We start from the raw sequence: 57002 nt of genomic DNA on the forward strand, positions 1-57002 counted from the left end.
CCGCAGGCGGGCGGCGGGTGGCCCCGAGACGGGCCGGTCGGCGGCGGGGGAGACCGGAACGGCGGACACCGGTCGGTCCCGACCTGGCGCGGCGGGAGTGACGGGTGCCGGTGACACCGGCCGTTCCGGGGAGGCGGGGACGGCGGACACCGGTCGGTCCCCGCCGCGGGTGGCGGGGGAGTCGGGTGCCGGTGACACCGGCCGTTCCGGGGTCGCGGGGGAGACCGGGACGGCCGACAGCGGTCGGTCCCAACCGGGCGAGACGGGGGCCGGCGACACCGGTCGCTCCGGGGAGACCGGTGGCGCCGGCATGCCCCGGCCGGCCGCGGGCGGCGCGGTCGCGGCCGGGCGTACCGACCGATCGTCGTACCGCGCCGGGGTGGCCGGCGGTCGATCGTCGGGCCGGGACGGCGTGGCCGTCGGCCGTTCGGACCGGGCGGCCGGCCTCGACGCGATGCCCGGCTCGGCGCTGCGGTGGGGGTCCGCGCTGCGGTGCGGGTCGGGACTGCGATGCGGGTCGGTGCGGTGCGGGTCTGCGGTGCGGTGCGGATCGGCGGTGCGGGTTGGGTCGGTGCGGTGACCCGGCTCCCGGGCGCGGTCCGGGGTGCGGTCCTGGCGCACCGGACCCGGCGGTGGCCAGGGCAGGCTGCCGTCCGGCCGTTGGCCCGACTGCGGGCGGGGCTCGCGGTGGGCGTCCTCACGAGGTGCGTCCTCGCGGTACCCGTTCTCGCGGTACGCGTCCGGGCGGGCCTGCTCGCGGGGTCGCCGGTCCGGGTACGCCTCGGTGCGGGCCGCCGCCTCACGGGGCTGCCAGTGCGGGTCGGGGTCGGGTCGGCGCCGGTCGTCGTCGAGGCGGGGCTGGTCGGGCAGGTCCGTTTCGGGGCGACGCCGCCGTCCACCGTTGGGTGAGGGCGCTGCGCCGATGCCCTCGTCCGCCCGGTAGCGCGGCTCGGGGCGGCGCAGGTCGTCGGCGGCCCGGTCCGGGTATCCGTCGGCGCGGTATCGCGTGCGGCCGTCCACGGGCGCCCACGGGTCGGCCGCGTCGGCGATCCGGCCGTCGTGGTCGCGGGTGGGTCGGACGGCGTACCCGTCGTCGGGGTGCCGCTCGTAACCGGCGGCCGGTCGCTCCGGTGTGCCGCGCCGACGTGGTGCGTCGTCCGGCTCGGGCACCCAGCCGGGTTCGGGCCGGGGCGCGGGGGAAACCGGCGGCGTGCCCCGGTAACCCCGATCCCGCTCGGTGGGCTCCTGCCGCGGGCGACGGCTGTCGTACCGCTCGGGGTTGGGCTGGTCCCGATGCCAGGCGGCTTCCCGTGCGGGCCCCCGCTCCTCGACGGGGCGGCGGTCGGACCAGGCGGTACGCCGGTCCGACTCGGGGGAGCGGCGTTCGTCGCGGCGGGGTGGCTCGGGCAGCGGACGACGGTACGGCTCGTGGTCGTAGTGGCGGGAGTCGGCGGTGTCGGGCCGGCCGTAGACGGAGGTGTCCGCCGGGCGCTCGTCGCCCCGGAGCCGGCCGTAGGCCGGTGTCTCGCCCGGCTCGTCGTCCACCCAGGACCGGCCCTGGGGTGCCTGTTCCGCCGGTGGTTCGTCGGACCACGACCGGCCGAGGTAGGTGCCGTCCGGGCGGGTGGGCGCGAGCGGTGGCACCTCGGCGCGGCCGGACACCGTCGCCCGGCCACGCGGTGGCGGCTGGTGCGGCATGCCGATGTCGCCGGGGTAGCGCTGGCCGGGGAACTGGGGGTGCCACTCGGTGGTCGGTTCTACCACCCAGGACGGCTCGTTCGGGTCCGGCCACCGGTCGGTGTAGCGGCCGTTCATCCGTGGAGCCCGTCGCCACACCCGGCCGCGGGGCCGATTCTCGCCGGGCGTGAGCTGTCCGCAGCCGTCGCCGGGTGATCGCTGGGCGTCCGGTCGCCGCCTGCCACGCCCCGGTGGCCGGCTCGCGTCCGCTCGCTCACGCGTTGTCACCTCGTTGCAAATTGTCGCGCTGGGGCCGCACATGCCGGTCAGGTCGCCGCTCCGGCAGGCCGTGGCTGCGGATGGAGGGTAACGGCGTGGGCTCGCTCACCGCCACTGTGGTGCCGCCCACCGGCGCAAACGTTATCCCATTGGTTTCGGACATTTGGTCCTATAACCGAATCTGGACTCCGACCCTACCGCACTCGGAGACCATCCGGCTCCGGCGGGATCGCCGCGCTCGTTCAGGGATGCTCCATGATGAGGACGGCGAACGTACCGGGAGCGAGCGCCTCGTAACGGTGCGGGGCGTCCCCGGGGAACGTGGCGTAGTCGCCGGGGTCGAGTTCCACAGGCGTCGCCTCGGGCCCTACCCGCAGCCGGCCGGCGGCGACCACCACATGCTCGATGCTGCGGGGGGTGTGTCCGTGTCCGGCCCGGACCGAGCCCGGTTCCAGCCTGATCAGGTAGACGTCCCGGCGCAGGTGCGCCGCGCCGGCGCTGAGCAGCGTTCCGCTGAAGTCGGCCTGCTCGGAGCGGACGTGCGGCCCGTCCCCCGCCCGGATGACCCGTACGCCGTCGTCGACGGGCTCCACCAGTCGGCTGAACGGCACGCCGAGGGCGACACCCAACGCCCAGAGCGTCTCCACGCTCGGGTTGCCGGTGCCCGACTCCAGTTGGGAGAGGGTGGACTTGGCCACCCCCGCCCGGCGGGCCAGCTCGGTCAGCGAGATGTTGACCCGTTCCCGCTCCCGGCGCAGGGCGGCGGCGATGGTGGCCAGCGGGGCAGCCGGTTCCGAAGGCATGCCTTCGCTCCATTGGGTCGAACGTTCGGTGTGGCGAACAACGGCAACCCGTTCAGCATGATGAACCCGCGGCACAGTCCGCGCAGATACGGCGAAACTGCTGCCTCTGAGATGTCTGAGGCAGCAGTTTCGCTGATGTCGTGCGGATCCTGCGGGTGTGGGAGCCCGGGGTCAGACCTTGTCGCCGAGATTGACCTGGGGCGCCGGAGCGCGCATCCGCCGGAAGGTGATCGACCGCATGACCGCGTAGAGGTAGAGCGAGCCCATCCGCTGGTCGGTCTTCGGGAAGCGCTCCCGGACCAGCTTGCCGATCTTGCGGCAGATCAGCACCGAGTCGACGACCATGCCCAGAGCCAGCGCGCCCCAGACCACGTTGGAGATCAGCCGGACCAGCGCCGGCATGGCCGCGTTCGACCCGACCAGCGCGATCAGCGCGCCGCCGAAGAACCAGGTGCCGACGGTACGACGGGAGTCGACCACGTTGCGGGCCAGCAGCCGCTCCGGGCCACGGTCGCGGGGGCCGCCCTCGCGGCGGAACTCCGACGCGGCCTCGGCGCGCAGTTGGCGGCGACGCTCCCGCTCCTCCTCCTTGGTGAGGGGGCGGGTGGGGCCGGCCGGGCGACGGCCGACGGTGGGCCGCTTCGGCGTCTCCCGACCCTTGGCCGGGGTGTAACCCCGGGGACGCTCAGCGGTCTCCTCGGGGGTCACCGAGGTGACGGCCTCGTCGACGAGGTCGGTGGACTTGCGGCGAAAGAGCGACGGCACGCGGCAAGGGTAGCCAACGGTCCGCGCCCGGTGCACATCGCGGTACAGCGGCCGACGGCTCCAGGTCGCAGCGCGACCTGGAGCCGTCGTAGCCGAACGATGGGTGACCGAGGTTACGGACGCTCGGCGTGCGCGCCCAGGTCGGCGAGCTTCGCCTCGAAGTCCTCGTAGCCCCGGTTGATCAGGTCCACGCCGTACACCCGGGAGGTGCCCTCGGCGGCGAGCGCCGCGATCAGGTGGCTGAACCCGGCCCGCAGGTCCGGGATGACCAGGTCGGCGGCGTGCAGCTTGCTCGGCCCGGCGATCACCGCGGAGTGCTTGAAGTTGCGCCGGCCGAAGCGGCACGGGGTGCCGCCGAGGCAGTCCCGGTAGACCTGGATGTTGGCGCCCATCGAGTTGAGGGCCTCGGTGTAGCCGAGCCGCTGCTCGTAGACCGTCTCGTGGACGATCGACAGGCCTCGGGCCTGGGTCAGCGCCACGACCAGCGGCTGCTGCCAGTCGGTCATGAAGCCGGGGTGCACGTCGGTCTCCAGCGCCACCGCGTTCAGCTCGCCACCCGGGTGCCAGAAGCGGATGCCGCCCTCCTGGCCCGGGTCGCCCAGCTTCGGCGCGCGGGCGTCGGTGACCTCGTACTCGCCGCCGACCGAGCGGAAGATGTTCAGGAAGGTCATCATGTCGGCCTGCTGCGCGCCCAGCACCTCGACGTGACCACGGGTCGCCAGGGCGGCGGCCGCCCAGCTCGCCGCCTCGATCCGGTCCGGGATCGGCCGGTGGGTGTAGCCGTGCAGCTTGGGCACGCCCTGGATCTCGATCACCCGGTCGGTGTGGACCTTGATGATCGCGCCCATCTTCTGCAGGATGCAGATCAGGTCGATGATCTCCGGCTCCACCGCGGCGTTGCGCAGCTCGGTGACGCCCTCGGCCATCACGGCGGTCAGCAGCACCTGCTCGGTGGCGCCGACGCTCGGGTACGGCAGGGCGAACTTGGTCCCGTGCAGCCCGTTGGGCGCGGACAGGTGCAACCCCTCCGGCCGCTTGTCGACAGTGGCGCCGAACTCGCGCAGTGCCTGGAGGTGGAAGTCGATCGGGCGCGGGCCGATGTGGCAGCCGCCCAGATCCGGGATGAACGCGTGCCCGAGGCGGTGCAGCAGCGGGCCGCAGAACAGGATCGGGATCCGGCTGGAACCGGCGTGCACGTTGATCTGGTCGGTGCTGGCGCTCTCCACGTTCGCCGGGTCGAAGACGAGCTCGCCGTCCTCGGTGCCGTCGGTGACCTTGACGCCGTGCAGGCCGAGCAGACCTCGCACCACCTCGACGTCGCGGATCTTGGGCACGTCGAACAGCCGGCTCGGGCTGTCGCCGAGCAGCGCGGCGACCATCGCCTTCGATACCAGGTTCTTCGCGCCGCGCACGCGGATCCGCCCTTCGAGCGGAGTACCTCCGTGCACAACCAGGACGTCGTCGGTCAACGCAACCTCCAGCGCGTCGGTGCTGCCGTGTTGATGGTGGGGTGCCTGAACCTTGTCGCTACCCCGGATGCGGCCATATCGAAACGGCCCGCGTGTGTCGTCGCTTGGGCAGCATAGCCCTCGGTGACGAAAAAGGACTCGGTCACATCGGCGTGTGTGGCATTAATCGGTGATCCGGCACTTTTGCGTACCAAGAGCGCTACGGATCGTGATCAGGACACCGCCGGCGGTGGAGTGTCCGCGCCAGGCAGCGCGAGCATCTGATCCAGCGCCACCCGGGCGTGGTGCGCGGTGTCGGCGTCCACCGTGATCTGGTTGACCACCCGGCCCGCGACCAGCTCCTCCAGGGCCCACACCAGGTGCGGCAGATCGATCCGGTTCATCGTCGAGCAGTAGCAGACGGCCTTGTCCAGGAACATGATCTGCTTGTCCGGGTGCGCCAGCGCGAGCCGGCGGACCAGGTTCAGCTCGGTGCCGAGCGCCCACGCCGAGCCGGCCGGAGCAGCCTCGATGGTCTTGATGATGTATTCGGTGGACCCGACGTAGTCGGAGGCCGTGACCACCTCGTGCCGGCACTCCGGGTGGACCAGGACGTTGACCCCGGGCACCCGCTCCCGTACGTCGTTGACGCTCTCCAGGGTGAACCGGCCGTGCACCGAGCAGTGCCCCCGCCACAGGATCATCTTCGCGTCGCGCAGCTGCTCCGGGGTGAGCCCGCCACCGGGCTTGTGCGGGTCGTAGAGAACGCAGTCGTCCAGCGACAGGCCCATCTCCAGCACCGCCGTGTTGCGGCCCAGGTGCTGATCCGGCAGGAAGAGCACCTTCGACCCCTGCTCGAAGGCCCAGTCGAGGGCGCGCTTGGCGTTGGACGAGGTGCAGACCACGCCGCCGTTGCGGCCCACGAAGCCCTTGATGTCCGCCGAGGAGTTCATGTACGTCACCGGAACTGTCTCGCCGGCGATGCCCAACTCGGTCAGCGTGTCCCACGCGGCCTCGACCTGGCCCAGCACCGCCATGTCCGCCATCGAGCAACCCGCCGCGAGGTCGGGCAGGATCACCCGCTGGGCGTCGGTGGTGAGGATGTCGGCGCTCTCGGCCATGAAGTGCACGCCGCAGAAGACGATGTACTCCGCGTCCGGGCGGGCCGCGGCCTCCCGGGCCAGCTTGAACGAGTCGCCTGTCACGTCGGCGAACTGGATCACCTCGTCGCGCTGGTAGTGGTGCCCCAGGACGAAGACCTTGCTGCCCAGTTTCGCCTTCGCGGCGGTGGCGCGGGCCACCAGATCCGGATCGCTGGGCGCCGGCAGGTCGCCCGGACACTCGACGCCGCGCTCGGTGTCGGGGTCGCTGCCCCGGCCGAGCAGCAGCAGAGCCGTCGCCGTGTTGGAGGGTTCCACCCAGGTCGAAGTCACGTAGCCAATGGTCCCACAGCGCGAGCGCGACGCAGCTTCGCTCGGTGTGGGCTGCCACACTGCTCGGCATGCGCGTGCTGCTCTGCCCGGACAAGTTCGCCGGCACCCTGTCCGCACCGGAGGTGGCCGCCGCCGTCGCCGCCGGTTGGCGCACCGTCACCGAGGGGGACGATCTGCTGATCCGACCGCTCGCCGACGGCGGGCCGGGCTTCGTGGAGGTGCTCGCCGAAGCCCTCGGTGGCCGGCGGGTGCCGGTGTCGACTGTCGATCCGCTGGGCCGGCCGGCGGCCGGTGAGATCCTGCTCACCGCCGACGGCGCGACCGCCTATCTGGAGAGCGCGCAGGCGTGCGGCCTGCACCTGCTCTCCGGGGCCGAGCGCGACCCGAAGAGCACCACCTCGTACGGGCTGGGTCTGTTGGTGGCCGCCGCTGTGGAGAGCGGTGCCCGCACTGTGGTGATCGGGCTGGGCGGCTCCGGCACCAACGACGCCGGCGCCGGAATGCTCGCCGCGCTGGGCGTGACCCCCCTCGACCAGGGCGGCGCCGCTCTGCCGTACGGCGGGGCGGCACTCGCCGCGGTCGCCGCGCTGGACGGCGCGCCCCGGCTGCGCGGCGTCCGGCTGGTCGCGGCGACCGACGTGGACAACCCCCTGCTCGGCCTGCACGGCGCGAGCAACGTGTTCGGCCCGCAGAAGGGCGCCGACCGGGCTGACGTACTGCTGCTCGACGCGGCCCTGGAGCGTTTCGCGGCGGTGCTGGAACGGGACCTGGCCGGCTGCCCGGCGGGGCTCGGCGCGCTGCCCGGGGGCGGGGCCGCCGGCGGCATCGGTGCCGCGCTCCTCGCCCTTGGCGGCGACTGCGAGTCGGGGATCGGCCTGGTCACCCGGGCCACCCGACTCGACGCCGCGCTGGACACCGCCGACCTGGTGATCACCGGGGAGGGGTCGTTCGACCACCAGTCGCTGCGCGGCAAGGTCGTCGCCGGGGTGGCCGGCGCCGCCCGGGACCGGGGAGTGCCCTGTGTGGTGGTGGCCGGGCAGGTGAGCACCGGCCGGCGGGAGGCCGCCTCGGCGGGGGTGACCGACGCGTACAGCCTGGTGGAGCATTTCGGCGGCGAGGAGGGCGGCGGGCTCGACGCCGCGCTGAGCCGGCCCGCGGAGGGGCTGCGCGAGCTGGGCGCCCGGCTGGCCCGGCAGTGGAGCCGCTGAGCGTCCCGACCGCCCGTGCGCCCGCCCCGACCGGGGCCTACCTGGGGCGGCGGTCACGCCACGCGGGTGCACCCGCCCGAGGCGGCGTACGATCGGCTGAGGACCACAACCGGGAATCACTGGACGGCGTGCGACGTTGGCCAGTGCGTCCGGACCCAAAACCGCGCAGGGAGACTTCCACGTGACCACGCCAGCGCAGACCGAGTCGACCGAGGCCCAGGCCCCTACTTCCGTCGTCCTCACCGACGTCGCGGCGCAGAAGGTCAAGGCCCTGATCGAGCAGGAGGGCCGCGACGACCTGCGGCTCCGCGTCGCCGTGCAGCCGGGCGGCTGCTCCGGCCTGCGGTACCAGCTCTTCTTCGACGAGCGTTCGCTCGACGGTGACGTCGTGACCGACTTCGGTGGTGTCGAGGTCGTCGTCGACCGGATGAGCGCCCCGTACCTTTCCGGCGCGACGATCGACTTCGCCGACCGGATCGACGCCCAGGGCTTCACCATCGACAACCCCAACGCGGGCAACTCCTGCGCCTGCGGTGACTCGTTCAACTGAGTCACACCACACACACCAGCGACGATGGGGCCGTTCTCCGGAACGGCCCCATCGTCGTACCGGTCGGCGGTCGCGCCGGTCTGGGAGCGGTCCCGACGGAGGCCGTGGCGGGCTGGTTGCCGTTGTCCGACCGAGCGGTGACCATCGGGTTGCCGTGCCGGTAGGCTGACCGCGCCCTGCTCCCGACCCCGAGGGTTGACATGAAGATCGCCGTCACCGGCTCGATCGCCACCGATCACCTGATGAGCTTCCCCGGTCGCTTCGCCGACCAGCTCATCGCCGATCAGCTGCACAAGGTGTCCCTCTCCTTCCTTGTCGACGACCTGGTGCTCCGCCGAGGTGGTGTGGCGGCGAACATCTCCTTCGGGATGGGTCAGCTCGGCCTGCGCCCGGTGCTGCTCGGCGCCGTCGGCGCCGACTTCGCCGACTACCGCTCCTGGCTGGAGCGCCACGGCGTGGACTGCGACTCGGTACACATCAGCGAGGTGGCGCACACCGCCCGCTTCGTCTGCACCACCGACACCGACATGTGCCAGATCGCGTCGTTCTACGCCGGTGCGATGAGCGAGGCCCGCAACATCGAGCTGGCCCCGGTCGCCGACCGGCTCGGCGGTCTGGACCTGGTGCTGGTCGGCGCCAACGACCCCGAGGCGATGCTGCGCCACTCGGCCGAGTGCCGCAGCCGCGGGTACGCCTTCGCCGCCGACCCGTCCCAGCAGCTCGCCCGGATGCCCGGCGAGGACGTGGTGGCGCTGATCGAAGGCGCCGAGTACCTGATGACCAACGACTACGAGAAGTCGCTGCTGCAGAGCAAGGCGCAGCTCAGCGACGACCAGTTGCTGGACCTGGTCAAGGTGCGGGTCACCACGCTGGGCAAGCACGGTGTGGAGATCGCCGGGCGCGGCATCGACCCGATCCACGTACCGATCGCGCGGGAGATCCGGGCGGTCGACCCGACCGGCGTCGGCGACGGCTTCCGGGCCGGCTTCTTCACCGCGCTCTCCTGGGGCCTCGGCCTGGAGCGGGCCGCCCAGGTCGGCTCGCTGCTGGCCACGCTGGTCCTGGAGACCGTCGGCACCCAGGAGTACGACGTCCGCCGCGACCTGTTCGTCAAGCGGTTGGCCGAGTCCTACGGCGACGCCGCGGCGGAAGAGGTCCGCCCGCACCTCCTCCCGTAACCCGCTCCTGTCGAGTGGATCATGGAGTTGTGGTGGTCGAATGGCAGCTCTCTGCGGCTTTTGTCCCCCACCACAACTCCATGATCGACGCCTGGTGAGGCGGTGGTGGGGTCAGTGGGTGCGGCGGACGTCGTAGGCGGGGCCGTCCGGGCCGTCGACCGAGCCGAGGAACTCCTGGCCGCGCATCCGGCACCAGGCGGGGATGTCGACCGCCGCCGCCGGGTCGTCGGCCAGCACCCGGACCACAGTGCCGACCGGCACCTCGGGCATCCGTCGCGCCGCCGCGATCACGGGCAGCGGGCAGCGCTGCCCCCGGCAGTCGATCACCTCGTCCGGCATCGTCACAGCCCCACCACTCCGGCCTCGGCACGCAGCCCGGCGACGATCCCCGGCAACTCGGTCAGGAACCGCTCCACATCCGCCTCGGTCGTCTCCCGGTGCAGGCTGACCCGCACATTGCCGTGCGAGAGCACCCCCATGGCCTCCAACACGTGCGACGGGCGCAGCGTGGACGAGGTGCAGGACGAGCCGGACGACACGGCGAAGCCCCGCCGGTCCAGGGCGTGCAGCAGCGCTTCCCCGTCGACGTACAGGCACGAGAAGGTGACCAGGTGGGGGAGCCGGAGCACCGGGTCGCCCACCACCTCCACGTCGGGCACCTCCGCCGCGACCCGCTCCCGGACCCGGTCCACCAGGGCGGCCAGCCGGATCGCCTCGGCCGCCGCGTCGGCCGCCGCCGCCCGCAGGCTCGCCGCCGCCGCCACGACCGCCGGCAGGTTCACCACCCCGGGGGTACGCCCGCTCTCCCGCTCGTCGGCCGGCCAGGGCGACTCCCAGCGGGCGCCCTTGCGGACCGCCAGCACCCCCACCCCGGGTGGCCCGCCCCACTTGTGGGCGCTCGCCGTGAGCACCGACCAACCGGCCGGCAGTGGCACCCGGCCCACCGACTGGGCCGCGTCCACGTACAGCGGCACACCCGCGTCGGCGCACGCGGCCGCCGCCTCGGCGACCGGCTGCACAGTCCCCACCTCGTGACTGGCGGTGATCAAAGCGGCCAGCGCGACCCCCGGGGCCCGAACCGCGCTCGACCACGCGGCCAGGTCCAGCCGGCCCAACCGGTCGACCGGCACCTCGGTGGCGGACCCGCCCGCGCCGACGTGGCGCTCCGCCGCGTGCAGCACCGCCGAGTGCTCGATCGCCGAGTGCACAAGCGTCGACCCGACCCGGCGCCGCCCCGCCAGGCCGCCGAGCACCGCGCCGTGCGCCGCTGTCGTACCGCTGGGGGTGAAGGACACCTCATCGGCGCGGACGCCGAGCGTCAGCGCGGTGGCCTCGCGGGCGGCGTCGAGCAGTTGCCGGGCCCGGCGGGCCTGCGTGTACAGCTTGCCCGGGTCGGCCCAGCCGTCGTCGAGCGCGGCCAACAGCGCCTGCCGCGCGACCGGATGCATCGGCGCGGCGGTCGCCGCGTCCAGGTAGACCGGGGATGCGCTCACGGACCTGCCTTCGTTCGCGGCTGCGGGGCTCGCAACCCCGGCTCACTCCTCGCGCTCACAGGTGGCAACGCTATCGCGGCGGTATGCCTAGGATCCCCCCGATGGGGGTCGGACAGTGACCCCACCACGGCCGAGTCCGTCATGGTCGAGTAATCTGCGACCGTCGGTGACGCCTTTGCCGCCGGTGCTGACGAAGGACGCACCGCGGCGCGCTAGGGAGGCAGGACCAGGTGGTCGCAAGGAGTTCGGAGGTACGGCCGTCGGCCGTACGGCACAGCGCTTCCCCAAGGGTTGGTGGACGCCGGGGGCGTGGTGCTGGTCGCCTGGCCGGGCTCGGTCTCGGTGGCGTGGCGTTGCTGGTTCTGCTCACGGGCTGTGACGTCGGTCAGACGTTCGACGGCTTCGGCTGGCCGCAGGGCGGCATCTCGCCGGAGTCCAAGCGGATGTACGACCTGTGGATCGCCTCCTGCATCGCCGCGCTCGCGGTCGGCGTCTTCGTGTGGGGCCTGATCTTCTGGTGCGTCGTGCGCTACCGCAAGCGTGGCAACGCGCTGCCGGTGCAGACCCGCTACAACATGCCGATGGAGTTCCTCTACACCATCGCGCCGATCCTGATCGTCTCCGTGCTCTTCTACTACACGGCGATCGTGCAGACCGACGTCGACAAGTTGTCGAAGAACCCGGACGTCACGGTCGAGGTCGTCGCGTTCAAGTGGAACTGGCAGTTCAACTACCGCGACGGTCAGGGCACTGAAGCCCGCACCACGGCGTCGACGCTCGGCACCAGTGAGGTCATCCCGGTGCTGGTGCTGCCGACCAACCGGTCCATCCGGTTCGAGGAGACCAGCCGCGACGTCATCCACTCTTTCTGGGTGCCGGAGCTGCTCTTCAAGCGGGACGTCATGCCGGGCAAGATCCGCAACGTGTTCGAGGTCTCCAGCCTGGACGCCGAGGGTGCCTACGTCGGGCGCTGCGCCGAGCTGTGCGGCAGCTACCACGCGTTCATGAACTTCGAGCTGCGGGTGGTCTCGCCGGAGAAGTACGACCAGTTCCTCGCGGCCAAGCAGAGCGGCAAGTCCACCCAGGATGCGCTGTCCGCGATCGGTGAGCAGCCGTACGCGCAGACCACGCAGCCGTTCGACACGCGGCGGACGCAGGACAACTTCAACCCGGACGACGTTCCGGCCCGCACGGGAAGCTGAGGCAGCCGCATGAAGACCGAGTGGCGTATCTTCCTGATCATCGCCGGGTTCCTCTTCGGTGCCACCATCCTCTACGGCGCCTGGACGCACGGGGAGTCGGGCGGCGTCGAGTGGGTCGGCACCGTCGCCCTGCTGCTGTCGTTCCTGCTCTGCTCGATGTGCGGTGGCTTCTTCTGGTTCGTCTCCCGCCGCATCGACCTGCGCCCGGAGGACCGTCCGGACGCCGAGATCGCCGATGGTGCTGGTGAGGTCGGCTTCTTCAGCCCGGGCAGCTACTGGCCGTTCGGTCTGGCGCTGGCCGCCGCGATCGCCGCGCTCGGCATGGTGTTCTGGCAGTACTGGCTGATCGGCGCCGGCCTGCTGGCCGTCGTCTTCTCCGCCTGCGGGCTCCTGTTCGAGTACTACAGCGGCACCCGGCGTACCGCGGAGCACTGACCGACCCGGTCGCCGTCGCGACCGACCCGGCACGACGAAGGCCCGTTCCCCCAGAGGGGAGCGGGCCTTCGGTCATGTCCATCCCGCCTCGGGTGACACGGCGGTCGGGCGGCGCGGGCAGTCTGGGGGCGCAGCGGTCAGGCGGCGCGGGCAGTCTGGCGGTGCAGCGGTTAGGCGGTGCGCCGGTCAGGCGGCGCGGGGGCGGGCGGGCTGGCGTTGGCGGGCGGCCAGCCGGGTGACCGGGAAGGCGAACGTGCCGACCATCACGCCCGCGCCGCAGCCGATGCAGATCAGCTCTGGACAGTCGGTGCCGTGGCCGTCGACGCAGGGCGGCGCCTCGAACAGCGCCACGCCCTCGCAGACGTCGCAGTAGAGCTCGCGATGCGACACGGGCGTCTCCTCTCGGATAACCAGGCGGGCCACCCCCGGATGCGACAACGACGCACCGACGGCAGCAGAGAACTACTCACCTGTAGTTTCCCAGACGGGTCCGACAAATCTCCGCGCGCGGTCGCCCACTGGTCGCTGTCGGCACGTGATCCACTCGACATCATTGACGTCGGGGCATCCGGGCTGCCCGGACACCGCAGATTCACGGAACCCGAGTCGATCACCGGCCGAGTCGCCGCCCGCCGACGGGTCGGGCGGCGCTGGCGGGCCTTGCGGCGCCGGCGGGCCTTGCGGTGGTGAGGTCAGGCGGTGGCGGTCTCGATCCAGCGGTCCAGGGTCGCGGCGGCCGCGCCGGAGTCGATCGACTCGGCCGCGCGGGCCAGGCCGGCGCGGAGCGCCTCGGTCAGGTCGCCGTCCAGTGGGCCCTGGGTGGCCAGCGCCGCCGCCGCGTTGACAAGCACCGCGTCTCGGACCGGGCCCGTCTCGCCGGCCAACAGGCGACGGGCAACCCCCGCGTTGTACGCGGCGTCACCGCCCCGCAGATCCGCCAGGGTGGCCCGGGGTACCCCCAGGTCCGTGGCGTCCAGCACGGCCTCTCGTACGGTGCCGCCCTGGGCCGCCCAGATCCGGGTCGGCGCGGCGGTGGTGAACTCGTCCAGCCCGTCCTCGCCGCGCATCACGATCGCCGAGTCGCCACGGCCCGCGAACACGCTGGCCATCACCGGGGCCATCCGGAGGTCGAAGCAGCCGACCGCGCCCGCCCGGGGGCGGGCCGGGTTGGTCAGCGGGCCGAGGAAGTTGAAGAAGGTGGGTACGCCCACCTCGCGGCGGACCGGGCCGGCGTGCCGCATCCCCGGGTGGAAGCGGGCAGCGAAGCAGAACCCGATGCCGGCCTCCTCGACACAGCGGGCGACGTGCTCCGGGCCGAGATCCAGTGGGATGCCGAGGAATTCCAGCAGGTCGGCGGTGCCGCACAGGGAGGACGCGGCCCGGTTGCCGTGCTTGACGACGCGGACGCCCGCGCCGGCGACCACCAGCGCCGTCATCGTCGAGATGTTGACCGTGTGGGCGAGGTCACCGCCGGTGCCGACCACGTCGAGCGCGGTACGGCGTAGTTCCTCGGGGAGTGCCACCGGGACTGCGCGACCCAGCATCGCCTCCACCAGGCCGGCCAGCTCCGCGGGGGTCTCGCCCTTGGCCCGCAGCGCCACGGCGAAGGCGGCGATCTGCGCCGCGCTCGCCGAGCCGGTCATGATCTCGTCCATCGCCCACGCGGTGTCGGCGGTGGACAGTTCGTCACCGCGCAGCAGCGCGTTGAGCAGGTGCGGCCAGGTCCGATCGCCCATGGCGGGCCTCCCGAGCATGCGAAGTGCGGGTGGGCTGGAACCGGCGCCGAGGAGATCCGGCGCCGTGGGGGTGCCGGACGAGCGTGGGACGTCAGGCGGGTGCGTGAGTCCGCAGCAGCTCGGCCACCGTGCCGCCGGTGGTCACCGGGTCGAGCGGGTGCACCAGCGTCGCGTCGACCTCGGCGTACGCGGCGAGCCATCGGTCGGCGGCGCGGGCGATCACCAGGCAGGTCGGGGGAGCGTCGTCCCGGTCGTCCTTGATCTGCCGGGCGATGCCGATGCCGCCGCCCGGGCTCGCCTCGCCGTCGAGCAGCAGCAGGTCGATCTCGTAGTCGTCGACCAGCCGGATGGTCTCCGCGTAGGTCGACGCCTCGACGAACTCGATCTGCAGACCGGGCGCGGGCCGGGTGCCGACGGCCATCCGCATCCGATCACGGACCTGCGGGTCGTCGCTGTAGAGCAAAACGGTGCAAAGACGATCGCTCATGCCGGCACTCCGCTTCCACCTCGTAGCTGCCCGCAGATCGTACCGGTCGGCGTGACGTAGCCGACATCCCGCCCGGCGTCGCGCGTCGGGGCGTACCGTCCGGGCAGCTCAGGCGGGCGCGGCGTCGGCGGCGCGGTCGCGGGCCTCCTGGCGGTCCAGCTCGCGGTCCACCCGGCGGGCCTCCCGCTCGGACTGCTTGACCCACTGCACCACAAGCACCGCGAGCATCGTCACACTGACGAACTCGCCACCGGCCCAGAGGATGCCGCCGGCGACCACCTGATCCTGCCAGGGGTCGACCCAACCGAGGTTGAGCGACGGGTACCAGTCGCCGCCGAAGAGCGTGCTGCTCTGCATGATGGTGAGGCCGAGCACTGTGTGGAACGGCACGGAGAGCAGCATCAGCAGCGCCCGCGCCGGGTACGGCCAGCGGCCGGGCAGCGGGTCGAGGCCGAGTAGCGGCCAGAAGAACACGCAGCCGGTCATGATGAAGTGCGCGTGCACCAGCTCGTGCGCCCAGGCGTGTTCCAGGGTGTAGCGGTACAGATCGCTGAAGTACAGCACGAACGGGTTGACCACGAAGATGGCGAACGCCACCAGCGGGAAGCTGTAGACCCGGGCGACCCGGCTGTGCACGATCGCGAGCAGGCGCTTGCGTGGCCGGAGAGGCAGGGTCCGCAGGGCCAGGGTCATCGGTGCGCCCAGCGCCAGGAAGATCGGTGCCACCATGGACAGCACCATGTGCTGGATCATGTGCACGGACAGCAGCGCGGTGTCGTACGCGTGCAGCCCGCTGACCGTGACGAGCGCGATGCCGCCCAGCCCGGGGCCGAGGAAGAACACCGTACGGGCGACCGGCCAGCGGTCGCCCCGCAGGCGCAGCCGGTACACCCCGTAGAGGTACAGGCCGGCGGCGAGCACCAGGCCGAGGGCCAGCCAGCTGTCCAGCCGGGTCTCGCTCAGCACCGCGCCGACGGTGAACGGCGGCGGGGCCGAGGTGGCGGCGAAGATCGGATCGACGTGCAGCACGCTTTTCAGGCTAGGCCAGGCGAACCGGACCCTGACGCTCGGGCCACGGAAGGCGCAGGTTTGGCCCCCCGCTGATCGCCGGCCCCGGTCAGGGGCAATAATGACGGCGTGACTGCGGCCCCAGCCATTGACAAGAGCCGGATCCACTCCCTGACCCGACCGAACATGGTCAGCGTCGGGACGATCGTGTGGCTCTCCAGCGAACTCATGTTCTTCGCGGCGCTGTTCGCGATGTACTTCTCCATCCGCGCGGCTGCGCCGGAGCAGTGGGAGAAGCACACCGAGGCGCTGAACATCCCGTACGCGACCACCTTCACGGTGATCCTGGTGCTGTCCTCGGTGACGTGCCAGCTCGGCGTCTTCGCGGCGGAGAAGGGTGACGTGCACGCGCTGCGGCGCTGGTTCACCGTCACCTTCGTGATGGGCCTGATCTTCGTCCTCGGCCAGCTGAACGAGTACCGGCACCTGGTCGCCGACGGCATCAAGATCAACGAAGACGGGTACGGGTCGGTGTTCTACCTGACCACCGGCTTCCACGGCCTGCACGTGACCGGTGGTCTGATCGCCTTCATCATCTTCATGGTCCGTACGACCATGGGCCGGTTCACTCCGGCGCAGGCGACGTCGGCGATCGTCGTGTCGTACTACTGGCACTTCGTCGACGTCGTGTGGATCGGGCTGTACGCCATGATCTACTGGCTCCAGTGATCTTGCGCGTCACATTCCGCGCTGCTGCTCCGTCCCCTGAGACAGGTCCAACCGGTTAAGGACACCGCTCATGACTTCTGACAACGACCGCCGACGCGGTCTGCTCGCGCGGTTGCGTGAGCGGCCCGCCGCGCGCAGCAGGGGCCGCCGCCGGCTGGGCGCCGCGGTCCGGCTGATCGCCGCGCTGATGCTCGCCGGCGGCGCATACACCGTCTTCGCCCCGGGCGCCCAGGCGCAGGACAACCCGCAGCTGACCGGCGCCGCCGCCGAGGGCAAGGCGCTGTTCGACGTGAGCTGCGTGACCTGCCACGGCCGCAACGCCCAGGGTGTCGAGGGCCGCGGGCCGAGCCTGATCGGCGTCGGCGCGGCATCTGTCGAGTTCCAGGTCAGCTCCGGGCGGATGCCGCTGGCCCGCCAGGAGGCCCAGGCGCACCGCAAGCCCCCGGTCTTCACCGACGAGCAGACCCGCCAGCTGGCCCAGTACATCCAGGAACTCGGCGGCGGTCCGGTCGTGCCCGAGGGCGACGACCTCCGCGAGGACGGCAACATCGCGGCCGGCGGTGAGCTGTTCCGGATCAACTGCTCGCAGTGCCACGCCTTCGGTGGCGGCGGCGGTGCGCTCTCCTCGGGCAAGTTCGCCCCGAGCCTGCACCCCGCTACCGACCGCCAGATCTACGCGGCGATGTTGAGCGGCCCGCAGAACATGCCGGTGTTCGGCGACAACCAGCTCCGGCCGGAGCAGAAGGCCGACATCATCGCCTACATCCAGGAGACGCTGAAGCACGACCAGGACCCGGGTGGGTTCAACCTCGGCCGGTACGGCCCGTCCACCGAGGGCCTGGCGATCTTCCTGGTCGGCATCGTGGCGCTCGTCTTCGCTAGCCTGTGGATTGCGGGTAAGTCGTGATCGAGCAGGCCATCCGATTCAGTGCTGTGGTGCCGCTCGGCGCCACCCGTAGCGAGGTGACGGCATGAGCACCCACACCGAGCACCAGGCCCCGCAGGGCCAGGAGCCGCTCGACGTGAACGACCCCAAGCTGACCCGGTTCGACATCGTTCGTGAGGGCGCGCGCCGGGACGACATCGAGATCGTCCACTACGAGCCGCAGGTGCTGCCGGGCACCAAGGCGGAGCGTCGGCTGACCCGGGTGGTCGCCGGCTTCTTCCTGATCACAGGCCTGGCCGCCACCGCGTTCCTGGCCATCTACATCTGGTGGCCGTGGCAGTACGAGGCGGGCCGGGGCGGCGACAAGTTCTACACCCCGCTGCTCGGCTTCACCCTCGGCGTGGCGCTGCTCGCCGTCGGCTTCGGCATCCTGACCTGGGGCAAGAAGTTGCTGCCCAAGGAGGTCTCGATCCAGGACCGGCACGAGGGTCAGGTGGACTCCGAAGGCCGCACGATCACCGGTCAGACCATGCTCTACATGGCTGACGAGCTGGGCGTGAAGCGTCGCCCGCTGCTCGGCATCTCGCTGCTGGCCGGTCTCGCGCCGGTCGCCGCGGTCGCCGCGGCGCCTCTGGTCGGCGGTCTGATCTCGCAGCCGCACAAGAACAACCAGATGTTTACCACCGGGTTCTCCGCGGCCGAGGGTGGCCAGCGGATCCGCCTGGTCCGCGAGGACGGCCGTCCGATCCGCCCGGCGGACATCAGCACCGGTGGGCAGCTGACCGTCTTCCCCGGCATCGACCACGGCGTGAGTAACAGGCACGCCGACTCGCCGACGCTGCTGATCCACCTCCGCGACTCCGACGCGCAGGAGTCGCGCCGGGCCAACGAGCGGGTCGGTCACGGCGACTACATGTGGGGCAACTACGCGGCGTTCTCCAAGATCTGCACGCACGCGGGATGCCCGGCCAGCCTGTACGAGCAGCAGACCAACCGGCTGCTCTGCCCGTGCCACCAGTCCCAGTTCCTGATCACCGACAACGCCCGGCCCATCTTCGGCCCCGCCAGCCGGCGGCTGCCGCAGCTGCCGATCGAGGTGGACTCCGAGGGCTTCTTCGTGGCGAAGTCCGACTACACCGAGACCGTCGGGCCTGATTTCTGGGAGCGGCCATGAAGCGTCGAAAGCTTGACCTTGCGGCGACGCCGGGCAAGGCCGCGGTGGGAGTGGACGACCGCTTCGCGGTGGCCACCCCGCTGCGCAAACTGCTGAACAAGGTCTTCCCGGACCACTGGTCCTTCCTGCTCGGCGAGATCGCGCTGTTCTCGTTCGTCGTGCTGCTGCTGACCGGTGTGTTCCTCACCTTCTTCTTCGAGCCGGCGATGACGGAGGTGGTCTACGACGGCAGCTACGCGCCGTTGCAGGGCACCCCGATGTCCGCCGCGTACGCCTCCAGCCTGGACATCTCGTTCGACGTCCGCGGCGGTCTGGTGATGCGGCAGATGCACCACTGGGCGGCGCTGCTGTTCATGGCCGCGATCGTCGTGCACATGCTGCGGGTCTTCTTCACCGGCGCCTTCCGCAAGCCGCGTGAGACCAACTGGATCATCGGTTCGCTGCTGTTCTGGGTCGGCTTCCTGGCCGGCTTCACCGGCTACTCGCTGCCGGACGACGGCCTCTCCGGCACCGGCCTGCGGATCGCCTCGGCGATCATGCTGTCCATCCCGGTGATCGGCTCCTGGGTCACCTCGTCGGTCTTCGGCGGCGAGTTCCCGGGCACGATCATCATCAGCCGGTTCTTCATCGCCCACGTGCTGCTCATCCCGGGTCTGCTGGTCGCACTGATCAGCGTCCACCTGGGTCTGGTCTTCAAGCAGAAGCACACCCAGTGGCCCGGCCCCGGCCGGACCAACAACAACGTAGTCGGCGAGCGGATGTTCCCCCGGTACGCGTTGAAGCAGGGCGGCTTCTTCATGGTCGTCTTCGGCGTCATCGCGCTGATGGGCGGTCTGTTCCAGATCAACCCGATCTGGCTGTTCGGCCCGTACGAGGCGTGGGTGGTCTCGGCCGCCAGCCAGCCCGACTGGTACGTCATGTTCCTCGACGGGTCGACCCGACTCATGCCGGCCTGGGAGATCCCCATCCCGATCGGCGACGGGTACGTCATCCCGCCGCTGTTCTGGCCGACTGTCGTGCTGCCCGGCATCCTGGTGGGCCTGTCGACGATGTACCCGTTCCTGGAAGCCCGGCACCTCAAGGACCGCAAGAGCCACAACCTGCTCGAGCGGCCCCGGGACGCTCCGGCCCGGACCGCCGTCGGCGCCATGGCCGTCTCGTTCTACATCGTGCTGACGCTCTCCGGCGCCAACGACGTGATCGCGGACAAGTTCCAGATCAGCCTGAACGCGATGACCTGGGCGGGCCGGATCGGCCTGCTGGTGGTCCCGCCGCTGGCGTACTACGTCACCTACCGGCTCTGCCTGGGCCTGCAGCAGCACGACCGGGAGGTGCTCGCCCACGGCGTGGAGACCGGCATCATCCGGCGTATGCCGGACGGTCGGTTCGTCGAGGTGCACCAGCCGCTCAGCGCGTCCAACGGGCACGCGGACGGTCACGGCCAGCTGGACTACGTGGGCTGGGTCGTGCCCAAGAAGATGAACCGGCTGGGGGCCCTCGGCCCGGCCATCCGGGGCTTCTTCTACCCGATCGAGAAGCCGGTCGAGGCGCCGGTCTCGCCGGGGCACCCGCCGGTCGAGGCCCGACCCGAGCGCGAGGAGATCGGCAGCGGCGAGAGCCGCCGCTGACCGCCCAGTCGCACCGTTACGGGGCGCCCGCCGGATTCCGGCGGGCGCCCCGTCGTATCCGCGCCCCCGCCCCATCCGACCCGGAGTCGGACGGCCCTGATCGGAACGGTCGACCCCGCGCGACGGGCGATCGCAGGAATAACCCCGGTGAGCCGGGTATCCGTGCGGTCCAACGTCTCAAGGGGGGGAAGCATGTTGGGTATCAAACGCCTCGGCCTGTTGGCCGCGCTGGTACTGGTCGGTGTGGCGCCGGCTGCGGCCGCGCAGGCCGCGGCACAGCCGTCAACGCAGGACACCCAGTACCTGCAGGCGGTACACCAGGTCAACCTGTTCGAGATCACCGCTGGTGACCTGGCTCAGCAGAAGGGTCAGGACCAGGGGGTCAAGGACCTGGGCGCGATGCTGAAGACCGACCACACCCAGCTGGACCAGACGGTGCAGCAGACCGCGTCACAGCTCGGGGTGGAACTGCCGAACGAGCCGAACGCCGATCAGCAGGCGGTCATCGACAAGCTGAACAACGCCAGCGGTGCGGAGTTCGACCGGCTCTGGGTGACCAGTGAGCTGGCCGGCCACGTCCAGGCCATCCAGGCCACCCAGACGGAGATCTCGCAGGGCTCCGAGCAGTCGGTGGTCCAGTTGGCGCAGACGGCGCTTCCGACGCTGCAGACGCACTACGACGAGTTGGTGGCGCTCGCCAACAAGTTGGGCATCCCGGTTCCGCAGACCAGCGCCAGCGGTACGCCCAGCCCGGGCGGCACCGGCACTGAGTCGCCGGCTCCGGGCGGCACCGGCACCGAGTCGCCGGCTCCTGGCGGCGGTACCGGCACCGAGTCGCCGGCTCCGGGCGGCGGCACCACCGAGGTACCGGCTCCCAGCGAGAGCTGACGTAGCCACAGCAGACGGCCGGTCCACCCCACGGGGGTGGGCCGGCCGCCCTGTGCGCCGTGGGCCGGCACGGGCCCGCGGGTCAGTCGGCGCTGGCCAGGCCGATCGCGAACGCCTCCTCAAGGTCGTGCTGGGAGTACGCCCGGAAGGCGATGTGCGACTCGGTGTTGAGCACGCCCGGGACCTTGGAGATGCTGCCCGCGATGACCTGGGCGATCTGGTCGAACTCGCGGACCCGGACGATGGCGATGAGGTCGACGTGCCCGGCCACCGAGTAGACCTCGCTGACGCCGGGAAGGTTGGCCAGGTTTTCCGCCACCTCGGGGATCGCATCGGTGGCGCAGTCGATCAGCACGATCGCGGTGATCACGGGGCATTTCTCCGTTCGTCGGCGTCGTCGCCCATGCTAGATGTTCCGGCCCGGGACCGGAGGCGGGAGCCGTCGGGGCTCAACCCTGGGCGGTGCAGGGCACTGTCATGTCGTTCCCGGCCCGGATCACGTTCCGCAGCCGCTCGCCGGCGCGTACTGTCGCGCCCGGCCACACCACGGTGCGGAACACGTCGCCGTCCACCCGCGCGCCCGCGCCGACGACCGACTCCACGCAGGGGCCGGTGACCGTCGCCGACTCGTCGACCAGGGTGCCGCCGGCCGCGTGCAGGTTGGCCGCCAGGTAGTCGGCCGGGGTGCCGGTGTCGAAGAAGGTGCCCGGGTAGGGCACCACAGTCAGGGCTCCCGCCGCCTCGGCCGGCCGCCACACGGCGCGGACCAGGTCCGAGAAGACGACAGGCAGGTCCCGGACCAGCCGCCAGGGCAGGAGTGAGAAGCCGGTGAAGCAGTGCCCGGCGAAGGTGCCCGGCGCCGCCGGGTCCGCAGCCGGCTGGCCGAGCAGGCGTACGGTCCGCCCGTCCCAGCCGTCGAGCAGGGCGGCCAGGTCCGGGCCCGGGGGAGCAGCCCTGTCGGCGAGGTACGCGTCGGCGTTGCCGACCAGCACCGGCCGCCCGTCGATCCAGTCCCGCAGGTTGGCCACCCCGCCCGCGGTGCCCAGCGGGTCGCCCGGCTCCACCGACAGGTGTGCGCGGTCGCCGACGTGCGCCACCACCTGGTCGCCGAGGTAGCAGGCGTTCACGGCGACCCGGTCGGGACCGGCCAGGCCCAACCCGGCCAGCCGCGCCAACGCCCGATCCAGCAGGGGGACGTTGCCCGCCGGGCAGAGCGCCTTGGGCACCCGTTCGGTGAGCGGGCGCAGCCGCGTGCCCTCGCCGGCGGCCAGCACCACAGCGCACAACTCCGCCGGCACACCGGCCACGCCGGTCACGGGGTGTCGTCGGGCACCGGTGGCGGGAACTGCCCGGCCAGCGGCCCGATGTCGTAGTAGGCGAGCAGCCGGGCCGTCGGCCAGGTCAGCTTGGGCAGGTCGTCCAGGGGGTGCCAGGCGGCCTCGAAGACCTCCCCGCCGTCGACGACCAGCTCGGTGCTGGACGCCGGCACCTCGGCCTCGAAGACCATGTCCACCCAGCCCTTGGCGTGCACGATCGCGTTCGGCACCGCCGGGCGCAGCCGGGACGGGGCGAGTCGGACGCCGGACTCCTCGAACAGCTCACGGGCCGCGCCCACCACCGGGGCCTCGCCCCGGTTGAGCAGGCCGGCGGGGAGTGACCAACCCTTGCCAGGCGGCTGACGCAGCATGAGCAACCGACCCGCGCCCGTCGCCTCGGTGTCCCGGACCAGTGTCACCGCGCCGACGATGTACTTGGGCACTGCCAACCGGACCAGGCGCCGACGCACCGGCAACGGCAGCCGGTAGAAGGCCTGGTAGAAGAGGGCCCGACCGGTGGCGCGGGAGCGGGGGATCATGACTCCAGGCTAGTGGTCACGAATGTCCTTCGGACGCGCTGGGGCCCGCCGGGTCACTGTCGATGGTCGACCAGGTCGATGAGCTGGCGAACCACGGTGTCCGGTTCGATCACCCGGTCGAAGACCGCGACCAGCAGGGTCTCCAGGTCGGGATAGCCCAACTCCTCCGAGAGGCGCAGCAACGGCAGGTCACTGGCGAGGCCCCGGTTGTGCTGGCGCAGGGCGAGCCCGATGGTGGCCCGGCCGAGGCGCACCTTGTCGCTGATCGTGATGCCCGGCTCGGTGTGCTCGGCGAACCACCTGTTGATCTGCATCTGCGCGTGCGGCGACTTGACGAAGCTCAGCCACTCCCGGCGGGGCCCGCGCGGCGCCACCCCGGCCTCGAAGCCGTTGTCGCCGTCGTTCTCGGTGAAGATCTCCACCACGTCGCCCTCGTCCAGCTCCGAACTGAGCGGGGCGAGCCGACCGTTGATGCGTGCGGCGAGGCAGTGGTCGCCCCGGTCGTTGCCCAGCTCGTACGCGAGGTCGACAGGCGTGGCACCGGCCGGCAGCACGACCTGCCGCCCGTCGGAGAAGACCTGGATCTGCCCCTCGGCGAGGTCGCACCGCAGCGACTCGTAGAACTGTGCCGGGTCGGCGGCGTCCGGCTCCCAGTCGAGCACCCGGCGCAGCCAGTCCAACTGCTCGGCACGGGCTGCGGCGCTGCTGCTGCCGGAGCGGGGGAAACGGAAGTCGGCGGCGATGCCGTACTCGGCCGAGCGGTGCATCTCCTGGGTGCGGATCAGCACCTCCACGGTGCGGTCCTGCGGGCCGCAGACGCTGGTGTGCAGCGAACGGTAGAGGTTGTTCTTCGGCGAGGCGATGAAGTCCTTGAAACGGCCGGCCACCGGTCGCCAGGTGCCATGGATCGCGCCCAGCGCGGCGTAACAGTCGGTGGGCGGGCCGTCGACCACCACCACGATGCGGGGCAGGTCGTACGGGGCGGTGTGGCCGCCGGCGATGGTGTCCTTCCAGATCGAGTAGAGGTGCCGGGGACGGGGGCTCACCTCGGCGTCGACCCGGCTGCGGCGCAGCGCCACCCGGGTCCGGGTGACCACCGAGTCGAGGTACGCGTCCCAGCCCGGCCGGTCGTGCACATGCCGGGCCAGCCGGGCGTGCTCGTCGGGCTCGAGGTGCAGCAGCACCACGTCGTCCAGTTCGCGCTTGAGGGTCTGGATGCCCAGCCGGTCGCAGAGCGGGACCAGCACCTCCTGGGTCTTGCGGGCGATCCGTTCCCGCGACGACGCCGAGCGCACCCCGAGCGTCCGCATGTTGTGCAGCCGGTCGGCCAGCTTGATGATCAGCACCCGGACGTCCTTGGCGGCCGCGACGATCATCTTGCGGATCGTCTCCGCCTCGGCGGCCTTGCCGTAGAACGCCTTGTCGAACTTGGTCACCCCGTCGACCAGGTGGGCCACCTCGCCGCCGAAATCCTCGGAGAGCGCCTGGAGGGTGTAGCGGGTGTCCTCCACGGTGTCGTGCAGCAGCGCCGCGACCAGGGTGGTGGTGTCCATGCCCAGCTCGGCGCAGATCTGCGCCACAGCGAGGGGGTGGGTGATGTACGGCTCCCCGCTCTTGCGGAACTGCCCGCGGTGCATGTTCTCCGCGATGGTGTAGGCACGGCGCAGCACCGCGGGGTCGGTGCCGGCGTGGATGCCCCGGTGGGTGCGGACCAGTTGGGTGACCGGGTCCGAGTCGGTGGTCGGCCAGCTGAGCAACGACCGTAGTCGGCGGGCGAGCGGCAGCTCACCCGGCTGTGTCGGCAGGGCGCCCCCCAGGGCGGCGCCGTGTCCGGCGTCGACGTCCACGAGGGACACCTCCTCACCCCGGCTCCGCGTCGCCGGAACCCGGCGGCGGGAGCAGGCCCACGAATCGGGCAGGACTGCACTTCTCTAACAGCCTAAGCGAGTCGACGTAGTCCGATCGGTCAGTTGGTCATGAGCGTTCGGTCGAGAGTTGGTGGGACGCCCCGCCCTCGGCCTTCGCCAGCAGGTCACGGAACCGGCCCGCGCCACTCGCCGGAGAGGACCAACCGGAGGACATCTCGACGAGTCGGGTCTCCGGTCGCTCCAACCAGGACAGGATCCGCTCGGACTCCTCGGCGGTGGCGGCCGGCACCGGACCGTGCCCGCCCGACACCGTCTCGGCGGTGGCCCGGATCGTGGTCAACGTGGGCCGCGGGTGCACGCCCGGCGGGGACACCCCCGCGCCGGCCAGCCGGCCGTGCCGGACCAGCGCCAACTCCCAGCCGCCCCGGGCGGCCGGCCGGGCGGCGGCCAACTCGACGATCCCGGTCAGCGCGGCCAGCCGCTGCATCCGCACTGTGGCCCGCAGCACGGCGGCCAGCCGGGACCGCACCACTGCGGCCTCCTCGTAGCGCTGGTCGCGGGAGAGCACGTCGATCCGGGCGAGCAGCGCGTCCACCACCGGCTGGGGGTCGCTGGCCGTGGCGGTGCGGAAGGGCGCGGCGGCGGTGTCGTCGTACTCCTCGGGGGTGATCCTGTGTTCGCAGGGTGCCGGGCAGCGACCCAGCTCGGCCAGCGCGCAGGCCGGCGTGACGGTGCGCAGCGAGAGCCGGTGTGTGCACTGGCGCAGCGGCACCGCGTCGTGGAAACCGGCGGCGGCCAGCTCGGCGGCCCGCCGGGAGGTGAACGGCCCGAGGTACGCGGTGTCGGTGGGGGAGAGGTCGCGGACGATCGACAGCCGAGGGTACGGACCGTCGGTCAGCTTGAGCCAGACCATCCGTTCCGGGTATTTCGACCGGCGGTTGTACGGCGGGGCGTGTGCGGCGATCAACCGCAGCTCACGGACCTCGGCCTCCAACGAGTGGGCGCACTCCACCGCCTCGACCCGCTCGGCCGCGCCCAGCATCTCGGAGATCCGGGCGCGCTTCTCACCGGCGGTGAAGTAGCTGCGTACCCGGGTGGCGATGTCGACGGAGGTGCCCACGTAGAGCGGCCGGTCGTCGGCGGCCCGGAAGATGTAGACCCCGGGGACCTTGGGCAACCCCTCGGCCAGGTGCCGCTTGCGGCGCTGGGTCGGGGTGACCGCGCGGGCGAACTCGATGGCGTCGCCGATGGTGTCCACCCGGTGCCCGCCGAGCCGACCGATCAGCCCGTGCAGCACGTCGACGGTGGCCTTCGCGTCGTCCAGCGCGCGGTGGGTGGGCTGGGTGGCGGTGCGGAAGTAGGCGGCCAGGGTGCCGAGCTTGCGGTTGGGCACCTCGTCGCGGGTCAGCACCCGGCGGGCGAGCGCAGCCGTGTCCAGGACGCGGGGGTTGGGCCAGCGGTAGCCGTGCTTGGCGCAGGCGGCCTTGAGGAAGCCCACGTCGTACGGGGCGTTGTGGGCCACCAGCACCGCATCGTCGATGAACTCCAGGAAGCTCGGCAGCACCTGCTCGATCGGTGGCGCAGGGACCAGCATGGCCTGGGTGATGCCGGTCAGCACGGTGATGAAGGGCGGAATCGGCTGGCCCGGGTTGACCAGGGTCGCCAGCACCCCCAACTGCTCGCCACCGCGCACCTTGACCGCGCCGATCTCGGTGATGCCGCCACCGTCCGGCGCGCCGCCGGTGGTCTCCAGGTCGACCACCACGAAGGTCGTCGCGTAGAGGGGCAGCGCCGGGTCCACCCCGCCCACCGCCGGGTCGAGACCGGCCAGTGACTCCTGGACGTACTCCGCCTGTGCCATCGGCGGCACGCTAGCGCCCCGGTCCGACACTCCCGTCGCAGCCGTCCCATCCGTCACCATGGGGCTAGGATGAGAGATCGGCTCACTCACCGGGCGGTGGGCCCGGTTGCGGTGGGAGACTTGCCACATGCCCCTCACCGAGCCGTACGACGACCACCTCCCGCAGGAGGATCCGGTCGCGCTCGACGGTGCTGTGGGCAACCCGGACGACAACGTAGTCACCGACACATCGCGCGCATCGGACCCGACGACGGACGAAGCCCCCAGCGCCGAGCCGGACGATGCCCCCGCCGCCGAGCCCGAGCCCACCCTGCCCGAGCCGGTCCGGCAGCGGATCGTGACGCTGACCGCGGCGGTGCTGCCCACCCTCCCCACCGACGAGGTGCCGGTGCCGTTGCGCCGGGTGGCCAAGTTCGCCCCCAACCGACGCGCCCGGCTCGGCGCGCCGGTCATCGCCGCCCAGCTCACCGCCGACCCGCTGTTCCGGCAGCGGGTCACCGCGCGGGTCCTGGCCGACTCCGGTGACCTCGGCGCGGCAGTGGTCGAGGGCACCGCGCCGGCCGCCGCCGACCCGGTCGAGGTGGCCGCGCTGGCCTACCTGGCCCGACCCCGCGGCTGGCGGGAGCTGATCGACGCCAGCGGCGCGGCGGTACGCGCCGAGGCGGACAGCGCCGTGGTCGCCGAGTTGGTCCGCGAAGCCGAGCAGCGGGCCACCCGGGCCGAGCACGACCGCGCGGTGGCCCGGGTCGAGGCCGAGAAGCTCCGCGACGAGCTGGCCCGCGTCCGCGAGGAGCTGGGTCAGCTCCGCGAGGAGTCCCGGCAGGTGGCCCGCACCCTGCGGGAGACCCAGGCCCGTGAGCGGAAGGCCACCGAGCTGCTGGCCACCGAGCGCGGCCGGGCCGCCCGCGCCAGCGCCGACGTGGACGCCGAACTCCGCCGCGCCCGGGCCCGGCTGGCCGAGGCCGAGGCCGCCGCCGGGGTGGCCCGGGCCAGCGCCAAGGAGGCACGCTCGGTCGACGACGCCCGGCTCTGGCTGCTGCTGGAGACCATCGGCCAGGCCGCCGTCGGGCTGCGCCGCGAGTTGGCCCTCGACCCGGTGGACAAACTCCCCGCCGACTTCGTCGCCGACGCGTTCGCCGAGCAGCCGGGCACCGCCCCGGCCGGCCCCGCCGCCCGCGCCCGCGACACCGACGACCCGGCCCGGCTCGACCAACTGCTCGCCCTGCCCCGGGCGCACCTCGTGGTGGACGGCTACAACGTCACCAAGCGTGGCTTCGGCGAGATGTCCCTGGAGCAGCAGCGCAAACGCCTGATCACCGGGCTGGGCGGGATCGCCGCGCAGACCGGCGACGAGGTCACAGTGGTCTTCGACGGCGCCGAACGGATGCACGGGCTGCCGCCCGCCCCGCGCGGCGTACGGGTGCTCTTCTCCCGCAAGGGCGAGACCGCCGACGAGCTGATCCGGCGGCTGGTCCGCGCCGAGCCGGCCGGCCGGCCAGTGGTAGTGGTCTCGTCGGACCGCGAGGTCGCCGACGGGGTACGCCGGCACGGGGCGTACCCGCTGGGAGCTGACTCGCTGCTGCGGCGGCTCGCCCGCTCCTGACCCCGTCTTGGGTAACCCGGCTGTCGTACCCGAGCGTTAGCGTCGCTGCTGTCGCTGTCGCTGTCGCTGTCGCTGTCGCTGTCGGGAGGGAGTCGCCATGACTCAGGACGACGTCACGGTCTTCGTCGACAAGGACCTGCGGGGTGCCCGGTTCAACAGCTCCACACTGGCCGGTGCGGTGATGCGGGGCGTCGACGTGAACGGCCTGGACATCGACGCGCCGTGGCTGGCCGAAGGCATGCTCGTGGTCAACGGCGTCGATGTCGTGCCGCTGGTCGAGGCCGAGCTCGACCGACGATTTCCCGGGCGCGATCTCCGGCTGGCCAAGGACCCGGACGACCTGCGCCTGGCGTGGACGGCGATCGAAGGAGCCTGGGCGTCCGCGGTCGACCGGGTCCGGTCCATGCCGCAGGGCACGGTCGACGTCTCGATCGATGGTGAGTGGTCGTTCGCGCAGACTTTGCGTCATCTCGTGTTCGCCGCCGACGCGTGGTTGGGCAAGGTGATCCTGCGCCTGCCCCAGCCTTTCCACCCGCTCGGTCAGTCGCACGTCGAGTACGAGACCGACGGCTTCGACATGTCGGTCTTCGCCACCGAGCAGCCGACCTTCGAGGCGGTCCTTCAGGTGCGGGCCGAGCGACAGGCAATGGTGCGCGACTTCCTGGCGACCGTCACGCCGGAGCTGCTCGCCGAGTCCCGGCCGAGCGCCTGGTGGCCGGAGCACGTCGTTTCCGTCCTGCACTGCCTTCACGTGATCCTCGGCGAGGAGTGGCAGCACCTCCGCTTCGCCCTGCGTGACCTCGACGCGCAGGGCTGAGACTTCGCCCGCAGCGGGCGCTCGGCCGCTCCGGCGCTCGGGCCGCCGCCAGTCAGCTAATCGGTAGTCGCCGGGCCAGCTCACGACGCAGTGCGTCTGGGCCCGGCGTCATCCAGGTGAGCCGGACGACCAACTCGTAGGGGCCGCGTCCGGGAGTCGACCACTGCCCGGGTCGCATGGGGGGCCGAGTCTGCTCCGGGTCGAGTGGCCTGACCACCAGCCGCGGATCCAGGCGGCCCCGAACCTGGGCGCTGGCCATGTTGACCCAGTCGATGCTGAGCCCGGTTCCGTTCGGTCCGGTCAGGTGCAGCGTCTCGTCGGTCAGCCGCAGCGGCAGGCGAGGCTGACGGCGCAGTTGCCAGTTGGTGGTCAGCGCGACGACGGCGCCGATCATCCCGAACCGCAGCAGCACCTTCCACCACACCTCGTCGAACACCACCGTGTAGAAGGCGAGGAGCGCCGCGGCGCCCAGCACGACGAGGACCATGGCGAGGCGATGTCGGCGCGGGGAGTACCGGAAGTCCACAACTGACGAAGCATCGAGGTCGGCCACCGTCGCTCAGTGCCCGGGTGGCCGGCCGGCCAAACGATGCCCTCCTTCGCTTGATCGCGAGAGTTCCTTGTTGTCAACACCGTTGCGTTGACGATCGGTTGCTGGGCGCAAGGGCACGGTGAACTCCCGCCACCCAGGTCCGTCACCCCAGAAACGCTCCCGCCCGCGCCGATCTTGCAGATTCTGTTGCCGATACGCACGGAATACCCTCTTATGTCGCGACAGTAAACGCAAGATCGCGGAAGAGGGGTCAGCCCGCACTCGTCGATCATGGAGTTACGGTGCCTGGTTTGGTGCAACGTGGGCACTTTGCCACCCACCACAACTCCATGATCGACGGGACGGCGCGGGGTTGACGAACAGCAACTCCTTCTAACGCAACGGTGTTGGCCTTGAGGTCGAGGGCCCCGGTCGGGTGGGATACCCCGATTTCGCTGATGTGGAGTGGATCTAGCCCTGAAACGGGCGGTCGGACGGGGTTCCTGTCGTACCCGGTGTTTAGTGTCGATGTCACCGACGGTGCTCGGTCGGCGACGAAAGGGCGTCGCCCGGGTGCCGCGAGCCGATCAGGAGGCACGATGCTCATCGACTGCGACGGGTGCGCGAAGCGGGCCGACGGCTGTTCCGGTTGCCCGCTGACCGCCCTGTTCGACGAGACGTCCCCGGCGGCCGGGTTGGTCGCCGCCGAGGTCGAGGCCATCGAGGTGTTCGCCCGGGCCGGCTTCGACGTGGAGGTGCTGGCCGCGCCCGCGCGCCCCGGCGTCGCTCGCCGCCGTCCCACTCGCCGGGTCGCCTGAGCGCGACCCCCGCACTCGGAAGTGCGCTTCTCGCGGGCCATAGGATGAGCGGTCACGGCGGGAGGAGCGCGATGAGCGGGGAACAACGGGCGGTGACGCGGTGACCCCGCGCGGCTGGGCGCTGCTGACCCTGGCCGGGCTGACCGTCGCGTTGGTCGTGCTGGCCGCGCTGCTCATCCCGTGGCACCGCCCGCCGGCACCCCGGGCCGACCAGCTCGCCGCGCTGGGTGACCTGCCGGCCGAGCAGGTGGAAAAGGGCCGGGAGTTCCGGGCCGCGCTGCGCCCCGGCGGCTACGCCGCGCTCGCCGTCGGGCTGCTCATCGCCCTCGCACTCGGGTTGACCCCGCTGGGCAGTCGCCTGGTCGAGCTGGTGGGCCGGCCGTTCGGTGGGCACTGGGCCGCGCAGGCGGTGCTCGGCGGGCTGGCGGTGGTGCTCGTCGCCGACCTGGTGACGCTCCCGTTCGCCGCTTGGCGGCAGAGCGTGCTCACCCGCTACGGCTTGAGCACCAACGGCTGGAGCGGCTGGGCTGTCGACCTGCTCAAGTCGTACGCCGTCAGCGCGGTGATCGGCGCTGTGGCGTTGTTCGGCTTCTACGCGGTCATCCGGCTCGCGCCGCGCTGGTGGTGGGCGTTCGGCGCGGGCGGCGCCGCCGTGCTGGTGGTGCTGCTGTCGTTCGTGCTGCCGGTGCTGGTGGAGCCGGTCTTCAACCGGTTCACCCCGATGGAGCAGGGCCCGTTGCGCACCGAGCTGATGAGCATGGCCGCCCGTGACGGGGTGCCCGTGCGGGACGTGCTGGTCGCCGACGCCTCCCGCCGCACCAGGGCGGTCAACGCGTACGTCTCCGGTCTCGGGCCGACGCGACGGGTGGTCGTCTACGACACGCTGCTGCGCGAGGCGACGCCGGCCGAGGTGACCGCCGTCGTGGCGCACGAGTTGGGTCACGCGAAGGACTCCGACGTGGCGGTCGGCACGCTGACCGGGGCGTTGGGTGCCGCTGCGGCCGTGGTGGCGCTGTACCTGCTCGGCTCGTGGGGGCCACTGCTGCGGTTGGCCGGTGTCGACTCGGTGGCCCAACCGAGCGCGTTTCCGCTGCTGGTCGCCCTGGTCACGGTGGCCGGGCTGGTCGCCGCTCCGGTCCAGGCGCTGATGTCCCGACGGGTCGAGGCGCGGGCAGACGCGCACGCGCTCGCGCTCACCAACGACCCGGAGTCCTTCGAGTCGATGCAGCGCCGGCTCGGCTCGGTCAACCTCGGCGACCCCGACCCGCCCCGCTGGGAATACCTCTACTCGGCCTCGCACCCGTCCACAGTGGAGCGGATGGCCGCCGCCCGCGCGTACGCCCGGGAGGCCGGCCGATGAGCCGTACCCTGCTTGTCACCAACGACTTTCCGCCCCGCCCGGGTGGAATCCAGTCCTTTGTGCACAACCTCGCGGTCCGTCAACCGGCCGGCTCGGTGGTCGTCTACGCGTCGAGCTGGCGCGGGGCCGCGAAGTTCGACGCCGACCAGCCGTTCGAGGTGATCCGGGAGCGCACCAGGGTGCTGTTGCCCACGCCGCTGATCGCCCGCAGGGCGGCCCGATTGGCTCGCGCGTACGACTGCGACACGGTGTGGTTCGGCGCGGCGGCCCCGTTGGGGCTGCTCGCGGCCGGCCTGCGGCGGCGTGCCGGCGTCCGCCGGGTGGTGGCGCAGACCCACGGCCACGAGGTCGGTTGGGCGGCGGTGCCGGCAGCCCGGCCGGCGCTGCGGCGCATCGGTCGGGGGGTGGACGTGACCACCTATCTCGGCGAGTACACCCGTAGCCGGTTGGCTCGGGTGCTGGACGGGGTGACCGAGCTGCGCCGCCTCGCCCCCGGGGTCGACGTGGACACCTACCACCCGACTGTGGACGGCGAACAGGTCCGGGCCCGGCTCGGGTTGACCGACCGGCCTGTGGTGGTCTGCGTGTCCCGGCTGGTGCCGCGCAAGGGTCAGGACACGTTGATCCGGGCCCTACCGGAGATCCGCCGCCGGGTGCCCGACGCGGCGCTGCTGATCGTCGGTGGCGGGCCGTACCGGGCCACCCTGGAGAAGCTGGCCCGCCAGACCGGTGTGGAACGGGACGTGGTGTTCACCGGCACGGTGCCGTCGGTCGAGTTGCCGGCGCACTACGCGGCCGGCGACGTCTACGCGATGCCGTGCCGCACCCGTAACCGCGGCCTGGACGTCGAGGGGCTGGGCATCGTCTACCTGGAGGCGTCGGCGACCGGCCTGCCGGTGGTGGCCGGTGACTCCGGTGGCGCCCCGGACGCGGTCCGGGAGGGGGAGACCGGCTACGTCGTACGCGGCCGGGACGTCGCCCAGCTCGCCGACCGGGTCGCCGGACTGCTCGCCGACCGGGACCTGGCCCGCCAACTGGGCGCGGCCGGGCGGGCGTGGGTGGAACGGGAGTGGCGCTGGGAGGCGCAGGCCGAACGCATGGCGGCGCTGCTCGCCGGCTGATCGCCGCCCGCGTTCAGCTCTCCCGGGCGGGCGCGTAGCGCGGCACGTACTCCTGGCCGGTGAGTTTCTGGATCGCCGCCATCACCTCGTCGGTGACCGTCCGGATGTCGCGTGGCCCGTTGATCCGGTCGGCGACCGGGATCGGCGGGCCGAACCGCAGGGTGATCGGGTGTCGACGGGGAAGCCGCGCGTCGACCGGCAGCACCTCGGCGGTGCCGGTCACGCCGACCGGGATGATCGGCACCTCCGCGTCGCGTGCCAGCCGGGTCATCCCGACCCGGCCCCGGTAGAGCCGCCCGTCGGGGGAGCGGGTGCCCTCCGGGTAGACGGCGACCAGGCCGCCGCCGCGCAGCACCGGTACGGCGGCGTCGAGGGCGCGCAGGGCGGCCCGGCCGTCGGCGCGGTCGACCGGGATGGCACCCATGCCGGCGACGATCCGCCGGTTGAGCCAGCCGCCCGGACCCCGCCCGTTGAAGTACTCGACCTTCGCCCAGAAGGTGACGTGTCGGGGAGTCGCGGTGACGAGGAACAACTCGTCGGCGACGGACAGGTGATTGCCGGCGAGGATCGCGCCACCGTGTCGGGGCAGATGCTCCAGCCCTTCCACGCGGGGCCGCCAGCCAAACCGCAGCGCGGTGCCGACGGTCAGCTTGGTGACGTCGTACAGCAGGGGCACGTGTCCTCCGGGGTCGAGTTTCAGGCGGGCGCCGGGCCGAGGTGGGCCTCCAACGCGGCGCGCAGCAGGGCGTCGTCGTCGGTGGCGCCGGTGGCCAGCGGCAGGCTGCCCCAGGCCCAGAGTTGGGCGATGCCGTGCAGGTTCGCCCAGAGCGCGCCGGCGAGCACCGCCGCGGGCGCGTCGGTGGGCCGGCGCGCCTGCGCCACCAGGTCGGCCAGGACGGCGAACAGCGGCAGGCTCGTCTCACGCAGCCGCAGTCGGCCGCTGTCCAGCAGGTCGTGGCGGAACATCAGCTCGAACATGCCGCGATGGGCCGCCGCGAAGTCCAGGTACGTCCGGGCCAGCGCGGTCAATCGGGTACGCGGGTCCGGGTCGACGTCGCGCATCGTCTCCTCGATGCGGGCGGTGAGGTCGGCGAAGCCCTCCCGCGCGATGGCCGAGAGCAGGTCGACGTGGGTGGGGAAGTAGCGGCGCGGCGCGCCGTGCGAGACCCCGGCACGGCGGGCGATCTCCCGCAGTGACACCGCCGACTGGCCCTCGCTGAGCACCAGGTCCACCCCGGCGGCTACCAGCCGCGCCCGCAGCCCCGTCTCGTCCGTGCCCATAGACAGTGTCTACCACTAGCGGTAGACGCTGTCTACTTGTCCACGTGGTCGGCGTGGTGCTGCGCTCGTTCACCTCGTCGGTGGGCCTGTTGGACTGTCGTCGGGGCGTGTCATGACCTGCCGAGTGCCTCAGGTCAACGTGATGCCTGTGAGTCATCAAGATGACTGACAGCCATCACGCTCGATGGAAAATACCGGGACGGGCTCAGCCTCGCGCCGTCGAGAGGCGGTGATGGGACTCGACCACGGCTATCGGCGGCCACCGGGCGGCGCGGCAGGGACACCAGGCAGCGCCGTCGGGGTTCAGCGGATGCGGGCCAGGATGCGATCGGCGGGGGCCGGGCGGCCGAAGTGCCAGCCCTGGGCGGCGTCACAGCCGATCGCGCGTAGCCGCTCGGCCTGCCCCGCGGTCTCCACCCCTTCGGCGGTGACGGTCAGGTCCAGCGCGTGCGCCAGCGAGACCAGCGACGCGAGGATCCGCTCGTCGGTGCGGCCGACCGAGGGCGACCGCAGACCGGCCACGAACTCCCCGGCCACCTTCAGCTCGGTCACCGGCAGGTCCCGCAGGTACGCCAGGTTGCTGTAGCCGGTGCCGAAGTCGTCGATGGCGATGCGCACCCCGAGGTCGGCGAGGACCCGCAGGGCACGTACCGGCTCCTCGGCGGTGCTCATCATCGTGCTCTCGGTGATCTCCAGCTGGAGCCGCTCCGGTGGCAGGCCGGTCTGCCGCAGCAGCGCGCGGACCTCCTGCACCAGGCCGGGCCGGTGCACCTGCCGTACCGCCAGGTTGACGCTGACGAACGGCGCGGCGGCACCCCCGGCAGACCACGCCTCGGCCTCGCGGCACGCCTCGGCCAGCACCCACCCGCCCAACTGGACGATCAGGCCGGTCTCCTCGGCCAACCCGATGAAGCTGTCCGGGCGCAGCACCCCCAACTCGGGATGCCGCCAGCGGACCAGCGCCTCCACGCCGACCAGGCTGCCGTCGCGGAGTGAGGTCAACGGCTGGTAGTCGAGGTAGAACTCGCCCCGCTCCAACGCCGCCGGGATGGCCGCGGAGAGCGCGTAGCGGGCCAGTTCACGTTGGTTGCGCTCGGCGTCGTAGAGCGCCCAGCGCGCCCCACCGGCGGACTTCGCCCAGTGCAGTGTGCTGTCGGCGGCCCGCATCAGGTCCGTCGGGTTGGCCCCGGCCACCTGGCGCTCGACGATGCCGATGCTCGCCGAGATCTGCAAGTCGTGCCCGTCGACGAGGGCCGGTGTGCGTACCGCGGCGAGCGCGGTCTCGGCCACCGCGACCATGTCGTCGGTGCCGGCCGTGCGTTCCACCAGGATGACGAACTCGTCGCCGCCCAGCCGGGCCACCAGGTGCTCACCCATGGCCTTGCGGAGCCGCTCCGCCACAGTGGCCAGCAGCAGGTCACCGATCTGGTGCCCCAGGCTGTCGTTGACCACCTTGAAGCGGTCCAGGTCCAGGAAGCACACCCCCACCCGCTGCGCGCCCCGGCCCGGCTCGTTGAGCGCGGCGGCGAGCCGTTCGGTGAACAGCGTCCGGTTGGGCAGGCCGGTGAGCGGGTCGTGGGTGGCCTGATGCCGGAACCGGGCTTCGCTGGCCCGCAGCGCCCGCTCGGCCTGGGTGCGGGCCCGCATCGCGGCGCGGCGGATGGACTCCTGTTCGTCGAGCGTCCGGTCGCGCAGCGCGCGGGCGTAGCCGGTCGCCACGGCCGCCAGCAGCCGGGCCATCCGGTCCTCGACGTCCTCGGCCACCAACCCCAGGTCGCGGACCAGGCGGAGTTGGATGACCTCGACGGTACGACCCAGCCCCTCGGCGGAAGCGATGTGCGCGGCGACCAGCTCGGCGCCGACCCGGTGCCCGGCACGCAGGTCGAACGGCTCGGTGAGCAACGCGCCGGCCAGTTGCCCGGTGAGCCGGTCCAGCAGGGACTCCAACTGGGCCTGGGTCATCGGCAGGTAGCTGGTGCCGGAGACCGCCTTCGCCCAGGCCCGGGCGAACGTCCCCGGGTAGGGGGTCGCCCCGGGCGACTCAGCCACCGAGGCGCCCGACGCCGCCCATGAAGACCGCGCGCTCGGCGTCCTCCGCGCCCTCCGGAGTGTCCGGTCGCCACTCGGGCACCCAGACCACGCCGGGGTCGAGCAGCTCGAACCCGTCGAAGAGCGCGGTCAGCTCGGCCCGGCTGCGCACCCACAGCGGGTTGTCGGTGCGCTGGTAGACCCGCTCCGCCTCGGCGCGTTCGTCCTCGCTGCGCCCGTCGTCGCTGGCTTGTGACAGCACCAGGTAGCTGCCGGGCGCCAACGCGTCCCGTAGCGTCCGCAGCAGCTCCGCCGGTCGATCGTCGTCAGAGACGAAGTGCAGGACGGCCACGACCATCACGGCCACCGGTTGGCTCAGGTCGAGCAGCTTGCGGACGTCCGGATGGGCCAGGATCGCCTCCGGATTGCGCAGGTCCTCCTGCACCACTGCGGCCTGCTCGTTGCCGGCGAGGATCTCGCGGCTGTGCGCCACCGCCACCGGGTCGACGTCCACATAGACCACCCGCGACTGCGGGTCGAGCTGCTGGGCGATCTCGTGCACGTTGCCGACGGTCGGGATGCCCGAGCCGATGTCCAGGAACTGCCGGATCCCGGCCTCGGCGAGGTGGTGCACGGCCCGGCGCAGGAACGCCCGGTTGGCCTGGGCCATCAACGGCGCCTCGGGCACCGCGGCGACCATCGCCTGCGCGGCGGCCCGGTCGGCGGCGAAGTTGTGTGAGCCGCCGAGGTAGTAGTCGTACATCCGCGCGACGCTCGGGCGCTCGATGTCGATGGTGTCGGGTGCCCAGTCCGGCCGCTGCATGCGTTTCACCCCTCGAATCCGCGACGCGAGCATCGTCGCCCGCGCGGGTATTGTGCACCCGCCACGCACGCCAGACCATAGCGCGCCGGAGGTTACCCGCCGACGTCGGTCGATGCGCGACGGTCCGCGCCGGCCGAAGCTGGCGCGGACCGTTGGTCGCGACGTCCCGCTCGACGAGCGGGAGGGCAGGTCAGAACTTCGGCGCGTCCGGTGCCTCGAGCAGGCCGAGCCGGAGTGCGGTCATCAGGGCCTGAGCCCGGTTGGCCGCGCCGAGCTTCTCGTAGAGCTTGGAGATGTGCGTCTTCGCCGTGGACTCGCTGACGAACAACTGCTTGGCGATGCCCGCCACGCTCATTCCGTCGGCCAGCAGCCGCAGCACCTGCCCCTCGCGGGGAGACAACTGCGGGCCGGACGGGGCGAGCCGGCGCTTCATCGCCTCGGCCAGGTCGGCCGCGGTGAACGCGCTGGGGGAGGAGGCGGCGTGCCGTGCGGCGGCCACCACCTCGTCGGCCGGGGCGGTCTTCGGCACGAAGGCGCTCGCGCCGGCCTCCAGTGCGCCGAAGAGCTGGTCGTCGCCGGCGTACATGGTCAACACCACGATGCCCATCGACGCGCTGGACTTGCGCAGCGCGCGGGTGGCCTCCAGGCCGCTGCCGTCGGGCAGCCGCAGATCCATGATCACCACGTCCGGCTGCAACGCGCCGGCCTGGCGTACCCCCTCCGCCGCCGTGGCCGCCTCACCGACGACCTCGAACTGGCGGTCGCGCTCGAAGGCGTGCCGCAAACCCTTGCGAATCAGGTCATGATCGTCGACAAGGAGGACCTTGGTACGGGTGGCCGGTATCGGACTTGTGGTCATCCTCGGGTTACTCCCCTTCTGGTGCTGCGCTGCCGCGCACGTTATCGCGCCGGGCCGAGGTGCCGAGAACCACCGCCACGGTCGTGCCGCTGGGTTGCCGCGGCCTGATCTCCAACCGGCCCCGGATACGTTCCGCCCTCTCGGCCATGATCGCAAGACCGTACCGTCCGTCCGGGCGCTGGTCAGCCATCCCCTGACCGTCATCCGACACTTCAATTTGCGCGTACGGGGGGTCGACCTCGCACGTGACCCACAAATTGGACGCTCCGGCGTGCTTGCGCGCGTTGGTCACCGCCTCCTGGGCGATGCGCAGCAACTCGGCCTCGGTGGCGGCCGGCAGCCGGGCGGTGGACTCGTCGAGCGAGAGGTGCACCCGCAGCCCGCCGGACGCGCCCACGGTGCGCGCGTACTCGGCGATCGCTGCGGCCAACCCGCCCTGCCGGTCCACCTCGCTGCGCAGTTCGAAGAGGCTCAGTCGCAGTTCCTGGATCACCCGGGTCACCTCACCGCGCAGCGTACGCAGGGCCTCGGCGGTCTCGTCGGCGTCGTCGAAGACGGTGGCCAGGGCATTGTCGATGCCGTAGCCGACCATCACCAGCTCCTGCGCCACCCCGTCGTGGATCTCCCGGGCCAGCCGCTGCCGCTCCTCGTTGGTGGCCAGCGAGCGCACCTCGTCGAAGAGCAGCGCCGCCTCCAGTCGCAGCGCGGCCGGGCGGGTCAGCCCGGTCACCCGCGACACCACCGGCGGCGGGTACGCGTGCGCGGCGTCGGCCTCCAGCACCACCAGCCCCACAGTGCGCACCCCGGCGACCAGCGGAATGATCAGCGCGGACACGTCGCCGCCGCGGTGCGAGCGGGACTGCGACCGGGCGGCAGTGGTGGCCTGCTGGGTGGCCCAGGCGTCGGCGATAGCCGAGTCCGCGTCCAGCGTCGTCTCCCAGTCCACCCGGTCGACGCCGGCCTGGGCGAGCACCACGAGCCGACCGCCACCGCTGGCCGAGAGCACAGCGCCCCGGTCGGCGCGGGCCACAGTGCGCAACTCCTCCAGCAGGTGCTCGGAGATGCCGCCCGGGTCCAGGGTCGCCCCGGGCAGCTGCCGGGCCACAGTGCGCAGCTGCGTCAGCAGCCGGGTGGCCTCGGCGTACGGCTGGGGTTTGCCCTCGCCGCGGACCGCCATCACCCGGTGCAGCGTGCCGGCGGCGTAGAGCCCCAGCGCCGCCAGGATCAGCCACTGCGCGCAGACCGCGAGGTAGCCCGGCTGGCCGAGCTGGGGCCCGCCGTCGACCCGGGTCAGCGCGCCGCTGATCAGCAGGGTGGCGGCGGTGACCACGAGCAGCGCGGCGCCCTCCGGGAAGCGGCGACGCAGCGCGGTGACTGTCACCGGTACCGCCAGGTAGGGCAGCACCGCCGACGCGCCCAGCCCGTCGACAGTGCCGCCGATGGACGCCACCGCGGCGACGTGGCTCGCGGCCAGCCCCAGCACCACCACCTCGGCCACCCGGCTCAGCGGGCCGACCAGGCGGTGCTGCGGTGCCAGCAGCGACGGCAGCCCGGCCACCGCCAGCAACGCGATCCACCACAGCTGGGTGACGTCGCGGGTGGCGAACAGGGTCAGGATGGCGACCAGCGCCAGCATCACCAGGCGGGCGGCCGCGGCGAGAGGATGCGGGTGCGGTGCGGTTGCTGTGGATGCGGGCACGTGACGGATGGTAGTCAGCCTCGGTAGATATCGGCGATCTCCGCCGCGTACGTCTTGTGGACAACCTGGCGCTTGACCTTGAGCGACGGGGTCAGCTCGCCGGTCGCCTCGGTGAAGTCGCGGGGCAGGACCCGGAACACCTTGATCGCCTCGGCCTTCGACACGGCCTGGTTCGCGGTGTCGATCGCGGCCTGGATCTCCTTGCGAAGACCCTCGTGCTCGCGCAGCTGCTCGACGGTCGTGTCGAGGGGCATCCCCGCGCTCTCCAGCCAGGTCGGCAGCGCCTCCTCGTCGACGGTGACCAGCGCCGCGATGAACGGCTTCCGGTCACCGACCACGACACACTGGCTGATCAGCGGGTGCGCCCGGACCAGGTCCTCCAGCACCGCCGGGGCGACGTTCTTGCCGCCGGCGGTGACGATCAGCTCCTTCTTGCGGCCGGTGATGCTCAGGTAGCCGTCGGTGTCGAGCTGGCCCAGGTCGCCCGTGCGGAACCAGCCGTCGGCGCTGATCGTCTCGGCGGTCGCGGTCTCGTTGCGCCAGTAGCCCTGGAAGATCAGCTCGCCGGAGATCAGGATCTCGCCGTCGTCCTCGATCCGCACCGTCACCCCGGGCAGCGGACGGCCGACGGTGCCCATCCGGGTGCCGCTGGGGAGGTTCGCGGCGGCGGCGGGCGAGGTCTCGGTGAGGCCGTAGCCCTCCAGGACCGTCACGCCGACACCCCGGAAGAAGTGGCCGAGCCGGGCGCCGAGTGGCGCGCCGCCGGAGATCGCGTCCCGGCACCGTCCGCCGAGCGCGGCGCGCAGCTTGCGGTAGACCAGCCGGTCGAAGACCACGTGCTGGGCGCGCAGCGCCAGGCCCGGCCCGCCCGGGGTCTCCAGCGCCTCGCTGTACGCGATGGCGACCTGCTCGGCGCGGGCGAAGATGCCGCCCTTGCCGTCCGCCTCGGCCTTCTGCTTGGCGGCGTTGTAGACCTTCTCGAACACCCGGGGTACGGAGAGCACGAAGGTCGGCCGGAACGCCTGCAGCTCGGCGACCAGGTTCTTGGTGTCGGCGCAGTGCGCCATGGTGGCCCGCGCCTGGACGACACCGATCTGGATGAGTCGGGCGAAGGCGTGCGCCAGCGGGAGGAAGAGCAGGGTGCTCGCGCCGGCGTTGAAGAGGTTCGGCAGCACCGGCACCGCGTTGGCGATGTCGGCGTACATGTTGCGGTGGGTGAGCACGCAGCCCTTGGGGCGGCCGGTGGTGCCGCTGGTGTAGATGATGGTCGCGAGGTCGCCGGCCCGGACGGCCTTGCGCCGTCGCTCGACCTCGGCCAACTCGACCGTGGCACCGGTCCTGACCAGCTCGTCGACCCCACCAAGGTCGATCTGCCAGACCTGGCCCAGCTCGGGCAGCCGGTGCCGGGCACCGGCGATCAGGGCGGCGTGTGCCTCGGTCTCGACCACGACGGCGACCGCGTCGGAGTCTTCGAGGATCCACGCGGCCTGCTCGGCGCTGGACGTCTCGTAGATCGGCACGGTCACCGCGCCGACGGTCCAGATGGCGTAGTCCAGCAGCGTCCACTCGTAGCGGGTGCGGCTCATCAGCCCGACCCGGACACCGGGCTCGATGCCGGCGGCGATCAGCCCGCGGGCCACGGCGGCCACCTCGTCGCGGAACTGGAGGCAGGTCACGTCGGTCCACTCGGTGACGGTGCCGTCGGCGCTCGCTGTGGGGCGGGCGAACTGGACGGTGTCGGGCGCGACTTCGGCGTTGTCCCAGACCGGATCGGTGAGGTTGGCCGCGTCGCCAACGGTGACGATCGGCGGGACAGAGAACTCGCGCACCTGCACTCCTTCGTGCTCGCACTGGTCGGACTGGCCGCCGCCGTGGGCGTCGGCTGTGTCGAAACCTACCCGGCGGGCGGTCGGGGTGGGACAACCAGGAGGCGGGTAGCCTCCCCCCATGGCGGACTCCTCCACCCAGTCGATCATCATCGGCGCCGCACCGGACCGGGTGACGGCGGTCATCTGCGACTTCGCGCGCTACCCGGAGTGGACCGACGCGGTGCGTCGCGCCGAGGTCGTCGAGGAGTACGAGGACGGCTACCCCAGTCAGGTGCACTTCACCATCGACGCCGGGGTGATGGCCGACGATTACGTGCTCGCCTACGAGTACGCCGAGGACCTGTCCCGGATCGAGTGGCACCTGGTCGCCCCGTCGAAGATGCAGAAGGCCCAGCGCGGTTCGTACGACCTGGTGGGTAACCCGGACGGCAGCACCACGGTGACCTACACGCTGGAGGTCGACCTGTCGGTCGGCATGCTCGGCATGTTTCGGCGCAAAGCCGAGAAGATGATCATGGACACCGCGTTGAAGCAGCTCAAGCGCCGGGTAGAAGCAACCGGTGCGGCGCAGTGACGTGTCCGGTGGCACGGTAGAGGAGCCGACGGTGGGCGGAACGGATCCGGGTTCGGCCCGGGAAGAGGCAGAGCGGCTGGTCGCCACCCTGCTGGCGGGGGCGCGACTGGCCTCGGCCGGCTCGGCGGGCGGCGCGTTCGGCTCGTTGGGCGGCATGTTGTCCGGTGTCCTCGGTCACAGCGCGGGCCCGGACGCACGCCCCGGCACCGGTGGTGCTTTCGCCACCGGTTCGGCCGAATGCTGCGTCTGCCCGGTCTGTCGGGGCATCGCCGCGTTGCGGGACCCGAGTCCGGAATTCGCCGAACGTCTCGCCACCGGCGCCGGTGACCTCGCCGCCGGTGTCGCCAGCCTGCTCCGGGCGTTCTCCCCGCCCGAACCGTCAGCGCCGGGCCCCGCCCAGCCGGCCGCCGAGCCGACCACCTCGCCGGCGCCGACCCCCGCCGCGAGCACCGACGACGTGCTCCCCGAACCAGCACCGGGCACCCCGCCCACCGCGACCGGCGACGACCACGTGTGGCGCGATGCCACCCGTACCGGGCATGATTCTCAGCCGGCGCCGGAGCGGGATGTCTGGTCGGTCGCCACCCGGACGGCGGACCCACTCGCCCCGGCCGCCGTACCACCCGTCGACGAGGCCGGGACGGCGACCGTACCGGCACCGACCACCCGTCCCGTGGTGCCCGCCTCGCGGGTGCCCGATGACGCCGACGCGGAAGCATCGGGCGACGGCGCCTGAGCGCGGGACATTCCGACCCGGACCGGCACTGGGCCGGGACCTGGGCCGGACAGCACAGCAGAGGGGGGCGGTAGCGGTGACGCTGACCATCGGAGTCGACGTCGGTGGCACGAAGGTGGCCGGCGGTGTCGTGGACGACACCGGCACGGTCCTCGTGCAGACCCGACGGGACACTCCCGCCGATGACGTCGCCAAGACCCGCGACGTCATCATCGAGTTGGTCGGCGAGCTGGCTGCCGGGCGGACCATCGAGGCCGTCGGCATCGGCGCGGCCGGTTGGATCGACGCCAGCCGTTCGACTGTGCTCTTCGCCCCCAACCTGGCCTGGCGTGACGAACCGCTGCGCGAGTACGTCAGCGAGGCCGTCGGTCTGCCGGTGATCGTGGAGAACGACGGGAACGTCGCCGCGTGGGCCGAGTTCCGCTACGGCGCGGCCCGCGACGCCGACGACTCGATGATCATGTTCACCATCGGCACCGGTGTGGGCGGCGGCATCGTCCTCGGCGGCGACCTCATGCGCGGCGCGCACGGCATCGCCGCCGAACTGGGCCACATGCTGGCCGTGCCGGACGGGCACCAGTGCGGCTGCGGCCGGCTGGGCTGCATCGAGCAGTACGCCAGCGGCAGCGCCCTGGTCCGGTTCGCCCGGGCCGGCGCCCGGCAGGAGCCCAACCGGGCCACCGCCCTGCTGAAGCTGGCCGGCGGTGAGGCCGAGGCGATCACCGGCCCGATGGTGACCGCCGCCGCGCAGGGCGGCGACCCGGTCTCCGCCGAGGCGTTCGCCCAGATCGGCCGGTGGCTGGGCACCAGCCTCGCCGACATGGCGCAGATCCTCGACCCGCAGACCCTGGTGGTCGGCGGCGGTGTGATCGACGCCGGTGACCTGCTGCTCGGCCCCACCCGCCGCTCGTACCTCGACGCGCTCGCCCAGCGCGGTCGCCTGCCGGTGGCCGAGGTGCTCCCGGCGGAGCTGGGCAACAGCGCCGGGGTGATCGGCGCCGCCGACCTGGCCCGCCGGATCTGAGGCGTCCGGGGATGGGCGTGCCGTTGCGCGTGGTGTCGTACAACATCCACAGCCAGCGCGACGACACCGCCGCGCTGGCGGCGGTGGTCCGGGCGGCGACGCCGGACGTGGTGATCGTGCAGGAGGGTCCCCGCCGGTTCCGGTGGCGGCAGAAGTCCGCCACGTTGGCCGAGTCGTTCGGTCTGGTGGTGGCCGCCGGTGGGCTGCCCGCCCTGGGCAACCTGCTCCTGACCAGCCTGCGGGTCCAGGTGCTGGCTACCCGCTGCCAGCGCTTCCCGCTGACCCCCGGCCGGCACCTGCGTGGCGCCGCGTACGCCGACTGCCGGGTCGGTGACGCCCGGTTCACCCTCGCCGGCTCGCACCTGTCCACCGACCCGGCCGAGCGGCCGTCCCAGGCCGCCGAGTTCAAGCGCGGCCTGGACGCGGCGACCAGCCCGGTGCTGGCCGGGGCGGACCTCAACGAGGGGCCGGACGGGCCCGCCTGGGCCACCGTGTCGCGCGGGTTGACCGACACGGCGGTGGCGGCCGACCGGGCCGAGCGGCTCACCTACTCCTGCGCCGACCCGCGCCGACGCATCGACGCGCTGTTCGTCGACCCGCGGATCACAGTGGTCGACTACGACGTGGTGGACACCCCGCAGACCCGCCGGGCCAGCGACCACTTCCCGGTCCTGGTCGACCTGCTGCTGCCCACCGCCGGCTGACCCCCGACCCCGGCTCGACAGTCGACGCGTCCGGTCCAGGACTGGACATCCGGCCCGGTTGTGGAGAGGATTTCGCGGCGACCGGCACGCCTGCCGTACCAAAAGGAGATGTCCCCGGTGTCCACCTCCACCGACCACGGCCGGCCCGACCCGGAGGCGACCTCGCCCGCGGCGAACAGCGAGGGCCGCCCGGTCTCCGACCGGGGCGACACGGTCTGCGTCATCGGGGCCGGGGCCAGCGGCCTGACGGCCATCAAGAACCTGCGCGAGCACGGGTTCGGCGTGGACTGCTACGAGCGGGAGACGGGCGTCGGCGGCGCCTGGAACTGGCGGCACGACCGCAGCCCGGTGTACGCCAGCACCCACCTGATCTCGTCGAAGCCGTTCACCCAGTTCCCCGACTTCCCGATGCCGGACTCCTGGCCCGACTACCCGCACCACGGTCAGGTGCTGTCCTACTTCGAGCGGTACGCCGACCACTTCGACCTGCGCTCGCACATCTGGTTCGGCACCGAGGTGATCAGGGTCCAGCCCGTCGAGGGGGACCGGTGGGACGTGACCACCCGCTCCACCGGCGGGTACGGCCCCGAGCGCACCGCCCGGTACGCCGCCGTGGTGATCGCCAACGGCCACAACTGGTCGCCGAAGCTGCCCCGTTACGAGGGCCTCGAACAGTTCCGTGGCGAGATCATGCACGCCTCCTCCTACAAGGACCCGGCGCAGCTGCGCGGCAAGCGGGTGCTGGTGGTCGGCGCCGGCAACACCGGCTGCGACATCGCCGTCGAGGCCGCCCAGCAGGCGTCACGCTGCTGGCACTCCACCCGGCGCGGCTACTGGTACGCGCCGAAGTACGTCCTCGGTCGCCCCGCCGACCAGGTCAACGACACCCTGTTGGCGCTGCGGGTGCCGCTGCGGGTGCGGCAGTGGCTCTACCACTGGACGCTGCGGCTGACCGTCGGCGACCTGACCCGCTTCGGCCTGCCCAAGCCCGACCACAGGGTGTACGAGACGCACCCCATCGCGAACAGCCAGCTCGTCTACTACGTGGGCCACGGCGCGATCGGCCCGGTGCCGGACGTCGCCCGGTTCCACCCGTACGCGGTGGAGTTGGCCGACGGCCGCGAGATCGACCCCGAGGTGGTCGTCTTCGCCACCGGTTACCTGCCGCGCTTCGAGTTCCTCGACGCGTCGGTGTTCTCCGACAGCGCGGGCGCGGGCCGGCCCACGCTGTGGCTCAACGCGTTCACCCCGGGGCACCCGACCCTGGCCGTCGCCGGCCTGCTGCAACCGGACTCCGGGCTGTTCACCCTGTCGCACTGGCAGACGGTGCTCTTCGCCCGACTACTCCAGGCCCGTCGGGACCGGCCGGAGCGGGCCACCGCGTTCGCGCAGCGGGTCCGAGAGCGGGCCGGGGAGCGGTACTCCGGGCCGGTCAAGGACAGCAGCCGGCACTGGTTCGAGGTCGGGCACGCCGACTATCTGCGCGCCCTCCAGCGCGCCCTTGTCGAGCTGGAGGGCAAGTGAGCGCGAGGAGTGAGCTTGCGAGCCCCGCAGTCGCGAACGAAAGGCTGGCACGGTGAGCGCGAGTAGTGAGCTGCGGATCATGCGGGGCCGGGAGTGGTCCCGCCCGGTCCGGCCGGCCCGGCGTGAGGTGCTCAGCGCGATCCCCGAGCTGGAGGAGGGGCGTCCACCGCTGCTCTTCGTTCCCGGGTTCGGGCACGGCGCGTGGGCGTTCGCCGAGCACTGGTTGGGTCACGCGGCGTCGCGGGGGTTCCCGGCGTACGCGGTGAGCCTGCGCGGGCACGGAGGCAGCGAGCCGGCGCCGGAGGCGACCCTGCGGGCGTACGCCCACGATGTGGTCCAGGTGGCCGCGAGCCTGCCGCGGCAGGCGGTGCTGGTGGGGCACGGTGCCGGGGCCCTGGTGGTGGCGCACGCGTTGGCCCGCTACCCGGCGCGCGGCGCGGTGCTGGTGGCGCCGGTCTTCGGCGGCTGGGGAGTGCTGGGCGCGGCGTTGCGCCGCAACCCCGCAGGTACGCTGCCGGCCGTGTTCGGCGGGCCGCTGCGGCTCAACCGGGGGCAGTTGTTCAGCCGCGAGTTGCCCGACGAGGAGGCCCGGCGGTACGTCGGACGCCTCGGTCGGGCGGCTCGGCGGGCGCAGTGGGCGCTGCTGGGTGAGCCGGCGGCCGAGCCGGCCGTGGGCGCGCCTCCGGTGTTGGTGCTGGGCAGCCCGGACGACCGGGTGGTGCCGGCGTCGACGCTGACCCGGGTGGCCCGTCGGTACGGGTCGGCCCCGTTGCTCTTCCCCGGGATGGGCCACGACCTGATGCTGGACGCGCGGTGGGCGGAGCCGATCGACGCGATCCTGGACTGGCTGGAGAAGGAGCCCGCGGCGCACTGAGCGGCCGGGCCGACGACGGTCAGCCGCCGGCCTGGTGGACCGCCGGGCTGCTGCCGGTCGGGGTGGCCGGCCGGGGCACCCGAGCGGTGCCGTCGGAGCCGGTGTCGGTGCTGGTCAGGCGACTGACCAGCGCGCCGTCCTCGTCGAGCGCGCGGAGGTAGGAGCGGGCCCAGGCCCGGATGTCGTGCTGGTGCAGGTGGGCGCGCATGGCCCGCATCCGCTGGGTGGTGTCGGCCGGGCTGGCCCGCAGCGCCGCGCGTAGGCCCTGCTTGAGCCCTTCCAGGTCGTGCGGGTTCACCAGGTACGCCTGGGACAGCTCGGCGGCGGTGCCGGCGAACTCGCTGAGCAGCAGGGCACCCGTGTCGTCCACCCGCGCGGCCACGTACTCCTTGGCGACCAGGTTCATCCCGTCGCGCAACGGGGTCACCGCCATCACGTCGGCGACCCGGTAGAGCGCGGCCAGCTCGGCCCTGTCGAAGGGCTGGGTGAGGTAGTGGATCGCCGGCTCGCCGACCCGGCCGAACTCGCCGTTGATCCGGCCGACCTCGCGCTCGATGCGCTCGCGCAGGATCTGGTACTGGCCGACGCGTTCCCGGCTCGGCATGGCGACCTGCACCAGCACCGTGTCGCGGACCTTGACGTCGCCGCTGGCGAGCAACTCGCTGTACGCCTTGAGGCGCTGCTCGATGCCCTTCGTGTAATCCATCCGGTCCACGCTGAGGATGACCTGGCGGGGGTCGCCGAGGTCCTGACGGAGCCGGTGGGCCCGGGCGGCCACGTCCGGACGGTCGGCGAGCGCGGCCATCTCGGCGGTGTCGATGGAGACCGGGAACGCGCCGATGCGCACGACCCGGTCGTCGATGCCGATCCGCCGGTCGGTGGCCGGCAGCTCCAGCACCCGGGTCACCAGCTGGGCGAAGTTGTGCGCCGCCTGCACCCGCTGGAAGCCGACCAGGTCGGCGCCGAGCATGCCGCGCAGCAGTTCGGCCCGGCGGGGCAGCTGCATGAAAAGCTCCGGCGGCGGGAACGGCACGTGCAGGAAGAACCCGATGCGCAGGTCCGGGCGGAGCGCGCGCAGCTGACCTGGGACCAGTTGCAGGTGGTAGTCCTGCACCCAGACCACCCCGCCCGGCTCGGCCACCTCGGCGGTCGCCTCGGCGAAGCGCTGGTTGACCCGCTGGTACGCCTCCCACCAGCGTCGGTGGTGCTGCGGCTGCTCCACGGCGTCGTGGTAGAGCGGCCAGAGGGTGGCGTTGGCGAACCCCTCGTAGTGATCGCGCAGGTCTTCCGGGCTGAGCGCGACGGTGTGCATCCGTACGCCGTCCACGTCCGGCAGTGCGGGGGCCGGCCCGGTGCCACCGGCCCAGCCGACCCAGGTCGCCGGGGTGTGCCGCAGGAGCGGGTGCAGTGCGCTGACCAACCCACCCGGGCTGCGCCGCCACTCGCAGGCCCCGTCGGGGGCCTGACTGTCGTCGATGGGGAGGCGGTTGGCCACCACCACGAGAGAACTCTGTCGCATCTCGGGCATTCCGATCAGCAGAGGACTGACCGCCGCGAGCAAGGAAAAACCGGTCAGTCAGCGGGGGAAGTGACGTACAGCGGTATTCCTACTGACAGTAAGTTACACCACTGTTACGCCCCCGGCGGGGCGCTGGCGTCCCGGGATGCGGGCCGACCTCAGACGACCGCGCCGTTGTCCGGGTCGTCCTCGTCCTCGTCGCCGGGGCGCAGCCGCCAGATCAGCGTGACGAAACCGGCCAGGATGCCGGTGAAGCCGAACAGCGTGACCGCCGAGCGGTCGATCGGAAGCAGCCACGGGAAGAGGAACAGCACGAACCCGACGACCACCCCGAGCACGCCGATCACCGCGTACTTGCTGACCCGCGGCAGCGGCGGCGGTGGCGGCGGGTGGTAGCCCTCGTCGTCCTCGTCGTCGGGCAGGTCGGCGCCGAAGGTGTCCAGCCCGTCCAGCAGCGAGGGCTCGTCCGGTCGGGTGCCGCGCCCCACGGAGATCCCGGAGATGTCCGTCGCGGACGGTAGCCGGCGGACGTCGGTGGCGGTCGGACCGGGCTCGTCGGCGCCGGAGCGGGTCAGCTGCCCGGAGGTCGGCTCGTCCCGCGAGTCCCGTTCGTCCACGTCCTCCGAGGCCGGCCACGGGTGGTCACCGGGTGTGGAGGTGGTGTGGAAACCGGCCACGATCCGCGCCCACTCGGCGTCGATGTCCGGTTCGTCGCGGGCCGGCTGCTGCTCCGGCGCTGTCTCGTCGGCGAGCTGGGTCAGATAGTCCCGGGCGGTGGTCAGGTGCGAACGGTCGACGTAGAGCCGGTCGACCGGCCGGGCCGGCACTGTGGTGGTGCGGGTGACCGGGTTGAGGTCGGCGGAGGGCTGGAGGTAGGCGGCGATCCCGCCGGCGGCCAGCACGTCGAGCAGGTGCTCACCGACGCGCGGATCGACATCGCCGACGACGGCGTACTCGTTCGCGTCGAGCCCGTTGTCCCGCCGTCCCCGGCGGGCCCCACCCGCTGACACCCGGACATCCCCCTTAACGCGCCTTCCGGCGCGGCCACCGCTGCCCCTCGGCGCCCGTCCGCACGCCGTGCTCTGAATCGTGACACGTCAGGGCATGGTTCCGGGAGTGCGTTGTGTCGCGTCTTCCAAAGTCACGGCTGCTCCCGCAGGTCGTGGCGGGGCTCCTTTGTCCGTTCTTGCGCGACAAGTGCGATCTCGGTGATCGTCGGCAGCGGGGGTTTCGTCCGTTGTGGTGAGAGCGCTCGCTTCGTAGGCTCGGCGGCGACGACGGCTGGCGCTGTCGCGGGCACACCACGGGAAAGGACGCCGGTGCTCTACTGGCTGCTGAAGTACGTCATCCTCGGTCCGCTGCTCAAGCTGATCTTCCGCCCGCAGGTGGAGGGCCTGCGCAACGTGCCGGCGACCGGTCCGGTGATCCTGGCGAGCAACCACCTCTCCTTCTCCGACTCGATCTTCACACCGTTGATCACCGCCCGGAAGGTCACCTTCGTCGCCAAGGCCGAGTACTTCACCGGCAAGGGGATCAAGGGCTGGCTGACCAAGATGTTCTTCGTCGGCACCGGCACGATTCCGGTGGACCGCTCCGGTGGTCGAGCCGCGCGCGCCGCCCTTGACACACAGTTGCAGGTGCTGCGGGCCGGGGGAGTGGCCGGCATCTACCCCGAGGGCACCCGCTCCCCGGATGGGCGGCTCTACCGAGGCAAGACCGGGGTGGCCCGGTTGGCCCTGGAGAGCGGCGCGGTGGTGGTGCCGGTGGCGATGCTCAACGCCGACGAGATCCAGCCGCCGGGCAAGCTCATCCCCAAGATCGACCGGGTGAAGATCCGGTTCGGTGCGCCGCTGGACTTCTCCCGCTACGCCGGCCTGGCCGGCGACCGGTTCGTCGAGCGCGCGGTCACCGACGAGATCATGTACGAGTTGATGGAGCTCTCCGGTCGGGAGTACGTCGACGTCTACGCCCAGAAGCTCAAGCAGCCCGTCTCGGCACCGCTGGCCGCCTGACCGCCGCCGGGCCGGCCCTCTCGGCGGTCAGGGCAGGTGGAGCAGGGCGGGGGCGTGGTGGCGGGTGGCGAAGTCGTGCAGGCGGGCGCGAGTCGCCGCGGCGGCGGGTGGATCGGTCTCGGCCAACGGGCGGATCGCCAGCGCCAGCGTGATGACCTCGTCGGTCACGTCGGTCATCCGGGCGTAGCTCGCCGCCGCCGAGCGCAGCAGGTTCGCCGCCGTCGAGGCGTCCCCGGCGTGCCGGGCCAGCGTGGCGTCGGCGACCTGACCGGCGGCCCGAGCCCACGGGGTCGTCCGGGGCGCCCGGTCGAGCAACTGCCGGACCAGCCGGGCCGCGTCCGCGCCGAGCACCCCGGCGACGTGCCCGACGGCCGGCACCCACTCCGCGAACGGGATCATCCGGGTGCGCCGCCAATCCTCGTCCAACTCGGTGAGCAGCGCCATCGCCTCGTCCCGGCGGCCCTGCACCGCCCGGCACAGCGCGGCGTGCGCAAGGGTGGAGCGCAGCACCCGGTGGAATCCGCTGCGCCGCGCCGCGAGCAGCGCCTGCTCGATCAGGTCCCCGGTCGCTCGGTCCGGCCCCGCGGCGTGGCCCGGCCCCGCGGTTTCGTCGGCCCCCGCAGGCGGGACCAGCTCCGCTCCGGCCAGCCCGCGCATCCAACCCGAGACCGCCACGATGTGCAGGTCCCATTCGGCGGTGGGCCGTCGGGTCGACTCCGCCGCCATCGCCAGCGCCGCCGTCCAGTCACCGGCGTAGTACGACCGCGCCCACTGGTCCTCGAAGCTGGTGGCCAGGCTGTGCTCGCCGCCCAGGTCGAGGGTGAGCTGCTCGTCGACCAACCGGACCGAGCCGGCCAGGTCGCCCTCCTCCTGCAACGCCCAGGCCAGGTTCTGCACCGCCCGGCGCCGACTGGTCAGCCGCTCCACCCGGCAGTGCTCGGTCACCTCCGCCAGCTCCGGGAACGCCTCGGCGGAGCCGGCCAGGTAGCGCGCCACGGCCAGGGTGATCCGCGCGTTGGCCTGGACCTCGCGCAGCTGGAGCCGCTCGGCGAGGGACTCCGCCGCCCGCGCCGCGCTGCACGCCGGCTCGGTCTCCGCGTTCAGCATGTGCACCCGGGCCAGCTCCAGCAGGGCGCTCGCCTTCTCCTGACTGTCCGGTAGGTCGTTGTAGATGCCGATCGCCTGGTCCAGGAAGTGCAGGGTCGTCGAGCGGTCGGCGCGACTCCACGCGGCGGTGGCGAGCAGTGTCCAGGCGCGGGCCGCCCCCGTCCGGTCGCCGCTGGTGGTGAGCCGCTCGGCCAGCCGGGTCAGGGTGTCGGTGCCCCCCGCCACCAGGAAGGCGTCCCCGTCCCGATAGAACGCCAGCTCGGCCTCGAACAGCTCCAGCGCCGGGTCCGGCCCGACGTCCAGGGCCAGCGCCCGGCCGACCAGCGCGGCGGCGGTGTCCAGCGCGTGCAGCTCGTACGCCCGGCGGGCCGCCCGGTGCAGCGCGGCCCGCGCTGGCGGGGCGTAGGGGGCGGTGTCCAACCCGACGGTCCGAGCGATCTCGTGTGCCGCCCAGCGATGGTTGGCCAGCACCTCGGCCAGGTCGTACTGCCGGCCGTCGGTGAGCTGCGCCATCCAGTCGGCGGTGCGTTGGTGGCGCAGCACCCGCTCGGCCCTGGGCAGCCGCTGGTAACAGACGTCGCGCACCAGGATGTGCCGGAACCGGTACTCGGGCTGGCCGGGCATCGTCGACGTGCTCTGCTCGTACACCAGGTCGCGTCGTTGCAGGCGGTCCAGTGCGCGCTCCACCCACTCCACCGGCCGCCCCAGCGCCATCGCCACCGGCGCGGCCCAGAACACCACGCCGACCACGGCGGCGGCCTGGAGCACCGCCCGGTCGGCCGGGTCCAGCAGGTCGAGCCGGTTGGCGATGACCGCCTGCACGGTGCGGGGCATCTCCGCGCCACCGTCGAGGTCGAGGCGGGGGGTCGGACCGACAGCGTCGAGCAGGCCGCCGTCCAGCAGCATCCGGGCGTACTCCTGGGCGTAGAGCGGGTTGCCGTCGGCGAACTCGATCAGCGGCGTACGCGAGCTGGAGGGCAGCGTCGCCTGCCCGAGGAGCAGCGAGTAGAGCGTGTCGATGTCGGTGTCGTGCATCGGCGGCACCGAGATGGACATCGCGCCGCTGATCGTGCCGGTCCAGGCCGGGTTCCGTTCCCGCAGCTCCGGCCGGGCGGTCGCGACGACCAGCAGCGGTACGCCGCGCGCTGACGCGCCCAACTGCTCGACGAAGGCGAGCATCGCCTGGTCCGCCCAGTGCATGTCCTCGAAGACCAGCACTGTCGGGCCGGTGGTCGCCAGGGCGATCAGGAACCGCCGCCAGGCGGCCTCGGTCTCACCGGGGGTGAGTCGCTCACCGGGTACGCCGATCAGCGGCCCGAGCGCCTCGGCCAGCCGGGTCGCGTGCGGGTCGGCGAGCTGCCCCAGCCGGGACCGCAGCCGCTCGCGCAGCGCGGCCGGGTCGTCGACCTCCGGTACGCCCACCCAGGTCTTCACGATGTCCGACAGTGCGGCCCAGGTGACGTTCTCGCCGAACGGCGGGCACTGCCCGACGAGCCAGGTGATCGGCGGGCCGGGCATGCTGCCGGCGTGCCGGGCCAGCTCGCGCAGTAGCCGGCTCTTGCCCACACCGGCCGGGCCGAACACCGTCACCAACTGGGAGGTCCGCTCGGTCACCATCCGGTGCAGCGCGTTGACCAGCAGACCGCGCTCGTGCTCCCGGTCAACCATCGGGGTCAATTCGGCGCCGCGCGGGTCCCGGTGTGGTCGCACCTGGACGGCCAGCCAGATCCGGCTCACCGCGGACCGGCCGCGCAGGGTGACCGGTGGTTGGTCGGCGTATTCCATCTCGTGTCGGGTGGCCGACCAGGTGCTCTCGTCGACGACGACACCGCCCGGTGGGGCGAACCCCTGGAGGCGGGAGGCCGTGTTGACCACGTCTCCGGTCACGAAGGCCTGCCCGCCATCACGGGTGGCGGAGAGGTCGACCAGGGCCTCGCCGGTCGCGATGCCGACCCGGAAACCGAGCGGCGGCTGCGGACCGGCGGGCTGGCGGGCCAGGTTCCGTTGCAGCTCCAGGCCTGCGCGGACACACCGCAACGCGTCGTTGTCGGTGGCCACCGGCGCGCCGAACAGGGCCATCGCCGCGTCGCCGATGTACTTCTCGACCACCCCGCCGTACTGGTGCACGATCCGGCGCACAGTGGCGAAGTAGGTCTGCTGCAGACTGCGGGCCTGCTCCGGGTCGGCCCGCTCCGCGTAGCTGGTGAAGTCCACGATGTCGACGAAGAGCACGCTGACCTGACGCCGGTCCTCCTGCACCGCGACGACGTGGTCCCGCAGCGGTTGGCCACAGCTGGTGCAGAAGTTGACCTCGGTGCTGTTGGCGTGCCCGCAGTGCGCACAGTTGACCCCGAGCGGCTGGCCACACCCGCCGCAGAAGCGGTCGTCCGGCCCGGCCGCGCGGGCGCAGTGTCCACACTTGAGGTCGATGGTCAGCTCCGTGGGCGAAAGAGGTCAGTATCGCGGCCGACCTGCCAAGTCGGGTACCCGACGTGCGGACGGGCAACGTCGTCGATCGGTCGGGGTTAGTGTTCCGTACCAGGAAGTTTCATGTCAGGGAGAGTGCCGTGCAGGTACGACTGTCCGCCTCGTGGACCGATCCGGGTGGCACGCAGTGGGCGCCGGGCGACACGATCGACGTCGATGCGGTCACTCTCGCCGAACTGGAGGAGCAGGGCATGGTGGAAGAGCCTGAGGGTCAGTCGGGCGGGTCGGGGGAGACCACGACCACCTCGTCGAGCACGTCCACGGCTGGTAAGCCGACCGATCCGAAGAAGATCGGTCCGGGGCCGGGTGCGCCGCCGGCCGACGGCAAGGAGAACTGATCGTCCGGGTGCGGTCGGCGGGCCATCGGTCCGCCGGCCGCACCCGTCGTTCAGCCTCACCCGTTGGCCGCCGCGAACCTGCCCGGTGTCGGCAGCCGTAGCCCCAGGGCCCGGGTGAGCAGGGGAGCGATCAGCCCCAGGGTGGCCAGCACACCCAGCCCCGAGATGACCAGCACCCATCGTGGTCCGACCACCGCCAACAGCGGTGCGCCGACGGCGTAGGCCAGCGCCTCCGCCGCGTACGGGAACATGTAGACGGTGCCGAACACCACGCCGAGCCGTTCGGCCGGCACGTTCTGCTGGATGAGGGTGTCGGCGGCGACGTTGTGCCAGCCCGCGCCGACACCGGCCACCGCCTGTCCGGCGATGGCGAGCGCGATCACCGGGCTGAGGCCGGTGACCAGCGTTCCGGCCCCGAGCGCGAGCAGGGCGCCGTAGAGGACCAGGTCCATCCGGATGCGTACGCCGGTTCTCGCCAGACACATGGGACCGAGCACCATGCCGACGCCGTAGGCGGTGCCCAGCAGACCGATCGTGACCTCGGTGGCACCCAGTTCGGCGCGTCCGAGGGGGACGATGGCGAGGTTGTCGAGCGCGGCGAACATCACCATCACCAGGAACCCGACCGAGACCGCGCGGACGACGCGGTGCCCCCGGACCACTCGCAGCCCTTCGCGCAGCACCGTGTGCAGTGGCTCGGACCGGCGGGTGACCCCGGTCGTCGAGAGCGTCCGGACTCCGCCGATCAGCAGCGCGGAGAGCACGAAGGTCGCCGCGTCCACGAGCAGCGTGACGGTCAGCCCGAGGGTCGCCAGCAGGAGGCCGCCGACGGCCGGCCCGGCAGCGATCCCGATGTTGACGCCCGTGGCGAGTTGCGCGTTGGCCGCCGGCAGTTGCTCGCGTTCGACAAGGCGGGGTAGCAGGCTGCGCCCGGCGGGAGTGAACGCGGTGGCGGCCGTGGTAGCCGCGGTGATCAGCGCCAACAGGACGGGCAGGGGCGGCGCGAGCAGCGCGACGGCGAGGTAGGTCAACGCCTGGGCGGTGTCACAACCGATCATCAGTCGGCGCTGGTCGAACCGGTCGGCCAGGGCGCCGAGCAGCGGTCCGAACAGTCGGGGCACAGTCGATGCCAGCAGCAGCAGGGCGACCGCGCCGCCGCCGTGTCGGTCGTAGACGGCGATCAGCAGCGCCGTCCGGGCCAGCTGGTCACCTGTGTACGACACCAGGCGCGCCGACCAGTACCGACGAAATGCGACATTGCCGCGGAGTAATGACATGACGGGTGGCTCCTCACTGCTGCGGGTATGTCGGCACGGGCCCTGGATCCGGGGTGGGCGCGGCAACCTTGTCAGCGCGGTGTGGAGGCCGACAACCGCTCTTCAGCCAGTGATTCATGTCGATTTGTCCTATTTTGTCCCACGGCTTTGCGCCGTAGCGTCCTCGGCAGGACAGGCACCAGACATCGACCAGGGAGACGACATGGCGACCACGACGACCACCACCACTACCGCGAGCGGCTGGGCCGGACCGGGCATCTGGGCTGGGCCGGGCTTCTGGGCCGGACCGGGCATCTGGGCTGGCCCCGGCTACCAGTCGGTCGCGGCCCGTTGGCCGGGTGCGACCCGCTGGCTCGGCCCGACCCGCTGAGCCCGACGCGCTGAACCGCGAGAACGGTGACGCCGGCTGCCAATGGCAGCCGGCGCAGCCGTGCGTACGGGTGGGAGAGCGGGTGGCGACGGGTGGCGGGTGTCCAGATCGGATGCCCGGCCGGCGACGAACCGGGCGGGCCGGTCGGTCAGCGGTCGGCCATGCCGGCGCGGCGGCGCAGCGCGGCCACGTCGGTCACCACGATCCGGCGGCCCTCGGTACGCAGCCAGCCGCGGCTCGCGAACGAACCGATCGCCTGGTTGACGCTCTGTCGGGAACCACCGGCCATCTCGGCCAGCTGGCTCTGATTGAGCTCGATCGTGATCATCGGTGCCTGGCTCTCGCCGGCCAACCGGACCAGCGTCTTCGCCACCCGACCGGGCAGGTCGAGGAAGACGTGATCGGCGTTCTGCTCGGTGAGCCGGCGGATCAGCCCGCCCAGGGAGCGCATCACCGCGTCCAGGATGCGCGGGTTGGAGTGCACCAACTCCATGAACGCGCCCCGCGAGAGCGCGAGCGCCGCGCAGTCCTCGATGGCCTCCGCGGAGGCGGACCGGGTGGACGCGTCGAGCAGGGAGACCTCACCGAGCACGTCCGGTGGACGGATAACCGACAGCACGGCCCGCTCGCCGGTGGGCGCGGTGCGAAACACTGCCACCGCGCCTCGGCGCAGCACGATCAGCGACTCGCCGGGGTCGTTCTCCACGAAGAGCAGTTGGCCCTTGCGGTAGGTACGCGGGACGGCGGCAGCGATGACGCGTTGCCGCACCTCGGGCTCCAGCCCGGCGAACATCTCGACACCCGTGAGCGCGTCACCCGGCTCTGGCAGGCGAACCTCCACGGCCCAACCCCTCCCCCGGTCATGGACCACAACTCGCTCACCGGGCGAACCTGATGGGCCCCGACAAGGTGAACTGACACCGATTCGGCGTCCGGTAGCGGTACACATCAGATCATGACGGTCCGGTCGCTTGCTGTACACCCCTCGAAGCACTTCCGTGACCGTCACGAGCTGCGACGCGACGTTCACGAGGTGTGGCCGCGGCTCGGCGGGCCTCCGGGCGGGCCCCGCCGAGCCCGGCCGTGCGGCGGTGG

53 protein-coding genes (1 of these 53 running past the window's edge) are annotated in these 57002 nt (G+C 72.2%); 24 read left to right on the plus strand and 29 right to left on the minus strand.

All coding sequences use genetic code 11. From position 1 onward, the window contains the following. From OH804_RS01930 to nadA, 5 genes are all read right to left on the minus strand, one after another. Window positions 1-1815 carry the beginning of a WG repeat-containing protein gene (locus tag OH804_RS01930; RefSeq protein ID WP_406062374.1) on the minus strand. 2847 nt of this gene lie to the left of the window's left edge, so the window shows 1815 of its 4662 coding nt (coding positions 1-1815); its start codon is at window positions 1813-1815; its stop codon lies off the left edge, out of view. Between the two features lie 383 nt (window positions 1816-2198). After that, window positions 2199-2759: a helix-turn-helix domain-containing protein gene (locus OH804_RS01935; protein WP_196918983.1), complete on the minus strand. Its 561-nt coding sequence runs from the start codon at window positions 2757-2759 to the stop codon at window positions 2199-2201. 171 nt (window positions 2760-2930) lie between these two features. Beyond that, the gene (locus OH804_RS01940) at window positions 2931-3524 is read right to left on the minus strand and encodes a DUF3043 domain-containing protein (protein ID WP_406062376.1); all 594 of its coding nucleotides are present in this window, start codon (window positions 3522-3524) and stop codon (window positions 2931-2933) included. A 113-nt stretch (window positions 3525-3637) separates the two neighbouring features. Then, complete coding sequence (gene murA / locus OH804_RS01945; protein WP_030337972.1) at window positions 3638-4993, minus strand: UDP-N-acetylglucosamine 1-carboxyvinyltransferase; 1356 nt, start codon at window positions 4991-4993, stop codon at window positions 3638-3640. A 212-nt stretch (window positions 4994-5205) separates the two neighbouring features. Beyond that, the gene (gene nadA / locus OH804_RS01950; RefSeq protein ID WP_196918981.1) at window positions 5206-6405 is read right to left on the minus strand and encodes a quinolinate synthase NadA; all 1200 of its coding nucleotides are present in this window, start codon (window positions 6403-6405) and stop codon (window positions 5206-5208) included. Between the two features lie 68 nt (window positions 6406-6473). Between nadA and OH804_RS01955 the strand changes: the two genes are divergently transcribed. The 3 genes from OH804_RS01955 (at window position 6474) to OH804_RS01965 (ending at window position 9341) form a co-directional block, all read left to right on the plus strand. Then, entirely contained in the window at window positions 6474-7613 is a 1140-nt protein-coding gene (locus OH804_RS01955) for a glycerate kinase (protein ID WP_406066389.1), read from the plus strand. 181 nt (window positions 7614-7794) lie between these two features. Beyond that, on the plus strand, window positions 7795-8163 hold the full coding sequence (gene erpA / locus OH804_RS01960) for an iron-sulfur cluster insertion protein ErpA (protein ID WP_007463211.1): 369 nt from the start codon (window positions 7795-7797) through the stop codon (window positions 8161-8163). A 200-nt stretch (window positions 8164-8363) separates the two neighbouring features. Beyond that, complete coding sequence (locus OH804_RS01965; RefSeq protein ID WP_196918980.1) at window positions 8364-9341, plus strand: carbohydrate kinase family protein; 978 nt, start codon at window positions 8364-8366, stop codon at window positions 9339-9341. Window positions 9342-9452: 111 nt separating this feature from the next. On the opposite strand, the gene OH804_RS01970 is transcribed toward OH804_RS01965, so the two are convergent. Both OH804_RS01970 and OH804_RS01975 read right to left on the minus strand, forming a co-directional pair. After that, on the minus strand, window positions 9453-9686 hold the full coding sequence (locus tag OH804_RS01970) for a sulfurtransferase TusA family protein (protein ID WP_196918979.1): 234 nt from the start codon (window positions 9684-9686) through the stop codon (window positions 9453-9455). Continuing rightward, window positions 9683-10834, minus strand: a complete 1152-nt coding sequence (locus tag OH804_RS01975; protein WP_406062379.1) for a cysteine desulfurase family protein — start codon at window positions 10832-10834, stop codon at window positions 9683-9685. Before OH804_RS01975 ends, OH804_RS01970 begins: the two co-directional genes overlap by 4 nt. Window positions 10835-11064: 230 nt before the next feature. Here OH804_RS01975 and coxB point away from each other — a divergent pair, with 230 nt between their 5' ends. After that, a complete protein-coding gene (coxB, locus tag OH804_RS01980; protein ID WP_406062381.1) occupies window positions 11065-12036 on the plus strand; it encodes a cytochrome c oxidase subunit II in 972 nt (323 codons plus the stop codon). A 9-nt stretch (window positions 12037-12045) separates the two neighbouring features. Continuing rightward, the gene (locus OH804_RS01985) at window positions 12046-12471 is read left to right on the plus strand and encodes a cytochrome c oxidase subunit 4 (RefSeq protein WP_196918976.1); all 426 of its coding nucleotides are present in this window, start codon (window positions 12046-12048) and stop codon (window positions 12469-12471) included. A gap of 186 nt (window positions 12472-12657) precedes the next feature. On the opposite strand, the gene OH804_RS01990 is transcribed toward OH804_RS01985, so the two are convergent. The 4 genes from OH804_RS01990 to OH804_RS02005 form a co-directional block, all read right to left on the minus strand. After that, a complete protein-coding gene (locus tag OH804_RS01990) occupies window positions 12658-12861 on the minus strand; it encodes a hypothetical protein (protein ID WP_406062384.1) in 204 nt (67 codons plus the stop codon). Window positions 12862-13163: 302 nt separating this feature from the next. After that, complete coding sequence (gene trpD / locus OH804_RS01995) at window positions 13164-14207, minus strand: anthranilate phosphoribosyltransferase (protein ID WP_196918974.1); 1044 nt, start codon at window positions 14205-14207, stop codon at window positions 13164-13166. A 91-nt stretch (window positions 14208-14298) separates the two neighbouring features. After that, a complete protein-coding gene (locus OH804_RS02000) occupies window positions 14299-14694 on the minus strand; it encodes a hypothetical protein (RefSeq protein ID WP_387176555.1) in 396 nt (131 codons plus the stop codon). Between the two features lie 108 nt (window positions 14695-14802). Then, complete coding sequence (locus tag OH804_RS02005; protein ID WP_372432918.1) at window positions 14803-15723, minus strand: cytochrome c oxidase assembly protein; 921 nt, start codon at window positions 15721-15723, stop codon at window positions 14803-14805. 108 nt (window positions 15724-15831) lie between these two features. Between OH804_RS02005 and OH804_RS02010 the strand changes: the two genes are divergently transcribed. The 5 genes from OH804_RS02010 to OH804_RS02030 all read left to right on the plus strand — a co-directional run bounded on the left by OH804_RS02010 (window position 15832) and on the right by OH804_RS02030 (window position 21007). Beyond that, window positions 15832-16431: a heme-copper oxidase subunit III gene (locus tag OH804_RS02010; RefSeq protein ID WP_112582810.1), complete on the plus strand. Its 600-nt coding sequence runs from the start codon at window positions 15832-15834 to the stop codon at window positions 16429-16431. A 70-nt stretch (window positions 16432-16501) separates the two neighbouring features. After that, window positions 16502-17338 (plus strand): cytochrome c, encoded by an 837-nt coding sequence (locus OH804_RS02015; protein ID WP_091407516.1) that lies wholly within the window; start codon window positions 16502-16504, stop codon window positions 17336-17338. A gap of 64 nt (window positions 17339-17402) precedes the next feature. Next, a complete protein-coding gene (locus tag OH804_RS02020; protein ID WP_366632188.1) occupies window positions 17403-18491 on the plus strand; it encodes a Rieske 2Fe-2S domain-containing protein in 1089 nt (362 codons plus the stop codon). Next, entirely contained in the window at window positions 18488-20119 is a 1632-nt protein-coding gene (locus tag OH804_RS02025; protein ID WP_196918971.1) for a ubiquinol-cytochrome c reductase cytochrome b subunit, read from the plus strand. The genes OH804_RS02020 and OH804_RS02025 overlap by 4 nt, the downstream gene beginning before the upstream one ends. A gap of 192 nt (window positions 20120-20311) precedes the next feature. After that, entirely contained in the window at window positions 20312-21007 is a 696-nt protein-coding gene (locus OH804_RS02030) for a DUF4142 domain-containing protein (protein ID WP_196918970.1), read from the plus strand. A gap of 82 nt (window positions 21008-21089) precedes the next feature. Here the strand turns inward: OH804_RS02030 and OH804_RS02035 are convergent, their stop codons facing one another. The 5 genes from OH804_RS02035 to OH804_RS02055 form a co-directional block, all read right to left on the minus strand. Beyond that, on the minus strand, window positions 21090-21377 hold the full coding sequence (locus tag OH804_RS02035; RefSeq protein ID WP_074313163.1) for an Lrp/AsnC family transcriptional regulator: 288 nt from the start codon (window positions 21375-21377) through the stop codon (window positions 21090-21092). A 79-nt stretch (window positions 21378-21456) separates the two neighbouring features. After that, the gene (locus OH804_RS02040; RefSeq protein ID WP_406062389.1) at window positions 21457-22323 is read right to left on the minus strand and encodes an NDP-sugar synthase; all 867 of its coding nucleotides are present in this window, start codon (window positions 22321-22323) and stop codon (window positions 21457-21459) included. Further along, entirely contained in the window at window positions 22320-22862 is a 543-nt protein-coding gene (locus OH804_RS02045; RefSeq protein ID WP_196918968.1) for an NUDIX hydrolase, read from the minus strand. Before OH804_RS02045 ends, OH804_RS02040 begins: the two co-directional genes overlap by 4 nt. 53 nt (window positions 22863-22915) lie before the next feature. Then, entirely contained in the window at window positions 22916-24709 is a 1794-nt protein-coding gene (locus tag OH804_RS02050; RefSeq protein ID WP_406066391.1) for a RelA/SpoT family protein, read from the minus strand. Between the two features lie 127 nt (window positions 24710-24836). Beyond that, window positions 24837-26591, minus strand: coding sequence for a DEDD exonuclease domain-containing protein (locus OH804_RS02055; protein WP_196918967.1), 1755 nt, complete (start codon window positions 26589-26591; stop codon window positions 24837-24839). 127 nt (window positions 26592-26718) lie between these two features. Between OH804_RS02055 and OH804_RS02060 the strand changes: the two genes are divergently transcribed. Together OH804_RS02060 and OH804_RS02065 are read left to right on the plus strand one after the other, a co-directional pair. Beyond that, entirely contained in the window at window positions 26719-28194 is a 1476-nt protein-coding gene (locus tag OH804_RS02060; protein ID WP_406062391.1) for an NYN domain-containing protein, read from the plus strand. Between the two features lie 97 nt (window positions 28195-28291). Continuing rightward, on the plus strand, window positions 28292-29011 hold the full coding sequence (locus tag OH804_RS02065; RefSeq protein WP_406062393.1) for a DinB family protein: 720 nt from the start codon (window positions 28292-28294) through the stop codon (window positions 29009-29011). A gap of 52 nt (window positions 29012-29063) precedes the next feature. Here OH804_RS02065 and OH804_RS02070 read toward each other — a convergent pair whose 3' ends face one another. Beyond that, window positions 29064-29498 (minus strand): hypothetical protein, encoded by a 435-nt coding sequence (locus tag OH804_RS02070; protein WP_406062395.1) that lies wholly within the window; start codon window positions 29496-29498, stop codon window positions 29064-29066. Between the two features lie 644 nt (window positions 29499-30142). Here OH804_RS02070 and OH804_RS02075 point away from each other — a divergent pair. From OH804_RS02075 to OH804_RS02085, 3 genes are all read left to right on the plus strand, one after another. Continuing rightward, on the plus strand, window positions 30143-30361 hold the full coding sequence (locus OH804_RS02075) for a hypothetical protein (RefSeq protein WP_406062397.1): 219 nt from the start codon (window positions 30143-30145) through the stop codon (window positions 30359-30361). Window positions 30362-30461: 100 nt separating this feature from the next. Beyond that, window positions 30462-31721: a M48 family metallopeptidase gene (locus OH804_RS02080; RefSeq protein WP_406062399.1), complete on the plus strand. Its 1260-nt coding sequence runs from the start codon at window positions 30462-30464 to the stop codon at window positions 31719-31721. Then, a complete protein-coding gene (locus tag OH804_RS02085; RefSeq protein ID WP_406062401.1) occupies window positions 31718-32842 on the plus strand; it encodes a glycosyltransferase family 4 protein in 1125 nt (374 codons plus the stop codon). The genes OH804_RS02080 and OH804_RS02085 overlap by 4 nt, the downstream gene beginning before the upstream one ends. Window positions 32843-32855: 13 nt before the next feature. On the opposite strand, the gene OH804_RS02090 is transcribed toward OH804_RS02085, so the two are convergent. The 7 genes from OH804_RS02090 to OH804_RS02120 all read right to left on the minus strand — a co-directional run bounded on the left by OH804_RS02090 (window position 32856) and on the right by OH804_RS02120 (window position 41361). Then, complete coding sequence (locus OH804_RS02090; protein ID WP_196918961.1) at window positions 32856-33518, minus strand: 1-acyl-sn-glycerol-3-phosphate acyltransferase; 663 nt, start codon at window positions 33516-33518, stop codon at window positions 32856-32858. A 20-nt stretch (window positions 33519-33538) separates the two neighbouring features. Continuing rightward, window positions 33539-34123, minus strand: a complete 585-nt coding sequence (locus OH804_RS02095) for a TetR/AcrR family transcriptional regulator (protein ID WP_406062403.1) — start codon at window positions 34121-34123, stop codon at window positions 33539-33541. A 303-nt stretch (window positions 34124-34426) separates the two neighbouring features. Then, window positions 34427-36085, minus strand: coding sequence for a bifunctional diguanylate cyclase/phosphodiesterase (locus OH804_RS02100; RefSeq protein WP_231392803.1), 1659 nt, complete (start codon window positions 36083-36085; stop codon window positions 34427-34429). Window positions 36086-36164: 79 nt separating this feature from the next. Further along, complete coding sequence (locus tag OH804_RS02105; RefSeq protein ID WP_196918958.1) at window positions 36165-36974, minus strand: SAM-dependent methyltransferase; 810 nt, start codon at window positions 36972-36974, stop codon at window positions 36165-36167. Window positions 36975-37164: 190 nt separating this feature from the next. Continuing rightward, window positions 37165-37833 (minus strand): response regulator transcription factor, encoded by a 669-nt coding sequence (locus tag OH804_RS02110; RefSeq protein WP_030337723.1) that lies wholly within the window; start codon window positions 37831-37833, stop codon window positions 37165-37167. Between the two features lie 7 nt (window positions 37834-37840). Further along, window positions 37841-39532: a GAF domain-containing sensor histidine kinase gene (locus tag OH804_RS02115; RefSeq protein WP_406062406.1), complete on the minus strand. Its 1692-nt coding sequence runs from the start codon at window positions 39530-39532 to the stop codon at window positions 37841-37843. A gap of 14 nt (window positions 39533-39546) precedes the next feature. Next, a complete protein-coding gene (locus tag OH804_RS02120; RefSeq protein ID WP_406062408.1) occupies window positions 39547-41361 on the minus strand; it encodes an AMP-dependent synthetase/ligase in 1815 nt (604 codons plus the stop codon). A gap of 118 nt (window positions 41362-41479) precedes the next feature. Between OH804_RS02120 and OH804_RS02125 the strand changes: the two genes are divergently transcribed. From OH804_RS02125 to OH804_RS02150, 6 genes are all read left to right on the plus strand, one after another. Continuing rightward, window positions 41480-41935 (plus strand): SRPBCC family protein, encoded by a 456-nt coding sequence (locus OH804_RS02125; protein ID WP_196918955.1) that lies wholly within the window; start codon window positions 41480-41482, stop codon window positions 41933-41935. Between the two features lie 31 nt (window positions 41936-41966). Next, on the plus strand, window positions 41967-42671 hold the full coding sequence (locus tag OH804_RS02130; protein ID WP_196918954.1) for a hypothetical protein: 705 nt from the start codon (window positions 41967-41969) through the stop codon (window positions 42669-42671). Between the two features lie 76 nt (window positions 42672-42747). Next, window positions 42748-43695 carry an ROK family glucokinase gene (locus OH804_RS02135; protein WP_091407561.1) on the plus strand — a complete coding sequence of 316 codons (948 nt, stop codon included), beginning with the start codon at window positions 42748-42750 and terminating at the stop codon, window positions 43693-43695. Window positions 43696-43706: 11 nt separating this feature from the next. Beyond that, window positions 43707-44399: an endonuclease/exonuclease/phosphatase family protein gene (locus OH804_RS02140; RefSeq protein WP_372432917.1), complete on the plus strand. Its 693-nt coding sequence runs from the start codon at window positions 43707-43709 to the stop codon at window positions 44397-44399. 117 nt (window positions 44400-44516) lie between these two features. Beyond that, window positions 44517-45923 (plus strand): flavin-containing monooxygenase, encoded by a 1407-nt coding sequence (locus tag OH804_RS02145; RefSeq protein WP_406062412.1) that lies wholly within the window; start codon window positions 44517-44519, stop codon window positions 45921-45923. Window positions 45924-46002: 79 nt separating this feature from the next. Further along, window positions 46003-46797: an alpha/beta hydrolase gene (locus OH804_RS02150; RefSeq protein WP_406066393.1), complete on the plus strand. Its 795-nt coding sequence runs from the start codon at window positions 46003-46005 to the stop codon at window positions 46795-46797. A 19-nt stretch (window positions 46798-46816) separates the two neighbouring features. On the opposite strand, the gene OH804_RS02155 is transcribed toward OH804_RS02150, so the two are convergent. Continuing rightward, the gene (locus OH804_RS02155; RefSeq protein ID WP_231392798.1) at window positions 46817-48316 is read right to left on the minus strand and encodes a trehalose-6-phosphate synthase; all 1500 of its coding nucleotides are present in this window, start codon (window positions 48314-48316) and stop codon (window positions 46817-46819) included. A 158-nt stretch (window positions 48317-48474) separates the two neighbouring features. Further along, window positions 48475-49326 carry a DUF308 domain-containing protein gene (locus OH804_RS02160; protein WP_406062414.1) on the minus strand — a complete coding sequence of 284 codons (852 nt, stop codon included), beginning with the start codon at window positions 49324-49326 and terminating at the stop codon, window positions 48475-48477. A gap of 309 nt (window positions 49327-49635) precedes the next feature. Between OH804_RS02160 and OH804_RS02165 the strand changes: the two genes are divergently transcribed. After that, window positions 49636-50328: a lysophospholipid acyltransferase family protein gene (locus OH804_RS02165; RefSeq protein WP_406062416.1), complete on the plus strand. Its 693-nt coding sequence runs from the start codon at window positions 49636-49638 to the stop codon at window positions 50326-50328. Between the two features lie 27 nt (window positions 50329-50355). Here OH804_RS02165 and OH804_RS02170 read toward each other — a convergent pair whose 3' ends face one another. After that, complete coding sequence (locus OH804_RS02170) at window positions 50356-53871, minus strand: AAA family ATPase (RefSeq protein WP_406066395.1); 3516 nt, start codon at window positions 53869-53871, stop codon at window positions 50356-50358. A gap of 131 nt (window positions 53872-54002) precedes the next feature. Between OH804_RS02170 and OH804_RS02175 the strand changes: the two genes are divergently transcribed. Next, window positions 54003-54260 carry a hypothetical protein gene (locus OH804_RS02175; protein WP_196918950.1) on the plus strand — a complete coding sequence of 86 codons (258 nt, stop codon included), beginning with the start codon at window positions 54003-54005 and terminating at the stop codon, window positions 54258-54260. A gap of 56 nt (window positions 54261-54316) precedes the next feature. On the opposite strand, the gene OH804_RS02180 is transcribed toward OH804_RS02175, so the two are convergent. Then, window positions 54317-55537 (minus strand): MFS transporter, encoded by a 1221-nt coding sequence (locus tag OH804_RS02180; protein WP_406062418.1) that lies wholly within the window; start codon window positions 55535-55537, stop codon window positions 54317-54319. Window positions 55538-55739: 202 nt separating this feature from the next. On the opposite strand from OH804_RS02180, the gene OH804_RS02185 reads away from it, so the two are divergent. Beyond that, a complete protein-coding gene (locus tag OH804_RS02185; protein WP_406062420.1) occupies window positions 55740-55907 on the plus strand; it encodes a hypothetical protein in 168 nt (55 codons plus the stop codon). 148 nt (window positions 55908-56055) lie between these two features. On the opposite strand, the gene OH804_RS02190 is transcribed toward OH804_RS02185, so the two are convergent. Beyond that, window positions 56056-56748, minus strand: coding sequence for a Crp/Fnr family transcriptional regulator (locus tag OH804_RS02190; protein ID WP_091407574.1), 693 nt, complete (start codon window positions 56746-56748; stop codon window positions 56056-56058). Between the last annotated feature and the right edge of the window lie 254 nt (window positions 56749-57002).

Source organism: Micromonospora sp. NBC_00860 (assembly GCF_045207375.1).
Taxonomy (GTDB): domain Bacteria; phylum Actinomycetota; class Actinomycetes; order Mycobacteriales; family Micromonosporaceae; genus Micromonospora; species Micromonospora vinacea.

What these genes read in the sequence shown, in the direction of transcription:
- OH804_RS02000 (WP_387176555.1), bottom strand. Translation starts at nt 14,694, where the DNA reads ATGAGCGATCGTCTTTGCACCGTTTTGCTCTACAGCGACGACCCGCAG.
- OH804_RS02055 (WP_196918967.1), bottom strand. Translation starts at nt 26,591, where the DNA reads ATGGCACAGGCGGAGTACGTCCAGGAGTCACTGGCCGGTCTCGACCCG.
- OH804_RS02125 (WP_196918955.1), top strand. Translation starts at nt 41,480, where the DNA reads ATGGCGGACTCCTCCACCCAGTCGATCATCATCGGCGCCGCACCGGAC.
- OH804_RS01955 (WP_406066389.1), top strand. Translation starts at nt 6,474, where the DNA reads ATGCGCGTGCTGCTCTGCCCGGACAAGTTCGCCGGCACCCTGTCCGCA.
- OH804_RS02025 (WP_196918971.1), top strand. Translation starts at nt 18,488, where the DNA reads ATGAAGCGTCGAAAGCTTGACCTTGCGGCGACGCCGGGCAAGGCCGCG.
- OH804_RS02185 (WP_406062420.1), top strand. Translation starts at nt 55,740, where the DNA reads ATGGCGACCACGACGACCACCACCACTACCGCGAGCGGCTGGGCCGGA.
- OH804_RS02065 (WP_406062393.1), top strand. Translation starts at nt 28,292, where the DNA reads ATGACTCAGGACGACGTCACGGTCTTCGTCGACAAGGACCTGCGGGGT.
- OH804_RS02105 (WP_196918958.1), bottom strand. Translation starts at nt 36,974, where the DNA reads ATGCAGCGGCCGGACTGGGCACCCGACACCATCGACATCGAGCGCCCG.
- OH804_RS02060 (WP_406062391.1), top strand. Translation starts at nt 26,719, where the DNA reads ATGCCCCTCACCGAGCCGTACGACGACCACCTCCCGCAGGAGGATCCG.
- OH804_RS02030 (WP_196918970.1), top strand. Translation starts at nt 20,312, where the DNA reads ATGTTGGGTATCAAACGCCTCGGCCTGTTGGCCGCGCTGGTACTGGTC.
- OH804_RS01965 (WP_196918980.1), top strand. Translation starts at nt 8,364, where the DNA reads ATGAAGATCGCCGTCACCGGCTCGATCGCCACCGATCACCTGATGAGC.
- OH804_RS02140 (WP_372432917.1), top strand. Translation starts at nt 43,707, where the DNA reads ATGGGCGTGCCGTTGCGCGTGGTGTCGTACAACATCCACAGCCAGCGC.
- OH804_RS02020 (WP_366632188.1), top strand. Translation starts at nt 17,403, where the DNA reads ATGAGCACCCACACCGAGCACCAGGCCCCGCAGGGCCAGGAGCCGCTC.
- OH804_RS02045 (WP_196918968.1), bottom strand. Translation starts at nt 22,862, where the DNA reads ATGATCCCCCGCTCCCGCGCCACCGGTCGGGCCCTCTTCTACCAGGCC.
- OH804_RS01985 (WP_196918976.1), top strand. Translation starts at nt 12,046, where the DNA reads ATGAAGACCGAGTGGCGTATCTTCCTGATCATCGCCGGGTTCCTCTTC.
- OH804_RS01935 (WP_196918983.1), bottom strand. Translation starts at nt 2,759, where the DNA reads ATGCCTTCGGAACCGGCTGCCCCGCTGGCCACCATCGCCGCCGCCCTG.
- OH804_RS02095 (WP_406062403.1), bottom strand. Translation starts at nt 34,123, where the DNA reads ATGGGCACGGACGAGACGGGGCTGCGGGCGCGGCTGGTAGCCGCCGGG.
- trpD (WP_196918974.1), bottom strand. Translation starts at nt 14,207, where the DNA reads ATGGGCGATCGGACCTGGCCGCACCTGCTCAACGCGCTGCTGCGCGGT.
- OH804_RS02150 (WP_406066393.1), top strand. Translation starts at nt 46,003, where the DNA reads ATGCGGGGCCGGGAGTGGTCCCGCCCGGTCCGGCCGGCCCGGCGTGAG.
- OH804_RS02015 (WP_091407516.1), top strand. Translation starts at nt 16,502, where the DNA reads ATGACTTCTGACAACGACCGCCGACGCGGTCTGCTCGCGCGGTTGCGT.
- OH804_RS02070 (WP_406062395.1), bottom strand. Translation starts at nt 29,498, where the DNA reads ATGGTCCTCGTCGTGCTGGGCGCCGCGGCGCTCCTCGCCTTCTACACG.
- OH804_RS02085 (WP_406062401.1), top strand. Translation starts at nt 31,718, where the DNA reads ATGAGCCGTACCCTGCTTGTCACCAACGACTTTCCGCCCCGCCCGGGT.
- OH804_RS02075 (WP_406062397.1), top strand. Translation starts at nt 30,143, where the DNA reads ATGCTCATCGACTGCGACGGGTGCGCGAAGCGGGCCGACGGCTGTTCC.
- OH804_RS02155 (WP_231392798.1), bottom strand. Translation starts at nt 48,316, where the DNA reads ATGCGACAGAGTTCTCTCGTGGTGGTGGCCAACCGCCTCCCCATCGAC.
- OH804_RS02100 (WP_231392803.1), bottom strand. Translation starts at nt 36,085, where the DNA reads ATGACCCAGGCCCAGTTGGAGTCCCTGCTGGACCGGCTCACCGGGCAA.
- OH804_RS02110 (WP_030337723.1), bottom strand. Translation starts at nt 37,833, where the DNA reads ATGACCACAAGTCCGATACCGGCCACCCGTACCAAGGTCCTCCTTGTC.
- OH804_RS02180 (WP_406062418.1), bottom strand. Translation starts at nt 55,537, where the DNA reads ATGTCATTACTCCGCGGCAATGTCGCATTTCGTCGGTACTGGTCGGCG.